The sequence below is a fragment of the Streptomyces roseoverticillatus genome (assembly GCF_000719265.1).
Classification (GTDB): Bacteria; Actinomycetota; Actinomycetes; order Streptomycetales; family Streptomycetaceae; genus Streptomyces; species Streptomyces roseoverticillatus.
The window spans coordinates 1-57,224 of sequence record NZ_JOFL01000038.1; the positions used below are offsets into that span (position 1 = coordinate 1).

48 protein-coding genes, 3 tRNA genes and 1 pseudogene (1 of these 52 running past the window's edge) are annotated in these 57,224 nt (G+C 73.1%); 22 read left to right on the forward strand and 30 right to left on the reverse strand.

Going from position 1 to position 57,224, the window contains the following annotated elements; all coding sequences use genetic code 11:
* Positions 1–498 (forward strand): class F sortase (locus tag IF61_RS0130175; RefSeq protein ID WP_052393271.1); only part of this gene is annotated, 498 nt, incomplete at its 5' end.
* 150 nt (positions 499–648) lie between these two features.
* Positions 649–1,698 carry a glycoside hydrolase family 6 protein gene (locus tag IF61_RS0130180; protein WP_030369732.1) on the forward strand — a complete coding sequence of 350 codons (1,050 nt, stop codon included), beginning with the start codon at positions 649–651 and terminating at the stop codon, positions 1,696–1,698.
* Between the two features lie 168 nt (positions 1,699–1,866).
* Here IF61_RS0130180 and glxA read toward each other — a convergent pair whose 3' ends face one another.
* From glxA to IF61_RS0130195, 3 genes are all read right to left on the reverse strand, one after another.
* A complete protein-coding gene (gene glxA / locus IF61_RS0130185) occupies positions 1,867–3,822 on the reverse strand; it encodes a radical copper oxidase GlxA (RefSeq protein WP_030369733.1) in 1,956 nt (651 codons plus the stop codon).
* Positions 3,819–5,663 carry a glycosyltransferase family 2 protein gene (locus tag IF61_RS0130190; protein ID WP_043191459.1) on the reverse strand — a complete coding sequence of 615 codons (1,845 nt, stop codon included), beginning with the start codon at positions 5,661–5,663 and terminating at the stop codon, positions 3,819–3,821. The genes glxA and IF61_RS0130190 overlap by 4 nt, the downstream gene beginning before the upstream one ends.
* 305 nt (positions 5,664–5,968) lie before the next feature.
* A tRNA-Lys gene (locus tag IF61_RS0130195) sits at positions 5,969–6,042 on the reverse strand.
* A 166-nt stretch (positions 6,043–6,208) separates the two neighbouring features.
* Here IF61_RS0130195 and IF61_RS0130200 point away from each other — a divergent pair.
* Both IF61_RS0130200 and IF61_RS0130205 read left to right on the forward strand, forming a co-directional pair.
* Positions 6,209–6,718, forward strand: a complete 510-nt coding sequence (locus IF61_RS0130200) for a C40 family peptidase (protein WP_043191462.1) — start codon at positions 6,209–6,211, stop codon at positions 6,716–6,718.
* Positions 6,719–7,014: 296 nt separating this feature from the next.
* Positions 7,015–7,605, forward strand: a complete 591-nt coding sequence (locus IF61_RS0130205; protein ID WP_030369736.1) for a lytic polysaccharide monooxygenase auxiliary activity family 9 protein — start codon at positions 7,015–7,017, stop codon at positions 7,603–7,605.
* Positions 7,606–7,931: 326 nt separating this feature from the next.
* Here the strand turns inward: IF61_RS0130205 and IF61_RS0130210 are convergent, their stop codons facing one another.
* The 6 genes from IF61_RS0130210 to IF61_RS33710 form a co-directional block, all read right to left on the reverse strand.
* On the reverse strand, positions 7,932–8,780 hold the full coding sequence (locus IF61_RS0130210) for a cytochrome c biogenesis CcdA family protein (protein WP_030369737.1): 849 nt from the start codon (positions 8,778–8,780) through the stop codon (positions 7,932–7,934).
* Between the two features lie 9 nt (positions 8,781–8,789).
* Positions 8,790–9,644, reverse strand: a complete 855-nt coding sequence (locus IF61_RS0130215; RefSeq protein WP_078660626.1) for a DsbA family protein — start codon at positions 9,642–9,644, stop codon at positions 8,790–8,792.
* A gap of 76 nt (positions 9,645–9,720) precedes the next feature.
* On the reverse strand, positions 9,721–10,113 hold the full coding sequence (locus IF61_RS36105; protein ID WP_030369739.1) for a hypothetical protein: 393 nt from the start codon (positions 10,111–10,113) through the stop codon (positions 9,721–9,723).
* Positions 10,114–10,177: 64 nt separating this feature from the next.
* A complete protein-coding gene (locus tag IF61_RS35615) occupies positions 10,178–10,636 on the reverse strand; it encodes a hypothetical protein (protein WP_245684677.1) in 459 nt (152 codons plus the stop codon).
* Positions 10,637–10,783: 147 nt separating this feature from the next.
* Positions 10,784–10,857: transfer RNA gene (locus IF61_RS0130230), tRNA-Lys, on the reverse strand.
* Positions 10,835–11,626, reverse strand: a complete 792-nt coding sequence (locus tag IF61_RS33710; protein ID WP_052393297.1) for an IclR family transcriptional regulator — start codon at positions 11,624–11,626, stop codon at positions 10,835–10,837. The genes IF61_RS0130230 and IF61_RS33710 overlap by 23 nt, the downstream gene beginning before the upstream one ends.
* A gap of 240 nt (positions 11,627–11,866) precedes the next feature.
* On the opposite strand from IF61_RS33710, the gene IF61_RS0130240 reads away from it, so the two are divergent.
* Positions 11,867–13,087: an LLM class flavin-dependent oxidoreductase gene (locus IF61_RS0130240; RefSeq protein ID WP_245684678.1), complete on the forward strand. Its 1,221-nt coding sequence runs from the start codon at positions 11,867–11,869 to the stop codon at positions 13,085–13,087.
* On the opposite strand, the gene IF61_RS0130245 is transcribed toward IF61_RS0130240, so the two are convergent.
* Positions 13,024–14,796: a putative bifunctional diguanylate cyclase/phosphodiesterase gene (locus IF61_RS0130245; RefSeq protein ID WP_043191467.1), complete on the reverse strand. Its 1,773-nt coding sequence runs from the start codon at positions 14,794–14,796 to the stop codon at positions 13,024–13,026. The two genes, IF61_RS0130240 and IF61_RS0130245, sit on opposite strands and share 64 nt — an antisense overlap.
* A gap of 392 nt (positions 14,797–15,188) precedes the next feature.
* Between IF61_RS0130245 and IF61_RS0130250 the strand changes: the two genes are divergently transcribed.
* Complete coding sequence (locus IF61_RS0130250) at positions 15,189–16,412, forward strand: M6 family metalloprotease domain-containing protein (RefSeq protein ID WP_052393273.1); 1,224 nt, start codon at positions 15,189–15,191, stop codon at positions 16,410–16,412.
* Between the two features lie 239 nt (positions 16,413–16,651).
* Here IF61_RS0130250 and IF61_RS0130255 read toward each other — a convergent pair whose 3' ends face one another.
* From IF61_RS0130255 to IF61_RS0130280, 6 genes are all read right to left on the reverse strand, one after another.
* Entirely contained in the window at positions 16,652–17,305 is a 654-nt protein-coding gene (locus IF61_RS0130255) for a bifunctional DNA primase/polymerase (protein ID WP_245684679.1), read from the reverse strand.
* Between the two features lie 187 nt (positions 17,306–17,492).
* Positions 17,493–17,861 (reverse strand): hypothetical protein, encoded by a 369-nt coding sequence (locus IF61_RS0130260; protein ID WP_030369746.1) that lies wholly within the window; start codon positions 17,859–17,861, stop codon positions 17,493–17,495.
* A gap of 401 nt (positions 17,862–18,262) precedes the next feature.
* A complete protein-coding gene (locus tag IF61_RS0130265; RefSeq protein WP_245684680.1) occupies positions 18,263–19,678 on the reverse strand; it encodes an AAA domain-containing protein in 1,416 nt (471 codons plus the stop codon).
* On the reverse strand, positions 19,675–21,216 hold the full coding sequence (locus IF61_RS0130270) for a hypothetical protein (protein WP_030369748.1): 1,542 nt from the start codon (positions 21,214–21,216) through the stop codon (positions 19,675–19,677). The genes IF61_RS0130265 and IF61_RS0130270 overlap by 4 nt, the downstream gene beginning before the upstream one ends.
* Positions 21,207–22,436 (reverse strand): hypothetical protein, encoded by a 1,230-nt coding sequence (locus IF61_RS0130275; RefSeq protein ID WP_052393274.1) that lies wholly within the window; start codon positions 22,434–22,436, stop codon positions 21,207–21,209. Before IF61_RS0130275 ends, IF61_RS0130270 begins: the two co-directional genes overlap by 10 nt.
* Positions 22,351–23,340: a phosphatase PAP2 family protein gene (locus IF61_RS0130280; RefSeq protein ID WP_030369750.1), complete on the reverse strand. Its 990-nt coding sequence runs from the start codon at positions 23,338–23,340 to the stop codon at positions 22,351–22,353. Before IF61_RS0130280 ends, IF61_RS0130275 begins: the two co-directional genes overlap by 86 nt.
* A 338-nt stretch (positions 23,341–23,678) precedes the next feature.
* On the opposite strand from IF61_RS0130280, the gene IF61_RS0130285 reads away from it, so the two are divergent.
* From IF61_RS0130285 to IF61_RS0130305, 5 genes are all read left to right on the forward strand, one after another.
* On the forward strand, positions 23,679–24,272 hold the full coding sequence (locus IF61_RS0130285; protein ID WP_030369751.1) for a histidine phosphatase family protein: 594 nt from the start codon (positions 23,679–23,681) through the stop codon (positions 24,270–24,272).
* A 300-nt stretch (positions 24,273–24,572) separates the two neighbouring features.
* Positions 24,573–25,889, forward strand: a complete 1,317-nt coding sequence (locus tag IF61_RS0130290; protein WP_052393276.1) for an ABC transporter substrate-binding protein — start codon at positions 24,573–24,575, stop codon at positions 25,887–25,889.
* Positions 25,886–26,878 carry a carbohydrate ABC transporter permease gene (locus tag IF61_RS0130295; protein WP_030369753.1) on the forward strand — a complete coding sequence of 331 codons (993 nt, stop codon included), beginning with the start codon at positions 25,886–25,888 and terminating at the stop codon, positions 26,876–26,878. The genes IF61_RS0130290 and IF61_RS0130295 overlap by 4 nt, the downstream gene beginning before the upstream one ends.
* A gap of 186 nt (positions 26,879–27,064) precedes the next feature.
* Positions 27,065–27,877, forward strand: coding sequence for a carbohydrate ABC transporter permease (locus IF61_RS0130300; RefSeq protein WP_030369754.1), 813 nt, complete (start codon positions 27,065–27,067; stop codon positions 27,875–27,877).
* 56 nt (positions 27,878–27,933) lie between these two features.
* The gene (locus IF61_RS0130305) at positions 27,934–29,322 is read left to right on the forward strand and encodes a GH1 family beta-glucosidase (protein ID WP_030369755.1); all 1,389 of its coding nucleotides are present in this window, start codon (positions 27,934–27,936) and stop codon (positions 29,320–29,322) included.
* Between the two features lie 10 nt (positions 29,323–29,332).
* Here IF61_RS0130305 and IF61_RS0130310 read toward each other — a convergent pair whose 3' ends face one another.
* Together IF61_RS0130310 and IF61_RS0130315 are read right to left on the reverse strand one after the other, a co-directional pair.
* A complete protein-coding gene (locus IF61_RS0130310; protein WP_030369756.1) occupies positions 29,333–30,202 on the reverse strand; it encodes a spermidine synthase in 870 nt (289 codons plus the stop codon).
* Between the two features lie 30 nt (positions 30,203–30,232).
* Entirely contained in the window at positions 30,233–30,679 is a 447-nt protein-coding gene (locus tag IF61_RS0130315; RefSeq protein ID WP_245684681.1) for a hypothetical protein, read from the reverse strand.
* Positions 30,680–30,900: 221 nt separating this feature from the next.
* Between IF61_RS0130315 and IF61_RS0130320 the strand changes: the two genes are divergently transcribed.
* On the forward strand, positions 30,901–32,220 hold the full coding sequence (locus tag IF61_RS0130320) for an NsdA family TPR-like regulatory protein (protein ID WP_030369758.1): 1,320 nt from the start codon (positions 30,901–30,903) through the stop codon (positions 32,218–32,220).
* Between the two features lie 113 nt (positions 32,221–32,333).
* On the opposite strand, the gene IF61_RS0130330 is transcribed toward IF61_RS0130320, so the two are convergent.
* The 4 genes from IF61_RS0130330 to IF61_RS0130345 form a co-directional block, all read right to left on the reverse strand.
* Positions 32,334–32,406: transfer RNA gene (locus IF61_RS0130330), tRNA-His, on the reverse strand.
* 98 nt (positions 32,407–32,504) lie between these two features.
* Entirely contained in the window at positions 32,505–33,113 is a 609-nt protein-coding gene (gene orn, locus IF61_RS0130335; RefSeq protein ID WP_030369759.1) for an oligoribonuclease, read from the reverse strand.
* Between the two features lie 5 nt (positions 33,114–33,118).
* Positions 33,119–34,498, reverse strand: coding sequence for a helix-turn-helix domain-containing protein (locus tag IF61_RS0130340; RefSeq protein WP_030369760.1), 1,380 nt, complete (start codon positions 34,496–34,498; stop codon positions 33,119–33,121).
* Positions 34,499–34,922: 424 nt separating this feature from the next.
* Positions 34,923–35,255, reverse strand: a complete 333-nt coding sequence (locus IF61_RS0130345; protein ID WP_030369761.1) for a hypothetical protein — start codon at positions 35,253–35,255, stop codon at positions 34,923–34,925.
* A 379-nt stretch (positions 35,256–35,634) separates the two neighbouring features.
* Between IF61_RS0130345 and IF61_RS0130350 the strand changes: the two genes are divergently transcribed.
* Positions 35,635–36,156 (forward strand): universal stress protein, encoded by a 522-nt coding sequence (locus IF61_RS0130350; protein WP_030369762.1) that lies wholly within the window; start codon positions 35,635–35,637, stop codon positions 36,154–36,156.
* A gap of 318 nt (positions 36,157–36,474) precedes the next feature.
* Here the strand turns inward: IF61_RS0130350 and glmS are convergent, their stop codons facing one another.
* From glmS to IF61_RS0130365, 3 genes are all read right to left on the reverse strand, one after another.
* Entirely contained in the window at positions 36,475–38,295 is a 1,821-nt protein-coding gene (gene glmS / locus IF61_RS0130355; protein WP_030369763.1) for a glutamine--fructose-6-phosphate transaminase (isomerizing), read from the reverse strand.
* 77 nt (positions 38,296–38,372) lie between these two features.
* On the reverse strand, positions 38,373–38,648 hold the full coding sequence (locus tag IF61_RS0130360; protein ID WP_030369764.1) for a hypothetical protein: 276 nt from the start codon (positions 38,646–38,648) through the stop codon (positions 38,373–38,375).
* Positions 38,649–38,734: 86 nt separating this feature from the next.
* The gene (locus IF61_RS0130365; RefSeq protein ID WP_030369765.1) at positions 38,735–39,631 is read right to left on the reverse strand and encodes a DUF4429 domain-containing protein; all 897 of its coding nucleotides are present in this window, start codon (positions 39,629–39,631) and stop codon (positions 38,735–38,737) included.
* 164 nt (positions 39,632–39,795) lie between these two features.
* On the opposite strand from IF61_RS0130365, the gene IF61_RS0130370 reads away from it, so the two are divergent.
* Positions 39,796–41,454 (forward strand): beta-N-acetylhexosaminidase, encoded by a 1,659-nt coding sequence (locus tag IF61_RS0130370; RefSeq protein ID WP_052393278.1) that lies wholly within the window; start codon positions 39,796–39,798, stop codon positions 41,452–41,454.
* 97 nt (positions 41,455–41,551) lie between these two features.
* Here IF61_RS0130370 and IF61_RS0130375 read toward each other — a convergent pair whose 3' ends face one another.
* From IF61_RS0130375 to IF61_RS0130390, 4 genes are read right to left on the reverse strand one after another with little or no spacing between them, the layout of a single operon-like run.
* Positions 41,552–42,712 carry an acyl-CoA dehydrogenase family protein gene (locus tag IF61_RS0130375; protein ID WP_030369767.1) on the reverse strand — a complete coding sequence of 387 codons (1,161 nt, stop codon included), beginning with the start codon at positions 42,710–42,712 and terminating at the stop codon, positions 41,552–41,554.
* Positions 42,713–42,721: 9 nt separating this feature from the next.
* On the reverse strand, positions 42,722–43,642 hold the full coding sequence (locus IF61_RS0130380; protein WP_030369768.1) for a hydroxymethylglutaryl-CoA lyase: 921 nt from the start codon (positions 43,640–43,642) through the stop codon (positions 42,722–42,724).
* 14 nt (positions 43,643–43,656) lie between these two features.
* Positions 43,657–45,813: an acetyl/propionyl/methylcrotonyl-CoA carboxylase subunit alpha gene (locus IF61_RS0130385; protein WP_030369769.1), complete on the reverse strand. Its 2,157-nt coding sequence runs from the start codon at positions 45,811–45,813 to the stop codon at positions 43,657–43,659.
* A gap of 8 nt (positions 45,814–45,821) precedes the next feature.
* Complete coding sequence (locus IF61_RS0130390) at positions 45,822–47,453, reverse strand: carboxyl transferase domain-containing protein (RefSeq protein ID WP_030369770.1); 1,632 nt, start codon at positions 47,451–47,453, stop codon at positions 45,822–45,824.
* A 119-nt stretch (positions 47,454–47,572) separates the two neighbouring features.
* Between IF61_RS0130390 and IF61_RS0130395 the strand changes: the two genes are divergently transcribed.
* The 4 genes from IF61_RS0130395 (at position 47,573) to IF61_RS0130410 (ending at position 50,776) form a co-directional block, all read left to right on the forward strand.
* Positions 47,573–48,211, forward strand: coding sequence for an SACE_7040 family transcriptional regulator (locus IF61_RS0130395; protein WP_030369771.1), 639 nt, complete (start codon positions 47,573–47,575; stop codon positions 48,209–48,211).
* Positions 48,212–48,369: 158 nt separating this feature from the next.
* Positions 48,370–49,527: an acyl-CoA dehydrogenase family protein gene (locus IF61_RS0130400; RefSeq protein ID WP_030369772.1), complete on the forward strand. Its 1,158-nt coding sequence runs from the start codon at positions 48,370–48,372 to the stop codon at positions 49,525–49,527.
* Between the two features lie 23 nt (positions 49,528–49,550).
* On the forward strand, positions 49,551–50,489 hold the full coding sequence (gene tesB, locus IF61_RS0130405) for an acyl-CoA thioesterase II (protein ID WP_052393279.1): 939 nt from the start codon (positions 49,551–49,553) through the stop codon (positions 50,487–50,489).
* 89 nt (positions 50,490–50,578) lie between these two features.
* Positions 50,579–50,776, forward strand: a complete 198-nt coding sequence (locus tag IF61_RS0130410) for a hypothetical protein (protein WP_030369774.1) — start codon at positions 50,579–50,581, stop codon at positions 50,774–50,776.
* A 37-nt stretch (positions 50,777–50,813) separates the two neighbouring features.
* Here IF61_RS0130410 and IF61_RS0130415 read toward each other — a convergent pair whose 3' ends face one another.
* Entirely contained in the window at positions 50,814–51,602 is a 789-nt protein-coding gene (locus IF61_RS0130415) for a phosphatase (protein ID WP_397945207.1), read from the reverse strand.
* A gap of 181 nt (positions 51,603–51,783) precedes the next feature.
* Here IF61_RS0130415 and speB point away from each other — a divergent pair, with 181 nt between their 5' ends.
* The 4 genes and pseudogenes from speB to IF61_RS0130435 all read left to right on the forward strand — a co-directional run.
* Positions 51,784–52,755: an agmatinase gene (speB, locus tag IF61_RS0130420; protein ID WP_030369776.1), complete on the forward strand. Its 972-nt coding sequence runs from the start codon at positions 51,784–51,786 to the stop codon at positions 52,753–52,755.
* 372 nt (positions 52,756–53,127) lie between these two features.
* Positions 53,128–54,931 (forward strand): annotated as a pseudogene (gene kdpB, locus IF61_RS32930) (potassium-transporting ATPase subunit KdpB).
* Positions 54,932–55,119: 188 nt separating this feature from the next.
* Positions 55,120–56,199: an esterase-like activity of phytase family protein gene (locus IF61_RS0130430; RefSeq protein WP_030369777.1), complete on the forward strand. Its 1,080-nt coding sequence runs from the start codon at positions 55,120–55,122 to the stop codon at positions 56,197–56,199.
* Between the two features lie 115 nt (positions 56,200–56,314).
* Positions 56,315–57,224 carry the beginning of an ABC transporter ATP-binding protein gene (locus IF61_RS0130435; protein ID WP_030369778.1) on the forward strand. Its footprint extends 2,828 nt past the window's final position, so the window shows 910 of its 3,738 coding nt (coding positions 1–910); the start codon lies at positions 56,315–56,317; the stop codon falls past the right edge of the window.

Consider the following 57,224-nt stretch of genomic DNA (forward strand, 5'->3'; position numbering starts at 1 on the left):
GTCAAGGCCCTGGGCGTGGACGCCCCCGTCGAGGCCAGGGGGCTGGACCCGGCGGGCGCCGTCGACCCGCCCCCGTACGACCGGGCCGGCACCGTCGGCTGGTACCGCCGCGGGCCGCGGCCCGGCGAACCCGGCGCCGCCGTCCTCGTCGGCCACGTCGACACCGACAACGCGCCCGCCGTCTTCTACGACCTCGGCAGCCTCAAGCCCGGCGACACCGTCGCCGTCGGCCGCGCGGACGGCACCACCGCCGAGTTCACCGTCGAGGACGTCTCCGTCTTCACGAAGGAACGCTTCGACGCCGCCAAGGCCTACGGGCCGCGCGACGGAAAGCGCGCCGAGCTGCGCCTGATCACCTGCGGCGGCGACTTCGACCGCGCCAGGCGCTCGTACAGCGCGAACGTCGTCGTCTCCGCCTACCTGACCGGAGCGACCGGAGCGACCGGGCCCGACAGGCTGAACAGGCCGGGCGGAATGGCCGGATCCGCGCGGAGATGAGCGTATGGGTGCTCCAACCGGGCGAATTGACTGCCCGTCATCCACAATCACACATGGTCCCGCTCTCAGGTGTGCCAGCATTGCAGGGACCGGTCATGTCCCGTGGGGGCGTGGGGACACCCCTGCAGGAATGCACCCGAGGGGGAATGGATGTACGGCAGTCACACCGGCCGTGCCCGCAGGGCGCGCGCGGCTCTGAGCACCGCCGGGGCCGCCGCCGGAGCGCTGATGCTGCTCACCGGCTGTTCCTCCTCCTCGTCCTCCGCGACATCCCCCAAGGAAGCCCCGCCGCCGCAGGCCCCCGCCCAGCAGCCCAAGGCCCGGGTGCCGTTCTGGGTCAACCCCGAGTCCACCGCGGCCAAGCGCGCCTCCGAGCTCCGCAAGGGCGGCCGGAGCGGCCAGGCCCAGCTCCTCAGCAAGATCGCGGCACAGCCCGTCGCCGAGTGGATCGGCCCCGACGACCCCGAGGGGCAGACCCGGGGCTTCACCGAGGCCGCCGCCAAGGCCGACCGCATCGCCGTCCTCGTGCTCTACAACATCCCCCACCGCGACTGCGGCCAGTACTCGCAGGGCGGCGCCTCCGACGGCAACGCCTACCGCGGCTGGCTGGACGGCGCCGTCCGGGGCATCGGCAACCGCGGCGCGACGGTGATCCTGGAGCCCGACGCCGTGCCCCACGTCTCGGACGGCTGCACCCCCCACCAGTACCACGAGGAGCGGTTCGCGCTCCTCAAGGAGGCCATGGGCCGCCTCAAGGCCCTCCCGCACACCAAGGTCTACCTCGACGCGGGCAACCCCAGCTGGGTCAATCCGCCCGACCGGATGGCGGATCCGCTGCGCCGGGCCGGCATCGACCAGGCCGACGGCTTCGCGCTGAACGTCTCCAACTTCCAGACCACCAAGGCCAACAAGGACTACGGGCACCGGCTGTCCGGCCTGCTGGGCGGCAAGCACTTCGTCATCGACACCAGCCGCAACGGCAACGGCCCGCTGAACGCCCCCGATCACGAGAAGGCCTGGTGCAATCCCCAGGGCCGCGCGCTCGGCGCCCCTCCCACCACCCGCACCGGCGACTCCAAGGTCGACGCGTACCTGTGGGTCAAGCGCCCGGGCGAGTCCGACGGCACGTGCAAGGGCGGCCCGGGCGCCGGCAAGTGGTGGGAGACCTACGCGCTGGACCTGGCGCGGAACGCACACTGATCACGGCGCCGGCGCGATGGTCCGTGCTCCGCCGGACCTCCGGCGCGAGAGCCCCTCGCCATTGCGGCGGCAATCTTCTTCCGCAGCAACGGCGAGGGACCACCATGGTGCAGACCGGCGGTGCCGGCCTGTGCCGCAGGCGCCGGACCTGTGCCCCGCCGGCAGGCGCTACGGCTTCGCCACGGGCACCTTCACCCACACCGCCGGTGAGGGCACGCCCCGGCCGTCGATGACGTTGAGCATGTACCACCCGGGGGGCACCAGCGACGGGTCCTTCGGCAGCGTGACTGTGAGCCCCTCCGCCGACCGGCTGAACTCCAGGGCGATCGACCGCTGTTCCACGTTGGTGACGTGCGTGAACGCCCCCGGCCTGATGAGGCGCGCCTTGGTGATGTCCTGCGGGCGGTCCGTGCGGTACGTGGCCGTGCCACCCAGCTCCACCGTCCGCGGACCGGTGTCCTTCAGCTCGGGCCGCCCCTTCTGGTAGAGGTACGGCGGCGTGTAGAGGTCGATCTGCTGCTGGAAGACGCCCGGCTTGGTGTTGGCCCTGTCGCCGAAGAGCGAGTCGGAGCCGAAGGTCATCACCCGGCCGTCGGGCAGCAGCAGCGCCCCCGAGTGGTAGTTGCGGCCCACCAGCGGATCGGCCACCGCGTGCCGGCTGTTGTCCGCCGGGTCGTAGATCTCGGCCTTGAGGACGTTGGAGTCGCTGCGGCCGCGGTAGTCGCCCGAGCCGTTGGTGGTCAGCACCGTGTCGTCAGGGAGGATGACGCTGCTGGGATAGCGGGCCTTGGCGTAGAGGTCGGGCCCGTCGCGGAAGCGCGGCCGGTCGGCGTGCAGGTCGACGATGCGGGTCTTGGCCGTCGCCTTCCCGTCCTCGCCGACCCCGCCGCCGCCGAGGACCATGTACCGCTGGTCCTGGGCGGGGGGCAGCAGGACGGACATCGAGGTCTCCAGGACGTCCGGGTCGCTCATGCCGGGCACTTCGGTGAACTCGTTGCTCGACAGGTCCCACAGGCCGGGCACGCGGCCCTTGTCCGCCGGGCCGTAGCCCGCGTTGGAGCCGGTGTAGAAGATCCGGCCCTTGTCGGTGAGGAAAAGGGCGGGATACGTCGGGAAGAAGCGCTCCTTGGACAGGTAGGTCCACTTCTTGGTCTTCGGGTCGTAGACCTCGTTCTTCCCCGGGACGACCTGGCCGATCTCGTCGAGGCCGGAGACCGAGAGGACCCTGCCGTCCTGCAGGGTGGTCAGGGTCGGATACCAGCGGGCCTCGTTCATCGGGTCGACCGTGACGTAGCGCTCGGCGACCGGGTCGAACTCGAAGGAGTCCTTGATGCCCTGGAAGTCCTTCTTGTCGAAGGAGAGTTTGTTGGCGATGCCGTAGACGTTCTGGGCGTCCTTGCCGGAGAGGCCGTCGACCCGGTAGTTGTCGGTGAGGCCGGTCTCGAACTCGTGCCCCTTCTGCAGCGCCTCCACATAGACGCGGGCGGTGGAGACCGTGACGGTGACCTTGCGGGTGTCCTTGTTCTGCTCCTTCTTGGCGCGGGGGACGAGCACCGCGTCCTTCGCCTCGAAGGTCTTGCCGTTCTTGCGGCCGGTGAAGCGGGTGCCCGCGGGCAGCGTCATCGGCTTGTCAGGGTCCTCGTTGTGCACCACCATCAGGCCGCCGGCCTTGGTGACGTCGCCGTCCAGCTTCTCGTACCGCTGGGTGCCGCCGGCCACCAGGAGGCGGCCGTCGGGTAGTTGGGTGTGGCCCGCGCAGAAGAGGTCCTTCGGGGTGGGGATGTCCTTGTACGTGTTCTCCACCGGGTCCCACAGGACCGTGCGGAAGGTCTTCGCGCGGAAATTGGCGGCGTTGTTGCCGGAGCCGGCGACGAGGAGCACCTTCCCGGTGTGCAGCAGGGCCGCGTGGATCGTGTTGATCCGGTACTGCTCGGGGACGTCGACCACCGTCCAGTGGCCGTTGCGCTCCTTGTACTCCGGCTGATTGATCTTGTAGTCGTGGTACTGGAGGGAGGCGTAGCCCCAGATGGCCGGCCCGTTCATGCCCGCCAGGGCGAGCACCACCGCCGACCCCACCGCGAAGCGGCGGGTGCGGCGGCTGACACGGTAGCGCCGGAAGTTCATCGGGTGGCCTCCACGGCTCTCTTGGCGCGATGCGCGGTCCACCACCACGCGACGATCGGCGCGACGGTGATCGCGAGGGCCAGCGACGCCCATGTGCGCATCGCGACGTGCGTGTGGCCGAGCCAGAAGGAGGCCACCAGCGAGCCGCCGAAGACCGCCAGGAAGAACAGGTGGATGCGGAAGGTCCCGAAGAGGGTGTCGGGGCTGGCGGAATCGCCCTTGGGAGTGACCACGAAGCGGCTCTTGCGGCGCAGCACGGCGTCCATCAGCGAGCGGGCGTAGACCGGGGCGGAGAGCGCGGACATCACCATGCCGGCCAGCCCGCCCGAGCCCTCGGGCTCGTGCGGCGAGACATTGTGCCGGCGGTTCCAGATGTAGAGCCCGATCTGCAGGGCGGCCGCATCGCTGTAGAGCATCATCCAGACCTCGGAATTGATCTGGATTCCGGAGGCGCCGAGACCGAGGAAGAGGGCGCAGCTGAGCGCGCCGAGCATCCAGTTGAGTGCGGTCATCGGATAATAGATGACCAGCAGGCTGTAATTGAGGAATTTCCCCGGGGAGAGCGACCAGGGGCCTTTCCAGAACTGCTTGAGAATGGTCTCGTAGGTGCCGCGGGACCAGCGCAGCTGCTGGGTGAAGAAGTCCGTCCAGGCATTGGGGCCCTCGCCGACCGCGAGGACGTCCGGGGTGTAGACCGAGCGCCACTTCCGGCCGGTCGCGGGGTTGCGGTGGCGGTGCAGTTCGAAGCCGGTGGCCATGTCCTCCGTGATCGAGTCGTAGAGGCCGCCGATTCCCTTCAGAGCGCTGATGCGGACGGCATTGTTGGTGCCGACGAACATGGGTGCGCCGTAGCGGTTTCCGGCGCGTTGGATCAGGGCGTGGAAAAGGAACTGCTGGCTTTCTGCGGCCTTGGTCACGGCCGCATCGTAGTTCCCGTAGACCTGAGGACCAACGACAAACGCGATATCGGGGTCGCGGAAGTACCCGAGCATGCGTTCCAGGAAGTTGGGCAGTGGGACGTGGTCGGTGTCGACCGAGGCGAAGAAGTCGTACGCGTCGCCGTGGGCGTCCAGCCAGGAGTTGTAGTTCCCGTGCTTCGTCTTCGCGCGGAACGCGCCCTTCGGCCGATTCCACTTCTCGACGCCCTTGCGGGAGAAGTGGCGTACGCCGAGCCGCCGGCAGACGGCCTTGACGGCGGGGTCGTCGCCCTCGTCGAGCAGCCAGACGTCGAGCGGGCCGCGGTGGCGCAGCCGGACCGCCGCCTCCAGCGTCCGCGTGACCATGTCGAGCGGCTCCTTGCCGGGCACGAACGAGGTCAGGAAGGCGACCTTGGTGCCGGTCTCGGGCACGACCGGGACGGGGTCGCGCGCGACGAGGGTGGCGTGGGCGTTCGAGGCGACGTTCATCGTGCGGAAGAGCTCGATGAGGCCGATCGACACCAGCATCACCGCATCCAGCACCCGCATCAGCGGGGTGGCGTGGTCGCGCTGCGTCCAGTGCGCGGGCTGCATCAGCCAGATCAGCAGGCCGAGCGAGACGACGGGGGCGGCGCCGAGGAGGGCCGCGCCGAGGACGCGGTGCGTCTCCTCGGCGAGCAGGCTGCGGTAGCGCACCCGGTACGGGCGGTCCGGGTCGGGCTGGGTGAGCGGGCCGGCCAGCCGGCTGTAGTGCTCGTAGTCGAACCGGGGCCGGGCTCTCGGCGGGCGCGAGGGCGGGACCCCGACGGGCCCGTCATGGCCCGGTTGCTGCGGGATTGTTCCCTGGTGGACGGATGTGCGTGGTCTGGCCGCCGCCCTCGGGTCGTGAAGCTGCCGCCGGGCGTCGGCAGGAGTGGACGTCATGTGTCATTTCCCCCCGCACGCATGCTGACTGCGTGTGTCAGATCGCGGGTCTCGTCCGGCCCCCCACGGCCGCACGGACCCCAAGAGCACCGGCCCCCCCGGCGCCACCCAACTCAACTCAATGGTCACTCAGTGATGTTGGGTCATCGCTGTCCGTTCAGGATCTCGGACGCCGGACCATGATCGCAAGGGTGAAACAAGGTGTTTACCGGGCAAAGTGGTGCGACCTGCCGTGATGAGGCATGTCATTGACCGGAAAATGACTCAAGGCTCCTCACCGATGGTGAGGAGCCTTGAGATTCGCGTGCGCCGCCAGGGACTCGAACCCCGGACCCGCTGATTAAGAGTCAGCTGCTCTAACCAACTGAGCTAGCGGCGCCTGCTGACAGGGAAAACTCTACCCGATCCCCGGGGGTGCTTCCGACCACCTTGCCCGTCACCTGCCCGGACGCCCCGGCGTGCGGGCCTTCCGGACCGCTGAGAGGCTGTGCCCGGGTACTGGCAGGACCGCCGGGGCCGGGGGCCCGGGGAAAGGTGCAGCGGGCGTGGTGCGTATACGCGGCGCGGTCGTGGCGGCCGTGTGGGCGGTCGTGCTGGCCGGGCCCGGCGCGAGCCCGGCGACGGCCGCACCCGCCCCCGCGCCCGGCCGCGGCGGCCTGCGAGCGGCCCTCCCGGCGGCCCGGCCCCTCGGTGACCGTCTGGAACCGGCCATCCTCTACGCCATGGCCCATCTGGGCGACCCCTTCGCCATCGGCGGCGACGGCCCCCGCAGCTGGGACTGCTCCGGGCTCGTCCAGCAGGCCTACCGTCGCGCGGGCGTACGGCTTCCGCGCATCGCCGCCGACCAGTACCGCGCGACGAAGCACATCGCGCGGCGCTCGCTGCACCGCGGCGACCTCGTCTTCTGGTCCCGCAACGGGCGGGCGTCCGGCGTCCACCACGTGGCGGTCTACCTGGGCGGCGAACGCTACGTCGAGGCGCCGCGCCCCGGCTTCAAGGTCCGCGTCTCGACCTTCTCCCGCTACCGGCCGAACCTCTACGGGCGCGTGCGCTGAGCCTGCCGGCGGCCGCGGGTCGCTGGGCTCCTAGGGACACCTGACGAACTGCGTCAAGAGCGCCTCCTTGAACGGCGAATGACCGGAGGCCGGGACGCGGCCTCCGCGCGGGCATGGGCGCAGGCCGGCGGCGGTCCCGGTGGGCAGGAGATGAAGGCGCCCCGTACGGGACGCGGCCGGATCGTTGCATCCGTTGGCCTAGACATGTCAAACGGCTGGTACTAGCCTCCGCCTTGGTCTAGACCGCATTTCACTCGGCTCACAGAACCCCCCACGTTCTCCGAGGAGTAAAAGGCATGCGCAGAAAGATCAGTGCGGCGATCATCGGCCTCGGCATCGCCGGCACGTCCCTGTTCGCCACCGGCGGCGCGAGCGGCCACGGCTACACCGACACCCCCACCAGCCGCCAGGTGTACTGCGCCGACGGCACCGTCGAGGACTGCGGCGAGATCCAGTGGGAGCCGCAGAGCGTCGAGGGCTCCAAGGGCTTCCCGGCCCGCGGGCCCGCCGACGGCACGATCTGTGCCGGCGGCAACAGCCGCTTCGCGGAGCTCGACGATCCGCGGGGCGGGCAGTGGCCCGCCACGAAGGTCAGCCCGGGCCAGAGCTACACGTTCCGGTGGCGGCTCACCGCGCGCCACGCCACGACGGACTTCCGCTACTACCTCACCAAGCCCACCTACGATCCGGGCCGGCCGCTCACCCGGGCCGACCTCGACCTCCAGCCGTTCCTGACCGTGCCCTACGGCGGCCGGGTGCCCGACGCCACCGTCTCCCACCAGGGCACGCTTCCCTCCGGCCGGACCGGCAAGCAGCTCGTCCTCGCGGTGTGGACCATCGCGGACACGGGCAACGCGTTCTACGCCTGCTCCGACGTCCAGTTCTGACGGCTTCGTCCGAAGGCCGCGCAGTTCTGGCCTTGCCCGAGGGCCGCGCCGGACGCCGGAGCCTCCCGGCGCCTCCCCGGCCCCACCCCGGGGAGGCGCCGCCCTTCCGGCCTACGGCCGCATTTCCGGCCGCGACGGCTCGGGCCGGTTCGGCGCCGCCGGTCACCTCCGGTGGGGGCGGATCGCCGTTGCGGCGGAGGAAGGGCCCAGGTCCCGCCCTTTCACCGCTTCTTCCTGCGGAAGGCGGCGCCGCGCGCTACTCCCGCCGCCGCGGCGCCCAGCCCCCGCCGGGGGTGACCGGCGGTGCCGAGCGCACCCCAGCTCCGCTACTCGCTGTCGGTGTCCGCCGACTCGTCCCGGTTCTCCGCCCGAAGGGCGAACCGCGCCAAGGCCCCCGCGACCACCAGCGCCACCCCCGCCAGCAGGGCGTAGTCCGGGACGGCGTTGCCCACCCGGGAGGCCAGTTCCTCCAGGCGGAACTCCTGGTCGGCGTCCAGGAGCCCGGGCAGCCCCGTGGTCCCGTCGTAGGCGAGGAAGAGCACCCCGATGCCGATGAAGAACAGCCCCGAGACCAGCGACGTCGTGTGCAGCCGCAGCCGGCCGAGCCGCAGCTCCCGCCCGCGCAGCCACCGCCGGCCGCCGAGCTTGAAGCGGTCCCAGAAGACCGCGAGGACGAACAGCGGCAGCGCCATGCCGAGGGCGTAGACGGCGAGCATGGAGCCGCCGTAGACGGGGTTGCCGTTGACGGCCGTCACGGTGAGGACCGCGCCGAGGATCGGCCCGGCGCAGAACCCGGCCAGCCCGTACACGCAGCCCAGCAGGAACGTCGACGCGGCCGAGCGCGGCGTGATCCGCCCGGCCGCCGCCTGGGCCTTCTTCGAGGCGAAGCCGAGGCCCAGGATCTGGGCGGCGCCCATGGCGATCACGATCCAGCCGCCGGTGGTCACCAGCAGCTCGCGGTGGCCGTTGAAGAGCCGGCTGGCCGCGGTGGAGGCCACGCCGAGCGGGACGAGCGTGGTCGCGAGGCCCACGTAGAAGACGCCGGTGCGGGCGAGCAGTCGGCCGGGGCTCGCGAGGGAGTACGCGAAGAAGGCCGGCAGCAGCAGCGCGCTGCACGGGCTGACCAGGGCGAGGGCGCCGCCGAGGAACGCGGCGAGGTAGCCGATGTCGGTCATGCCGGCCCCTTACTTCTCGCTCTTCTTCGCGGCGGCGGCCCGGGCTTGCGCGATGGCCTCGTCGAAGGCGGCCATCGGCTGGGCGCCGGCGATGGGGCGGCCGCCGACGAGGAAGGACGGGGTGGAGGTCACACCGAGGCCGTACCCCTCCTCCTGGTCCTTCTTGACGGCTTCCTCGGCAGCCGACCCGTTCAGGTCCGAGCGGAAGCGGTCGATGTCGGTCACGCCGGCCTTGCCTGCCAGGTCGACGAGCTTGTCCTCGGCGAGCGCGTCACCCTTGCGCAGCTTGGCGTAGACCTCGTCGTGGAACTGCCAGAACTTCCCCTGCTGCCCGGCCGCCCAGGAGGCGCGGGCGGCGCGCTCGGAGTCCTTGCCGAAGATCGGGAAGTTGCGGAACTCGATCCGGAGCACGCCCTGGTCCACGTACTTCTTGACCAGCTCGGGCTGGCTGTCGCGGGTGAACTTGCCGCAGTACGAGCACTGGTAGTCGGCGTACTCCACGAGCACGACCGGCGCGTCCTTCCGGCCGAGCGCGAGCGGGTCGCCGTCCTTGCGGCGGCTGGTGGCCTGCTCGGCGCGCGCGTACGCGCCCTGCATCGGGTCGGCGGAGGGGTCGCCGGAGGCGGAGGGCCCGCGCTTGCCGGAGTCGCTGCCGCTCTTGCCGATGGCCATGCCGACGGCGACGACGGCGGCGACGAGCGCGAGGATCGCACCGAGGGCGGCGATGCGGCGGGGGAGGGAGACGGAGGCCTTGGACTTGCCCTTGGGCTGGGTCCTGGCCTTGGTCTTGGCCTTGGCCTGGGGGTCGGTCTTCTTGGCCTTCGGGCCGGCCTTCGGGTTGGCCTTCGAGGAACTGGCAGACATAAAGGAGAAAGCTCCCTGGAACGTACGGAATCCGGATATGCCGAAGCACGGCCCGGCGGGGCCGTGAGGACCGGATCTAGATCCGTAGGACGGGGAGCAGCTCGGCGCAGCCCGCGACGGGGGCGGGCGGCGCGCGCGGCGCGGTCACCCGGGGCGCGGCGGCCTGGGGGAGCGGGGCGCGGGCGGTGCCCGGCGCGGTGACGGGGTCGGCGTGCCCGGAGGCGACGGCGGTCTCGGCGTCCTTCAGTGGCACGTCCTGCTGCCGGCAGCTGGGTCCGGGGTCCGGGGACCCGGCCCGTACGGGCTCCGCGGCGGGCGCGGATGCCGGTGCCGCGTGATGTGCGGACGGGGCGGCCGTGACCGCGGAGTACGGCTGCGCGCCGCCCGGGACCGGTCCGAAGAGGACCGCGAGGAGGAGCAGGAGCGCGGCCGCGGCCGCCGTTCGGTGACCCTTGATCGTGCTGGTCACGGTGCTCCTCTCCTGTCCTGGTACGTGCGCGGTGGACGGACGGCCTCCATGCTACGGGCCCTGCTCAGACGCCTTCCGCCGCGAGCGCGCGCAGCGACACCCGCTGGGCGTACCAGAGCAGGGTGACGGTGGTGGCGGACATCACGAGGGCGAAGGCGAAGTGGCCCGCGGCCGAGACCACGGTGCAGCCGGCGAGGGTGAGGGCCAGGTGGGAGCCGAGCCGCAGGGCGAGCAGGCCGATGGCCACCTTGCGGGTGCTCTTGCCGCGCCACATGCGCTTGGCCAGGCGCAGCCGCGAGCGCAGGACGGTCAGGGACACGATGAGGTTGGCCACGCCCAGGGCTCCCAGCGCCCACAGGAACCGGTGGTCGGCCTGGAAGAGGTCGTAGGCGGCGGACATCAGGCCCTCGAAGGCGAAGAACCAGGTCGGCAGCGGCTTGATCTCCTCGGTGGAGGCGGTCGCGGTGGTCTCGGCGGTCTCGGCGGAGGCGGGAGCGGCGGGGGCGAGCGTCATCGTGTCCATGCCCATAACTCTGTCGTTCCGGCGTTCCGGCGGGCAGATCCACCGATCACGGGTCGCCGATGACATAAGTCATCGGTGGGGGCGGAGGGCGCTGGAAGGAAGCACGACGAAGGCCCCCACCTTGCGGTGAGGGCCTTCGTCTGTCTGTGCGCCGCCAGGGACTCGAACCCCGGACCCGCTGATTAAGAGTCAGCTGCTCTAACCAACTGAGCTAGCGGCGCCTGCTGACAGAGAGAGGGCCATCGACAGCATCAGCGGAGCGGCCCGCCGGTTCAGCGTCTCGGCGGCCTGCCGCAGCCGGTGGGCGTGGGCCAGGGGCAGGGAGAGGGCGACGCAGCCGACCGAGCTCCCCGCGGTGACCGGGACGGCGGCGCAGACCGTGCCGAGGGCGTACTCCTGGAGATCGAGCACGGGGACGGTCGCGGGCTGCCGGTCGAGCGCGCTGAGCAGCACCTTCTCGCTGGTGATCGTCCGCGATGTGAGCCGGGCCGTCCGGTGGCGCGAGAGGTGGTCGCGGCGGTCGTCGTGGTCGAGCTGGGTGAGCAGGCACTTCCCGATCGCGCTGGCGTGGGCGGCGGAGCGGAAGTCGATCCACTCGTTGACCCGGGGCATGTGCGGTGCGTCCGCGCACTGGGTGATGCGGACCTCGCCGTCGACGTAGCGGCTCAGGTAGACGGCCGCGCCCAGCGAGTCGCGCAGCTCGTACAGCGACTGCTGGAGCTTGTGGTGCAGGGCGGCGCTGCGGTCGCCGCCGGAGCCGAGCAGGATGAGGGCGTCGCCCGTCACGTAGCCGCCGTCGCCGGTCCGCTGGACGTACTCCTCGTGGCGGAGCATCGGCAGGAGGCGCGCCAGATGGGCGGCCGGCAGGCCGGTCTCGCGGGCGATCTGGGCCTCGGTGACGCCGCCGGAGTACCGGGCGACGGTCTCCAGCACCCGCAGGGCGTACTGCACCGAGTGGAACGGCGCGGTCGGGTCGGGCTTGAGCGCCACGGTCTCCCCCTACGGGCTTCCGGCGAGTCTCCCGCCGACCACGATAACCGCGAAACGCATGGCAAGAAGAGGATGTTGGCAGTACGGCATATGCCGTTGCCATGCCGGCCGGGCCGCGGCCGCGGCCCGGGGCCGGGAATATCCGGAGAGGGTCTCCGGCTACAGCGGACCGGGAACCGATCAGGAACAGACGCACGAAACAGACGCACGAACAGATCAGGAAGAGGAAGGCGGACCACCGTGCCCGACGCGCAGGACGACTTCATCCGGGGGCAGGCCCTGGGCAGCGCCCCCGTACCCCTGTCCGTACTGGACCTGGCGACCGTCGGCGCGGGCCGGACCGCCGGCCAGGCCCTCGCCACCACCGTCGAGCTGGCCCGGCTGGCCGAGCGCCGCGGCTACCACCGCTTCTGGGTCGCCGAGCACCACTCGATGCCGGGGATCGCCAGCTCCTCCCCGGCCGTCGTGCTCGCCCACCTCGCCGCTCACACCGAGCGCATCCGCCTCGGCTCCGGCGGCGTGATGCTGCCCAACCACGCGCCGCTGGTGATAGCCGAGCAGTTCGGCACGCTGGAGGCGTTCGCGCCCGGGCGCGTGGACCTGGGCCTCGGGCGCGCCCCCGGGACGGACGGCGCGACGGCGGCCGCGCTGCGCCGCGCGGACCGGCTCAGCGAGGGTGCGGACGAGTTCCCGCAGCAGCTCGCGGAGCTGATCCGCTTCCTGGACGACGACTTCCCCGACGGGCACCGCTACGCCGGGATCCACGCCGTGCCCGGCCCGGTCCAGGGCCGGGTGCCCGGCGGCGTGCAGCGCGCGGACCGGCCCTCGGTGTGGCTGCTCGGCTCCTCCGGCTTCAGCGCGCGGCTCGCGGGGGCGCTGGGCCTGCCGTTCTCCTTCGCGCACCACTTCTCCTCCGGCAACACGGTCGCCGCGCTGGAGCTGTACCGGCAGTGCTTCCGGCCGTCCGAGGTCCTCGACCGCCCGTACGCCAAGATCGGCGTCCAGGCCTTCGCGGCGGAGGACCCGGCGGAGGCCCGGCGCCAGATGCTCACCGGGGCGCTGTCGATGCTGCGGCTGCGCACGGGACGGCCCGGGCTGGTGCCGACGCCGGAGGAGGCCGGGTCGTACGACTACAGCCCGGCGGAGCGGGAGTTCGTGGAGGACCGGCTGGCGAGCGCGGTGCACGGGACCCCCGAGGCGGTCAAGGAGGGGCTCGACCACCTCGTGAAGACGACCGGCGTCGACGAGCTGATGATCACGACGAGCGTGCACGGCGCGGACGCGCGGCTGCGGAGCTACGAGCTGATCGCGGACGCGTACGGGCTGAGCCGGCCGTCCGCCCGCGGAGGGGGCGGCCCCGGTTCCGGGCCCGCCACCCCGCCGCGACGGAGCCGGGCCTACGGCCTCACCCCCGTCGTCAGCAGCGACGAGATCGAGTCCGCCGGCACGGGCCGGGAGTAGAACCAGCCCTGCCCCGTGTCGCAGCCGATCCGCCCCAGCCGCTCCGCCTGCTCCGCACTCTCCACGCACTCGGCCGTCACCGTGATGCCCAGCCGGTGCGCGAGCTGGACGAGGGCCTCGACGATCGTCTCGTCCGCCGGGTTCGGCGGTTCCTCGGCGCGGAAGCCGCGGACGAAGGAGCCGTCGAGCTTGAGCGTGGAGACCGGCAGACGGCTGAGGTAGGCGAGGTTGGAGTAGCCCGTGCCGAAGTCGTCGATGGCGATGGCCACGCCCATGTCGCTGAGCTGGCGCAGCTGTTGGAGGGGCCGGCCGGCCGAGCCCATCACGGCCGACTCGGTGAGCTCCAGCTGCAGCAGCCGCGGCGGCAGGCCCGTCTCGGCGAGGATGGCCGCCACGTCGGAGACGAGGTCGGAGTCCCACACCTGCCGCACCGCGACGTTGACGCTGATGACGATCGGCTCAGCGGGGTGGTCGAGCTGCCAGCGCCTGGCCTGGCGGCAGGCCGTTCCGAGCACCCAGCGGCCGAGCGGGACGATGGCCCCGGTCTCCTCGGCGAGGCCGATGAACCGATTCGGCGGGAGCATGCCGAACTGCGGGTGCCGCCAGCGCACCAGCGCCTCCACGCCGCGGACGACCCCGTCGACGAGGCCCACCAGCGGCTGGTACTGGAGCACGAACTCGCCCCGCTCGACCGCCGGCCGCAGCGTGCTGGACAGGGCCTGACGGGTCATCCGGTGGGCGTTGCGCTCGGAGTCGAAGAGCGTCCAGCGGGCCTTGCCGTCGGCCTTCGCCCAGTACAGCGTGGTGTCGGCGGCCTGCATCAGCTCGGTGGCGTGGGTGCCGGCCGCGGGGCGTTCCACGACGCCGATGCTCGCCGAGACCGACAACTGCTGCCCGGCCACCTCGAACGGCCGCTGGAGCCGGTCCTGGACGCAGGCGGCGAGCTCCACGAGCTGCTCGGTGCCCGCCGACTCCTCGACCAGCAGGGCGAATTCGTCGCCGCCGAGGCGGGCGACGAGATGGCCGCCGGGCGCGGCGCACTCGCTCAGCCGGCGCGCCACCGCGCCCAGGAGTCTGTCGCCGGCCCGGTGGCCGAGGGTGTCGTTGATGGCCTTGAAGCCGTCGAGGTCCAGATAGCAGACCCCGATCCGGCCGGTGCCGCCCTCCGCCGCGCAGGCCGTGGCGAGCGCGGTGGTCAGCCGCTCGAAGAACAGGCTGCGGTTGGGCAGCCGGGTGACCGGGTCGTGCATCCGCAGGTGCCGCAGGCGGGCCCGCAGGTCGCGCCGGTCGCTGATGTCGGCGACGGACAGGAGGGTGTCGCAGCTGTCGGGCAGCGGCGTGACGATCACCTCGGCCCACACCCCCTGGCCGCCGGTGTGCTTCAGCCGCCGGGTGCAGTGCAGCCGCTCGCGGCGGCCGAGCAGCACCTCGCGGTACGCGCTCCAGGTGCGCGAGTCCTCGCGCAGGCCGGTGAACTCGGCGGCCGGGGCGTCGGCGAGCCGGGCCGGATCGGTGCCCAGCAGCGCCCCGAGGGCGTGGTTGGCGGTGCGCACCAGGCCGTCGCGGCCCACCACGGCCATGGCGAGCTGCGCGGCGTTGAACGCGGCACGAAAATCACTGGATTCATTACGTTGCGTGACGACTGTAGGCGTAGGGCCGGGCGCGCCGCCCTGCCCATCGAGGGTTCCGCTCACCGCTCGCTCCCGCATGGCATTCGTTCCGCACTGGCTTCGTATGGGTCTCATGGATCTCGTACGCGTGTCCGAACAGGCGGCGGGAGGCCGTCCGCCCGGGGTATCCGTGCTGGAAATGTGGCGATCATAGGGCTCGCGAGAGGACCGTTCCAGCGGCCCTCGTGAGGGAGGCCGGGCCGCCGACCCCGGGTTGTCCACTTTTGCACGACCGTGCGCGCTCGTGCCTGAGCCTGTAGTGCCACACCATCTCGATTGACCGTCAGTGACTGAGTGTGATGTACCCAGAAGTCGGCCTAGTCACTCGACCGGAGCAGCGGAATAGGGCATAACACCACAAATCCACCGAGGGTGGATGAGGTGTCCCGAATCCGTCCCGGGAGGTCGACGTGGTGCGTCCGCAGACACCCATGGGAGTGGACCGGCCGCGGCCGCTGCGCCGCGTCGGGGCCGTCCTCACCGTCCTGTGCGCGATCGCGGCGACCACGCTGGTCGCCGTCCCGGCGCAGGCAGTGGGGCCCGGCGGGCCCTGCGCGCTCCCGCGCAGCCAGGCCCACCACTCCGAAGGGCTCGACAGCTGGAACCCCGCCTACCCACGGCCCGTGGGCCGGCTCGACGCCGTCATGATCTTCCTGTCCTTCCCGGACTCCAAGCCGCAGGTGGATCCGGGGAAGCTCGCGGCCGACCACTTCCCCGCCACCTCCCGCTTCTTCGAACGGGCGTCCTACGGGCGGTTCTCGCTGCGCGCCCACCCCGTGAAGCGGTGGTTCAGGATGCCGCGGTCCGCCACCTCGTACCGGATACAGCGCGACTGGGACGGCGACCGGCGCTCCGACTACCTGCGCGACGCCGTCGCCGCGGCCGACCCCGGCGTGGACTTCAGCCGCTACGACCTCGTCTACCTCGTCGCCGACCCCGACGCCCCCGGCGTCGACTCCGACGCGACCAAGGTCGTCAACCTCGACCGGCCGCTGCAGGCCGACGGCACCCCGCTGCGCCGGATCGTCACCGTCTTCGAGCACCACCCGCCCGACCGCAACGTCCTCGCCCACGAGACCGGGCACGTCCTGGACCTGCCCGACCTCTACCACCGGCCCACCGACGGCAAGGGCGACTGGGACACCCACGTCGGCGACTGGGACCTCATGGGCAGCCAGTTCGGGCTCGCCTCCGACCCCTTCGCCTGGCACAAGTGGAAACTCGGCTGGCTCACCCCGGCGCAGGTCGCCTGCGCCCGCGGCCCCAGCCGCGCCCTCTACACCCTCCAGCCGCTGGAGACGCCGATGCAGCCGGGCGGCGACAACCGCACCCGCCTCGTCGTCATCCGCACGGGAGCCACCACCGCCCTCGCCCTGGAGGCGCGCTCCGCCTACGGCAACGACAGCGGCGCCTGCACCGAAGGCGTCCTCATCTACCGCGTGCACAGCGACACGGCTTCGGGCGGCGGGCCGGTGCAGGTCCTCGACGGGCATCCGGGGCGCCAGGCCTGCTGGGGCGAGTCCGTCTACCCGCCGCTGGCCGACGCGCCGCTGGGGGTGGGGGAGTCGCTCAGCTCGGAGGCGGACGGGGTCCGGGTGACCGTACGGGGGCGGACGGCCGGCGGGTCCTGGACGGTGGGGGTGAGCCGGGCGTAGTCACTGCCCGGGTGATTTCCGGGCGTACGTTCCGGGCGTACGTTCCGGGCGTACGTTCCGGGCGTACGTTCCGGGCGTACGTTCCGGGCGTACGTTCCGGGCGTACGTCGGGTGGAACGAAAATCCGGATGTTTCAGCGGGCCACGGGCGGGATGGTGCAGGTCAGCGGGGCGGGCGGGATCACGCGAGGGGGTGCGCGGGGGATTGCGCGGGGCCGGAACGGCCGGGTGCCGGGCAGCTCACAGCGCGGGCTCGGGCGCACGGCCCGCCGCCCGGCGGGGAAGCTCCGCCAGCGGCGAACCGGCCTCCGCGCGCGCCACCCGCACGCACGCCCACAGCAGCGCCTCCGCATCCGGCAGCCACGGGTGCCGCACCTCCGGGGCGACCACCCAGCGGGAGGCTGGCGGCACGGGCTCGTCCCGGCCCGGCGGGTAGAGCGGGGGGACGGTCACGGTGTCCCCCGTGCCGTGGCACAGCAGCGGGGGCATCGCGCGCGACCACTCCTCCCAGCCGAGCAGCGCGGGCAGGCGCTGGGCCGTGCCGGGAGCCGCGAACAGCTGCAGCCGGCCGCGCTGGGCGGCGACCGGGCCCGAGCCCGGCCCCTTCTCCCATAACCGGTCCAGCACCCGGCGGCCGAACAGGTCCGGCGCGCTGACCACGTCGAACGCGACGCCGCACGGCAGCACCACCGGGTTGGCCGGGCAGTCGATCCACAGCGCGTGCACGCTCCGGGGGAAGGGGCTGGCCGAGGCGAGCCAGTCGGCCCCGGCGAGAGTGACGTAGGCGGCGGCGAGGGGGAGCCGGGAGGGGACGCCGGGGACGCCCGGGGCGTCGGTGCGCCGGGTGAACGGCTGGATCAGCGGATCGCGCGGGTCGTGCTGCCGAGAGGTCATGGCGCCCATCCCAGCGGTGCGGGCGCCGCGGATCCGGGTAGTTGCGGAAGTCGGGACAGCGCGGGGTGCGGTGCGCTATTTTTCGCGCCGCATATGCCAACGGCCCATGGTCGTCGTGGCGACCACGGGCCGTCCGAGGTGCGAGGGGCCCCCGGACCGGGGGGCGGCGCGCCTCACGGGGCGCCGGTCACTCGCCGGTCCCACCGCCGCGCAGCAGGTCACGGCCGAACTCGACCATCTTCTTCGCGTAGTCCTCGCTCCACTCGGCGCGCTCGGCGATCACGGCCGTGGACAGCCGGTCGAAGCGCCGGGGGTCGGCGAGCTGGGCCGCCGCCACGGCCTGGAACTCGGTCGCCCGGTCGGCCGCGGCACGGAAGGCCAGCGCGAGCTCCGTGGAACGGGCCAGCAGCTCACGGGGGTCCTCGATCGACTCCAGATCGAAGAAGTGCTCCGGGTCGGCGACCGCCTCCGGGGGCTCGAAGAGCAGCTGCGCGGGCTTCAGACGACGCGGCCGGTCGCTCGGGCCCGCGTCGGGAGCCGACTGCGGCTCGGACATGTACATACCTCCAGGATCGTCTGCACCGCCATCCATTGTCCTGCGCACCGCAAGGGTGCCCTCCGGCGCCCGGAACTCCGGCCGGATCTCTTCCGCCGCGACGGCGATCAGCCTCCGCCGGGGTGTCCGGCGGTGCCGTACGGCCTCGGACCGGTCCGGCACCGCCGGCCAGGCGCGTTCCGGCTGGGCGCCGCGGCGGCGGAACAAAGCGTGCGGGGCGCCCCGCCCTCACGGGCGCCACGGCACCCGGTGTTCGTTCAGGCACGCCAGCACCGCATGATTCGCCTCCCAGCCGTCCGGGGCTGCATCCATCGGCCGCCTCCGGCGACGTGCCGGGCTCCGCCCGGCGGAATTGGGCGGCGTCGCGCTGATCGCCCCTCGGACAGATGCCGCAGTGGCGGTCAGGGACGCCAGATCACCCGGTGCTCGGACCAGTGGTCCCATGTGGACATCATCGCCTCCCAGCCGTCCGGGAACTTCACCGTCACCCCCAGCTGCACCGGTTCCGTCGACGGGTGGTCGTCCAGGAGGCGGTCCACGCCCGCACGGCACACGACGATGCACGCGTGCCGGTGCCGGGAGGCGAGCACGCACAGGCGGCCCGTCTCCAGGTGGAAGGCCGTCGCGTCCGGGCGGCCCGACAGCGGGTGGAGGACGACCGTCACGTCGAACTCCCGGCCCTGCAGCCGGTTCGCCGTGTCGACCGTGACGCCCTGCACGCCCAGGCCGGCCAGCGCCGCGCGGACCGCCGCGGCCTGGTCGCGGTGGGCCGTGCCGACCGCGATCCGGGCGGCCGTGAGCGGCACCGGGTCCGGCGCCGCCTCGCTGACGGTCACCCCGCCCCGGTCCAGCAGCCGCCGCACGACGCGCGCGACCGCGCCGACCGCCTCCGGATCCGTGCGCGGCGTGTGCCGGGCGGGGAGCTCCAGCAGGCCCCAGCCCGCGACGGCCGCTTCGTCCAGCACCCGGTCCGGCCCCGAGCCGTCCGACGCGACGCCGAAGGACAGCCGCCGGTCGCCATGGTCCGTGCCGCTGCGGAAGGGCGTGTACGGATAGAAGGCGGCCGACACCAGCGGCGCGGCGGACGCGGGCAGCCGCCAGGACACCGGCAGCCGGTGCTGCGGCAGCCGCGGGTTGTGGGCGAGCAGCGTGCTGACGGCGCTCGCCGACGGGTCGTACGACAGCCCGGCCCACTGCGCGACGCCGTCCGCGCCCACCACGCTGAAGGGGTCCAGCTGCCCGGGGTCGCCCACGAACAGCGCCCGCTCGAAGAGCCCGGCCACGGCGAGCAGGGCGTCCGACCGCATCTGGTAGGCCTCGTCGACGATCGCGTGGCCCCACGGCTCGGCGACCTTCGTGTGCGCCCACTTCGCGGCCGTGGACACCACGACCGGAAGGCCCGCCAGCTCCGCCGCCTTCGCGGAGGTGACCACGGAGGGCAGGGCGTCGAGCGCCCGGTCGTACGGGTGCGTGTCGCTGCTGTGCAGCCGCCCGACCGGCAGCTCGGGGTCCTTCGCGGCCAGCCGCAGCACCAGGTCGTCCACCTGGGCGTTGGTCTGCGCGACGACCATCAGCGGGCGGCCCGCCGCGGCCAGCTCCCGCGCGGCCCGGACGACGAGCGTCGACTTGCCCGCGCCCGGCGGCGAGTCGACGACGACGCCGCGCTCCGGGCTGTGCAGCGTGTCGTGCAGGATCCTGCGCGTGACGTCCTCGGCGGCCGCGCCCGGGTCCCAGGCGCGCCCGCGCTGCGGGGGCACGGCCTCCGCGGCGTTCTCCGTGTTCTCTGCGTGCTCCGCAAACACCGTGGGCGTCCTCACAGCAGATCCTCCGCGGTCACCGGGTCGGGCAGCTCCGCCGCCGGCTCGCCGGGCGGCCCGCCGTGCGTCCATGGTGTCCGCTCGGGGTCGGGCAGCTCCGGGCCGCCGCGCGGGGCGTGCTCGAAGAGCGTCCAGCACACGCGGTCCCCCTTCTCCGGCACCGAACCGGGCTCGGGCACCTTGCCCCGCCCCATGCCGCCCGTCAGACGCACCGTCAGGGCTCCCGGATCGCCGGGCACGGGGCCCACGAACTCGGCGGGCTGCGCCTTGCCGTCCGGCAGGACGCGGTGGACCTTCGCGCCCTCGGCCAGATACGGGCCGTCGTCCGTGCGCACGGTGACCAGCGGCCTGGGCCGCGGCACCTTCGCCTCCGTGTACTCCATCACCACTTCGGTGACCTCCCCCGCGAACGCCTCGCCCGCCAGCCGCCGCCCGGCCATCACCAGCGGATCGTCCAGCGCCTCCTGGGCCTCCAGCTGTGCCTGGGCCGTCTCCCGCGCCGCGAGCTTGCGGGCGGCCGTCACCGCGTCGTCCCGCCGGGGCTGCGGCGGCTCGCCGGCCCGGACGCGGTCGCGGTGCGCGGTGTACGACCAGCGGTCCCGCTTCCAGCGCTCGCCGGCCCGCTCCCCCTCGGGCAGCGCCCGCAGCAGGTCGACGCCGCGCCAGACCGCCTCCCACGTGGGGCGCAGCTGCGTCTCCAGGAGCGCGCGGAGCTCCTCCGCGGCTCCCGGCAGCCCGGCGTCGTGGCGCGTGACGGCCGGGGCCAGGAGCTTGTTGTCGAAGGCGGGGTCGGTGGCCGGGCCCGCGGGCGGGTGGAGCAGCTGCCCGGCCGCATCGCGCGCGAGCTCCGCGCGCAGCGCCGCCTCCGCGCCCGTCAGCCCCTCCGGCGGGTCGATCCAGGCGAGCAGCGCCCCCAGGTGCTGGTCCTCCAGATTGCTCTGGCCGGTGGCCCAGTGGCGGCCGAGGAGCTCCGTCATCGGCAGCAGCAGCGACGAGCCGGGCACCCGGGCGCGCTCGCCGAAGTGCGTCAGCCAGCGGCCGAGGAGCGGCACGCGCGGGGGAGCGGGGTGGGGCGTGTCGGGGTCCTGTTCCGCGGTGCGGCGGAACCGCATGGAGCGCCCGAGCAGCCGGACGTACGAGACGCCCGCCGCGCTCGGCACCAGCAGCTGCGGCGCCCCGGCGCAGAGCTCGACCTGGACGGTGACCTTCTTGCCGGTCTCCGGGTCGGTCTCCTTGCGCTCCTCCAGGGTGACGTCCCCGGCGAACCCCTCGACGTAGGGCAGCATCTCCTCGGCCAGCTCGGCGAGGAACGCGGAGCGCAGGTCCCGGTCGCGCGGCTGCGGCACGACCAGCAGCCGGGGCCGCTCGCGGTCGGTGCCGACGAGCGCGCCGAGCGGGGCACCGGCTTCGCCCGCCGTGGTCAGCGGGACGAACACCAGCGGCCGCTCGGCCAGATGCCGGTGGCGCACGGTCGTCAGAGGTTGCGCGCGCCCGTCCCGTACGGCTTCCATCCGGGCGAGCGTCGTGATCAGCGACATGCGGCCTCGATTCCCGTGAGGGGCGGGTCCAAAGCCTCCGCGCGGAGGGCGGCGGCGCGGCGCAGCGCGACGACGGTGGGGTCGGGCACGCCGGCCTCCTCCCCGGCGGGCGCCCGGTCGAGCGCGGCGGCCAGGACGGACTCGACGGTCGTCAGCCCGCCCAGCTCCCCGCGCAGCCCCCGGCCGAGGGCGGCCACCGCCCCCTCGGCGCGGGCCCGGGCGCGGCAGTGGAAGGCCAGCTCGCAGGCGGCCAGGCACTCCGGTGCGTAGGCGGCGCCGACGGCTTCGACGGCGGCGGCGAGCTCTTCGGCGGGGCGGCCCGCCGTTCTGCCGTCGTCGGCGAGGCACAGGTCGAAGGTGGTGCCGGCGGGCAGCTCCGCGGCGATGTCCTCGACGCGGGCGAGCCGGGCGAGCTGGCGGCGGGTGGTGGCGCGCGGCTTGCGGACGTCGACGAGCCCGGCGGCCGGGACGTTGGCGAAGTCCTTCGGGCAGACGAGCAGGATCTCGTGGCGCACGCGCGCGGGGTCGCCGTCGCCGGTCCGGGCCGCGAGCTCCTCCAGCGCCAGGACGTAGACGGCGGCCTGCCGGGCGGCGGCGCCGACCTTGCCGGGGTCGGCCGCGCCGTCGATCACGGGGAAGGACTTGATCTCCACGACCGTCCACGTCCCGTCGGGGTGGACGACCACGGCGTCGGGTTCGAGGAAGGCGGGCGCGCCCGCCACGGGGAGGGCGAGCAGCGGGTGGTCGAGGAGCGCCCAGCGGCCGGCGGCCGATGCCTCGCGCAGGGCGAGCGCCGTCCGGGCGGTGCGGCCCTCGGGGCCGCCGGCGGTCAGGTCGGGTACGTCGACGGAGCCGGGCGCGGGGGCCGGGGCGCCGTCGCGCAGCTGCTCGTGGAGCAGCCGGACGAGCTCCGTGCCGCCGTCGGCCTTGGCGCGGGCCTCGAAGGAGTGGCCGCGCGTGATCGCGAACTGCGACTGCCCGAAGGCGGCCGGCGCGCCGAGGGCCCGGGCCAGGGCGGACTTGTCGACTCCGGCGCCGTCCAGCAGGACCCGGCGGCGGCAGCCGGGGTTGGCGGCGAGGGCCGCGAGGGCGCGGGCGTCGAGCGGGCGCTGTGCGCTGCCCGGCCCGCGCAGCTCAGCGAGCCGCTGCCGCAGTGTCGCCGGCGCGGGCGTCGCCGGCCGTGCCGTGGGCCGGCTGTCGGGGGATCTGGTCACGGGCATCCGCCTCGAAGGGTCGCTGCGGCGCTCCCGGACGGCCGTCTCCGGCGGCGGGGCCAAAGGCCGCAGCCCGGGAAAGCGCTGTACCCGCCGAAGTCTCGCACCCGCCACTGACATTCGCGGGCGCCCCGGCCGTTTCCCCGCGTCCCGCGCCGGTCACACGGCTCTTGACCAGGTCGACGAGGCGCAGCGCGGGCTTGGCCAGCAGCAGGCCCGCGACCATGACGGCGGCGCCCGCGAGGGCGTCGAGGAAGTAGTGGTTGGCGGTGCCCATCACGACGAGGGTGATGGCGAGCGGGTAGACGACGCCGGCGGCCTTGGCCCAGGCGGTGCGCCCCTGGCGCCAGAGGACGACGCCGCACCACAGGGCCCAGCCGACGTGGAGGCTCGGCATAGCGGCGTACTGGTTGGTCATCCCGCCGAGGCCGCGGGGGGCGCTCGCGTCGCCGCCCCACCAGCCGTAGGAGCCGTACTGGGCCATCGTGTCGACGAATCCCTGGCCGGCGTCGAGGAGCCGGGGCGGGCACGTGGGCAGCAGGGTGAATCCGATGAGGCCGATGAGGGTGGAGAGCATCAGCCAGCTGCGCTGGAGGCGGTATTCGGCCGGGCGGCGCCGGAAGAGCCAGACGAGGATCGCGGGCGTGAGCAGATAGTGCAGCGACGCGTAGGCGAAGTCGGCGGGTATGCCGATGGCCGGGTGGTCGGTGAACAGCCGGTTGAGCGGGTGCTCGAAATTTATCCGGAACGTTTTCTCAAGATCGAGAATCGCCAGGCCGTGGTCGACGGCGGGCTGCACGTCGCCCCGGACCAGCAGCCGGCCGGCGGAGTACAGCCCGTACACCACGGCGATCAGCGGCAGCTCGGTCCACCAGCGTGGCCGCTTCCCAGGCGGTGCGGTGCGGTACATCCGTACGCTCTCCATTTGATCCGACGGCCAACAAGCGCGCATGCAACCGTACGGTGTACGTCGCATCGATCGCACACCGCCCCGCGACTTCCCGGAAACGCCGAGTTCGCCCGCTGTTCCGCGGTGCGGACGGCTGCGGGGAGGGAGACGCCTCGATTCGGGCGGAGGTTGCCTGGGACGGGTGTGAGGAACTGCAAACAAGGCTGCTCGGCGGGTGAGCGATGATGGAGGACGAGCAGATCGTTTCTGTCGCCGTCCTTTTGAAATCTTTAGTGCGGTGCGGCGCTCTGTGTTGAGTTCTGTTGGAAACATCACCGAAGACTGTGAAGGGGCGCGTCATGGCACCGCGGATCCTGCTGGCCCGGCACGGACAGACCGAGTGGTCGCTGTCCGGCAAGCACACCGGCCGCACGGACATCCCGCTCCTCGACGAGGGCCGGCGCGGCGCCAAGCTCCTGGGCGAGCGGCTGCACCGCGCCCCCTGGGACGGCCTCCCCGGCGTCGAGGTCCGCACCAGCCCCCTGCTGCGTGCCCACGAAACCTGCGACCTGGCCGGCTTCGGCGACCGGGCCACCACCTGGGACGCCCTCATGGAGTGGGACTACGGCGCCTACGAGGGCATGACCCCCGCCGAGATCAAGGCGCAGCGCCCCGGCTGGCTGATCTGGCGCGACGGCGTCCCCGAGGGCGAGACCACCGCCGAGGTCAGCGCCCGCGCCGACGAGGTCGTCGAGTGGGCCCGCTCCGCCGACCGCGACGTGCTGGTCTTCGCCCACGGCCACATCCTGCGCACCATCGCGGCCCGCTGGCTGGGCGAGGACATCTTCTTCGGCTCCCGCATCCGCCTCGACCCCACCTCGCTGTCCATCCTCGGCTGGGCCTACGGCGCCCCGGCGCTCGAACGCTGGAACGACACCGGCCACCTCGCCTGACGCCCCCGCCCCGCCCGGGCGCCCCCGCGCGAGCTCCCTCCTACGGGTGAGGAGGGAGCGGCCGGGGCGATGATCGCCTCGTCCGAGGGAATGATCGGATGCCGGAAAGGGTGTGTGACACGGCTCTGCCGCGCGAGCCGTGTCCCGGAGAAGGGCGTGAGCGATGGCACCTGACAGCGCGACCGGATCGCCCCGCGAGCGTGCCGTGAGGCAATCGCCCCTCGCGCACCCCGCGCAAGGGGCGGCCCCCGGGCCGGGCGGGCCCGGCCGGCACCCTTCTCAGGCGCTCGCCCCGCAGCCGTGAGCCGTGCCTCGCGGCGCCGCGAGGCGGCCTTCGGGATCGCCGCCACGCTCGCCGCGGTCCTCTTCGCCGCCTGCGCCGAGGACTCCCGCACGGGCGCGGACGGCGGCAGCGGCGCCGGCCGCAGCACCACGGTCACCGTCGGCACCTTCGGCGTCTTCGGCTACAAACAGGCCGGTCTCTACGCCGAGTACGAACGGCTGCACCCCGACGTCACGATCAAAGAGAGCGTGATCGAGCGGAACGACGCCTACTACCCGCAGCTCCTCACCCATCTCGCCGCCGGCGGCGGCCTCGCCGACATCCAGGCCGTCGAGACGGGCAACATCAACGAGATCGTCACCACCCAGGCCGACCGCTTCGTCGACCTCTCCCGCGCCGAGGGCGTCCGCCGGGGCGACTGGCTGCCCTGGAAGTGGGCCCAGGCCACCACGCGGGACGGCCGCACGATCGGCCTCGGCACGGACATCGGCCCCATCGCCGTCTGCTACCGCAAGGACCTCTTCGCCAAGGCCGGGCTGCCCACCGACCGCGAGAGCGTGGGCCGCCTCTGGGCCGGCGACTGGCAGAAGTACATCGACACCGGCAAGCGGTACATGGCCGGGGCCCCCGCCGGCACCGTCTTCACCGACTCGGCCGCCGGCATCTACAACGCCTCCGTCCACGCCCACGCCGAGCGCTACTACGACCACCGCGGCCGGCCCGTCTACCGCACCAGCCGCGCCGTCAAGGAGTCCTGGGACCTGGCCATGCAGGCCGCCACGGGCGGCCTGACCGCCCGCCTCAAGCAGTTCGAGAAGCCCTGGGACCAGGCCTACGCCAACGGCCGCTTCGCCTCCGTCGCCTGCCCGCCCTGGATGCTCGGCTACATCAAGGAGAAGGCCGGCGCCGAGGGCAGGGACAAGTGGGACGTGGCCGCCGCCCCCCGCCCCGCCAACTGGGGCGGCTCCTTCATCACCGTCCCCAAGGCCGCCCGGCACCGCGCCGCGGCCACCGCCCTCGCCGCCTGGCTCACCGCCCCCGAACAGCAGGCCAAGCTCTTCGGCCGGCAGGCCAGCATCCCCTCCACCCCCGCCTCCTACGCCATGCCCCTCGTCCGGAACGCCCGCAACCCCTACTTCTGCGGCGCCCCCACCGGCCGGATCTTCTCCGCCGCCGCCCGCGCGATCCCCACCCTCGTCATCGGCCCGAAGGAGCAGCAGATCGGCACCGCCTTCACCGACGTCGGCATCCCCCAGGTCGAGCAGCAGGGCAAGTCCCCCCAGGCCGGCTGGAAGGCGGCACAGCGGGAGATCGACAGCGTGGTGGACGCATGACGACCACGGCCCGCACACCGGCCGCGGCCGGAACGCCCGTGCCCCGCCCGCCCCGCACGCAGGGCAGGGCCGCCCCGGGCCCGTGGCGCCGCCGCCTCTACCGCTGGGACGTGCGCTACAGCCCCTACGCCTTCATCGCCCCCTTCTTCCTCTTCTTCGGCGCCTTCGGCCTCTTCCCCCTCATCTACACCGGCTGGGCCTCGCTGCACCGGGTGGAGCTGGCCTCACCGGACCACATGGAGTGGGTGGGCCTGCACAACTACGTCCGGCTGCTGGACGACGCCTTCTTCTGGAACGCCCTGTACAACACCCTCACCATCGGCGTCCTCTCCACCGTCCCCCAGCTGCTGATGGCGCTCTGGCTCGCCCACCTCCTGCACTACCGGCTGCGCGCCGCCACCTTCTGGCGCGTCGCCCTCCTCACCCCGTACGCCACCTCCGTCGCCGCCGCCACCCTCGTTTTCGTCCTCCTCTACGGCCGCGACTACGGCATGGTCAACTGGGCCCTTGGCGCCCTCGGCACCGGCCCCGTCGACTGGCAGAACGGCACCTGGTCCTCCCGGATCGCGGTCTCCTCGATCGTCATCTGGCGGTGGACGGGCTACAACGCCCTGATCTACCTGGCCGCCATGCAGGCCGTGCCCGACGAGCTGTACGAGTCCGCCGCCCTGGACGGCGCCTCCCGCCGGCAGCAGTTCCGCTACGTGACGGTGCCCGCCCTGCGCCCCACGATCCTCTTCACCATCGTCGTCTCCACCATCGGCGCCACCCAGCTCTTCGGCGAGCCCCTGCTCTTCGGCGGGGCGGGCGGCCAGAAGGGCGGCGCCTCGCACCAGTTCCAGACCCTCGGCCTCTACCTCTACGAACAGGGCTGGTTCAACTTCCACCTCGGGCGCGCCTCCGCCGTCGCCTGGACGATGTTCCTGATCCTGTTGCTGATCGCCGCGGCCAACATGCTGATCGCGCGGCGGCTGAGGAAGAGCCACTGAGGGGCTGCTGCCGTGACGCTGACGACGACCGGACGACCGAGGCGCGAAGGCCCCGGCCCCCAGCGGCGGCCCCGGGCCCGCACGGCCGCCCTCCGCAGGCTCCGCCGCCTCGGCCGCCTCCGCCCCCGCCGGCGGAGCAGGCCCGCACCCACCCCCGCCACCGCCCGCACCCGCGCCGGCCGCCAGTTGCACGGCGGCCCCCTCACCTACGCCGTGCTCGCCCTCTTCACCGCCGGCTCGCTCTTCCCCCTCGTCTGGACGGCCGTCACCGCCTCGCGCGACAACATGCGCCTCGCGAGGACCCCGCCGCCCTTCTGGTTCGGCACCCGGCTCGCCGAGAACGCCGGCACCGCCTGGACCGAGGCCAACATGGGCCTCGCCCTCCTCAACACCCTGCTCGTCGCCGGCACCGTCGCCCTCGGCACCGTGCTCTTCTGCACCGTCGCCGGATTCGCCTTCGCCAAGCTGAAGTTCCGCTTCAGCGGCGCGCTGCTGCTCCTGACGATCGGCACCATGATGGTCCCGCCGCAGCTCAGCGTCGTCCCCCTGTTCATGGTCATCGCCGAGCTCAAGTGGACCAACCAGCTCCAGTCGGTCGTCCTGCCCACCCTCGTCAGCGCCTTCGGCGTCTTCTTCATGCGCCAGTACCTGCTGGAGGCGCTCCCGGGCGAGCTCGTCGAGGCCGCCCGCGTCGACGGCGCCAGCAGCCTGCGCATCATCTGGCACGTCGTCTTCCCCGTCGCCCGGCCCGCGATGGCCGTGCTCGCGATGCTCTCCTTCGTCCAGGCCTGGAACGACTTCTTCTGGCCGATCATCGCGCTCACCCAGGAGAACCCGACCGTGCAGGTGGCCCTCACGGGCCTCGGCCGCGGCTACGTCCCCGACCAGGCCGTGATCATGGCCGGGGCGCTGCTGGGCACCCTGCCGCTGCTGCTCGCCTTCACCCTCTTCGGCAAACAGATCGTCGGCGGCATCATGCGGGGCGCCGTCAAGGGCTGACCCCCGCGCCGCTCCCTCCCCTCCGCCCACCCCGCCCCCTCCTCCCGGGAGACCCGATGACCGTGAACTTCCCGCCCGGCTTCCTCTGGGGCACCGCCACCGCCGCCTACCAGGTCGAGGGCGCACCCCACGCGGACGGCCGCACCCCCTCCATCTGGGACACCTTCTCCCACACCCCCGGCAGGACCCTCGGCGGCGACACCGGCGACACGGCCACCGACCACTACAACCGCCGCCGGGACGACGTCCGCCTGATGGCGGACCTCGGCATCGGCGCCTACCGCTTCTCCGTCTCCTGGCCGCGCGTCCAGCCCTCCGGCCGCGGCCACCCCAACCAGCCGGGCCTGGACTTCTACCGCGCCCTCGTCGACGACCTCCTCGAACACGGCATCCGCCCCGTCCTGACCCTCTACCACTGGGACCTGCCGCAGGAGCTGGAGACGGCGGGCGGCTGGCCCGAGCGCGGCACCGCCCACCGCTTCGCCGACTACGCCCACCTCGTCGCCGAGGCCCTCGGCGACCGCGTCGATATGTGGACCACCCTCAACGAGCCCTGGTGCAGCGCCTTCCTCGGCTACGGCTCCGGCGTGCACGCCCCCGGCCGCGCCGACGACCTGGCCGCCCTGCGCGCCGCCCACCACCTCAACCTCGCCCACGGCCTGGGCGCCCAGGCCCTGCGCGCGGCCCTGCCCTCCCACGGGCAGGTGTCGGTCACCCTCAACCCCGGCGTCGTCCGGGCCTTCACCGACGCCCCCCAGGACCTCGACGCCCAGCGGCGCATCGACGCCCTGGCCACCCGTATCTTCACGGGGCCCATGCTGCACGGCTCGTACCCGGACGATCTGCTCGCCGACACGGCGGGCATCACGGACTGGGCGTTCGTGCACGACGGCGACCCGGGCGTCATCAAGCACCCCCTCGACTCGCTGGGCATCAACTACTACACACCCACAGTGGTAGCAGCCGCCACTGACAACGGCCTTCCCGGAGAGGCCCCGGAGCCCTCGCCCTGGCCGGGCGCCGCCGGCGTCGCCTTCCACCGCCCGCCCGGCAAGCGGACCGCCATGGACTGGTCCGTCGACCCCACCGGCCTGTACGACCTGCTGGTCCGCTTCGCCGAGGAGGTCCCCGGCCTGCCCCTGGTGATCACCGAGAACGGCGCCGCGTACGACGACAAGCCCGACGGCGACGGCACGGTGCACGACCCCGAGCGCATCGCCTACCTGCACGCCCACCTGGACGCCGTCCGGCGGGCCATCGCCGACGGCGCCGACGTCCGCGGCTACTTCCTCTGGTCGCTGCTCGACAACTTCGAATGGGCCTACGGCTACAGCAAGCGCTTCGGCGCGGTCCACGTCGACTACGCCACCCAGACCCGCACCCTCAAGTCCAGCGCCCGCTGGTACTCCCAGGTCGCCCGGACGGGCCAGCTGCCGCTCTACTAGCGGCCCGGGGTCACTCGAAGACCGACGGCGGCGGCTCCGGCGACGGCCGGGCGCTCGCGTCCGTGACCGGCGCCGCGCCGCCCGTGAAGTCCGCCAGCGCCCGGCCGTGTTCGACCCGCCCCTGGTGCGGGTCGGACGCGGCCCTGCGGGTCAGCTCGGCGACGGGCAGGGCGTGGTCGGAGGCGAGCAGCACGGCGTTGCCGAAGCGGCGCCCGCGCAGCACCGCCGGGTCGGCGGTCAGGCAGAGCTCGGGGAAGACGGCGCCCACCGTCGCGATCTGGGACTTCACGTAGGCCAGCGGCGGGCCGTCCGCGAGGTTCGCGGCGTAGAAGCCGCCCGGCCGCAGCGCCCGCCGCACCTCGGCGGCGAACTCGGTGCTGGTCAGGTGCGCCGGCGTGCGGGCGCCGCTGAAGACGTCGGCGATGATCAGGTCGGCCCAGCCGTCCGGCACCTTGGCCAGCCCCTCGCGGGCGTCGCAGCCCCGCACCCGGATCCGCCAGCCGCTGTCCAGCGGCAGCTCCCGCCGTACGAACTGCACGAGCGGCGCGTCGATCTCCACGATCTGCTGGGTCGAGCGGGGCCGCGTCGCGGCGACGTACCGGGCGAGGGTGAAGGCGCCGCCGCCGAGGTGGAGCGCCTGGACCGGCTTGCCGGGCGGCGCCGCGAGGTCGGCGATGTGGCCGAGCCGGCGCTGGTAGGCGAAGTCCAGGTAGGAGGGGTCGTCGAGATCCACGTGGGACTGGGGCGCCCCGTCGATCAGGAGGGTGAAGCCCCGGGGGCGGTCACGGTCGGGCACGAGCTCGGCGAGCCCGCCGGCGACCTGCTCCGCGACCGGTTCGGCGGCGCGGCCGCGCCCTTGTTTCTTCTTGACCTTGCCCACCCGGCAAGTATCGCCCAGGGGCCGGGCCGGCTAGCGGCAGCGGTCGACCGCCGCGATCGTCCGGGCGGCCTCGCCGAGGGCGTCGCGCAGCACCGCCGGGTCCGTGGCGGAGGAGAAGGCGGCCTCCGGGGCGACGAGCCAGCCGGCGCCGGTGAGGAGCGGCCCCTCCGGGACCGCGCGGAGCCCCCGGCCGTGCGTCTGGGTGCAGGCGCTGCCCGGCACGTCCCAGGCGTCGGCGGTGCCGGGGGGCACCAGGAAGCCGAGGGTGTCGCACTCGTCGTCGTGCAGGACGGGGCCGACGCCGTCGCGCAGCCGGAGGATGTCGACCGCCTCCAGGCCCTGCCGGGCGGGGACGGTGACCAGGTCGCACGGCCCGGCGTCGGGGGCGAGGCCCGCCGCCCGGGGCGCGCAGGGAGAAGGGCTGCGGTCCTGACGCGGCTGGTGCAGGGCCGTCGTCCGCGAGCTGCTGCTGTCCACTCCGGCCTCCACCAAGGGAAACCCCTCCTCCGACGTGCCACTACGCTCCGCGTCGAGCGTGCTCAAGGGGTTCAACGCGCGAAGGGCGTCAACGGCAACGGGCGCATGCCGTCACAAAGGATGGCACTTCATGGCGGATCACGGGTGGGATATCCGGTTTGTAGCGAAACGAGGGGCCAAACGGGGGGAATGGGCCACCGATTGCCGGTACGGTCGCGCCCATGGTGTCGCCCCACGCGCCGAACACGGCGTTCCGGCAGCTGCGGGGCGCCCGTTCGGCGGCCGAGTTCGCGGCGGCCGTGCGGCGGGCGGCCCGCGAGATCGGCGAGCAGGTCTCGTGCGACGCGCGCTACATCGGCCGCGTCGAGTCCGGGGAGATCCGCTGCCCCAACTACGCCTACGAGCGGGTGTTCCGGCACATGTTCCCCGGCTGCGAACCGGAGGACATGGGCTTCGCCCCGCGCGCGGTGGTCCGCGGGCGCGGAGCGCGCAGCCAGGGGAGTGCTCCCTCCGATCGCACCGACCAGCCCAAGGAGAGCGACGTGTTGCGGCGCGCGTTCATGACCGGCAGTACGGCCGCCGCGGTGGCCGCGGCCTCCCTGGGGGCCGCCGCCCCGGCCGCCTCCTCGGTGCGCGTCCCGCGCCGCGCCGGCGAGGCCGAGGCGTCCGCCGTCGAGCAGGCCGTCCGCCGCATCCGGCTGCTGGACGACCGGCACGGCGCCGACGGGCTCTACCGCCGCGCCACGCGGCCGCTGCAGCTCGCCTACGAGCTCCTCGACGCCGGCGCCCGCCGCCAGTCCGTCGCCGACCGGCTGCAGTCGGGCGCGGGCGAACTCGCGCTCTCCGTGGGCTGGCTGGCCCACGACTCGGGCCGCTTCGCCGCCGCCCGCTCGCACTACGCCGAGGCGCTCGCCACGGCCCGGGTCGCCGGGGACGCGGCCCTGGAGGCCCACGCCTTCTGCAACACCGCCTTCCTCGCGCGCGATGCGGACCGCCCGCGGGAGGCCGTGCGCGCGGCGCAGGCCGCCCAGGGCGCGGCCCGGGCGCTGTCCTCGGCGCGGCTGATGTCGCTGCTGGCCCTGCGGGAGGCGGGCGGCTGGGCCGGGCTCGGCGACCGGACCGCCTGCGAGGCCGCCCTGCTGCGGGCGCGGACCCTCTTCGACCGCGGACCGGGCGACGCGGACCCCGAGTGGATGAGCTTCTTCGGCGAGGCCGAGCTGGAGGGGCTGGAGGCGCAGTGCCGGTCGGCGCTCCGCGACTGGCGGCGGGCGGCCGTCCACGCGCAGCGCGCCGTCGACCTCCAGGACGCCCACTTCGCCCGCAACATCGCCCTCTTCACCGCGCAGCTCGCGGGCGACCTGGCCCGGGCCGGTGCGCCGGACGCGGCGGCGTCCGCCGGGGAGCGCGCGCTGGACCTGCTGGCGGGGGTCCGCTCGGCGCGGATCCGGTCGATGCTCGACGCCACGGCCCGGCTGCTCGGCGGCCGGTACGGCGGCGAGCCGTCGGTGGCGGCCTTCCTGGAGCGACACGCCGCGGACTGACACCGGACGGCGTACGCCCGGCCCGCGCCCGTCCTGCGACCGGGGGAAGGGGGAGCCTTCGCGAAAACGACGAGGGCCCCGGTCCGCTTCCGCGGACCGGGGCCCTCTGTCAGGGTGAGTAACGGGACTTGAACCCGCGACATCCTGGACCACAACCAGGTGCTCTGCCAGCTGAGCTATACCCACCATGTCGTCCGGTGTGTTTCCCACCGGCCGAGAAGAAGTCTACAGGGTCTTCGGGGGTGCTCGCTCCCGGCTTTCGGCCGAGCCGGGAGCGAGCTGTGTCACACCGCCTTGGCGGGAAGGACGTGCTTGGCCGCGATGGCCTTCGCCGTGTCCGAGTCCGGGCCGGGCTGCGGCACGAAGATCGCCTCGCGGTAGTAGCGGAGCTCGGCGATCGATTCCCGGATGTCGGCGAGCGCGCGGTGGTTGCCGCTCTTCTTGGGGCTGGAGAAGTAGGCCCGCGGATACCAGCGGCGGGACAGCTCCTTCACCGACGACACGTCGACGATCCGGTAGTGCAGGTGGGACTCCAGGGCGGGCATGTCCCGCGCGAGGAAACCGCGGTCGGTGCCGACCGAGTTCCCGCACAGCGGGGCCTTGCCCGGCTCCGGGACGTGCTCGCGGACGTAGGCGAGGACCTGCTGCTCGGCGTCCTCCAGGGTGGTGCCCGCCTCCAGCTCCGCGAGCAGCCCGGAAGCCGTGTGCATCTGGCGCACCACCTCGGGCATGGTGACGAGGGCCTCGGTGGGCGGGCGGACGACGATGTCCACGCCGTCGCCGAGGATGTTCAGCTCCGAGTCGGTCACCAGGGCGGCCACCTCGATGAGCGCGTCGTCCGACAGCGAGAGCCCGGTCATCTCGCAGTCGATCCACACCATGCGATCGTTCATGCTCCTCACCCTACGGGGCGTTCCCGCTGGCCGGGCAGGCGTGGGGTGTAGAGGTCAGACTCCGGCTTGCCCGGCTCCGTGGCATTCATCCCATATCCACCGCTATGTCCGCCGGGTACGCCCGGAACGCCCGGATGGGCGCCGTGCGGACCGTGGCCCGGGTGCCCGCCGTGCGCCGGCGGCCCGCCGAGCACGCCGCCCGCGCCGGAGGCGGCGTGGGCCGGAGCCATGGCAGCCCGCCGGAGCGCCATCACCGACGGCTCCCCGGTCCGCTGCTCGCCGAGCTCCGGCCGGTCGAACCGGTCCGTACGCTCCCGCTCCGTACGCCCCTCGCGCTCGGCCCGCTCGGGGCGGTCGGCCGAGCCGCTCTGGGGCCTGCGTGCGCGGTACGCGGCCCGGTAGGCGGCGGGGGAGGACCCCAGCTGCCGGCGGAAGTGCCCGCGCAGCGCCACCGGGGAGCGGAACCCGCAGCGGCCGGCGACCTCGTCCACCGAATAGTCGGAGGTCTCCAGCAGCCGCTGTGCCTGGAGCACCCGCTGGGTGATCAGCCACTGCAGGGGCGCGCTCCCGGTGAGCGAGCGGAACCGCCGGTCGAAGGTCCGGCGGGACATGTACGCACGGGCGGCGAGCGTCTCCACGTCGAACTGCTCGTGGAGGTGCTCCAGCGCCCAGGCGACGACCTCGGCGAGCGGGTCGGCGCCGATCTCTTCGGGTAAAGACCTGTCGAGGTAGCGCTCCTGCCCGCCGCTGCGGCGCGGCGGGACGACGAGCCGGCGGGCCAGCGCCCCGGCCGCGTCGGCTCCGTGGTCGGTGCGGACGATGTGCAGGCACAGGTCGATGCCTGCCGCGGTGCCCGCGGAGGTCAGTACGTCGCCGTCGTCGACGAAGAGCTCCCGCGGGTCCACGTGGACCGACGGATAGCGCTTGGCGAGCGTGGGCGCGTACATCCAGTGGGTGGTGGCGGGCCTGCCGTCGAGCAGTCCCGCCGCGGCCAGTACGAAGGCCCCGGTGCACAGCCCGACGATGCGGGCGCCCTCCTCGTGGGCGCGGCGCAGCGCGTCGAGTGCGGCGGCGGGCGGCGGCTGGGTGATCGACCGCCAGGCCGGTACGACGACGGTGCCGGCCCGGGAGAGCGCCTCCAGGCCGTACGGTGCGGTCAATTCCAGGCCGCCGGTTGTTCGCAATGGCACATCCTCGCCCGCGCACACCAGCAAGCGGTAGCGGGGGACTCCGGCGTCCTGTCGGTCGATGCCGAACACGGAGAGCGGAATGGAGCTTTCGAAGATGGGGCCGCCGCTGAATAGCAGCACTGCGACGATCTCCCGGCGGCGGCGTCCGGAGAGCTTGCGCGTGGTCTCCGGTACGGTCGTGGAGTCCTGGCTCATGGCGCTAAGCCCCCCTCGGCGGTCGAGTCCTCTCGGTCCTGCACGTTTCCCCTCGGTCCTGAACGGTTCCCCCGCCGGTCATGGCCAAGATCGAATCTACTGCGTCGAATGCAGACGCAGTGACCAGTTCACCACTCGGCTCTAAGTCGACATGGCAACTTGGCGCGAAGCGTTCGATCACGAAGCGTTGCACTTGCAGGCCTCGGTGAAAAGTACGCCTCTCGCCCATGCCCAATCCCCGTAGGGTGCAACCGCCCTCCGCGGTCCTTTCCTTGCTGGTCGACCGGCTGTTAGGGGCGTCTCAAGCCAAGGTATGGGCTTCGGACTGAACTTGGCTGAAAAGTGGTGGGTCCAGGTGTGCGAAAGTGTCAAACAGCCCTCGGGCGCCCCTCACTGAGCCACCGTCCCACGGCCTCCGCGGCGGTCAGTCGACCGGCGCCGCGCCGCCGGGGTGACGCCCTCCGCGGTGCGCCCCCGCGCCCGTCCGCCCGTGCCGCCCGCGGTGCGGGACCGTCTGTTCCGCGAGCGTCCTGGCCGCACTGCGCTCCGCCTGCCGCAGCAGGGCGCGGCAGGCACAGGTGACGGCGACGAGCCCGGCCGCCGTGCCCGCGGCGCCGCCGAAGGACTGGCCGCAGATCAGCAGGGTCACGGGGACGAGCACGCAGCTGAAGGCGGCCCAGCGGACTACGTCGCTCACCGGATCGGGGGAGTCCTGCGGCGGGGCGTCGGCGCGGGCGTGGTCACGGGTTCCGGGCACGGAGCGCTCCCTGGGGGCGGCGGGCTGGCGGTGGTACAACGCCCGGCCGGGGCCCTCGGTCACTGCGCCGAGCGCATCGGGAGTACGCCCGGAGCACGGCCGGGGCATTGCGCTACGCGCCGCCCTCGTGCATGCTCCGGGGAACGCCCGCCCGCCTTACGGCCCACCGGCGGTCCGGGCGGGCACCGCGTGCCACGCCCGTGCGACCCCTGGCTCCGAGCCGCCGGTCGGCCCCTGGGCAGGCGGCGAGTGTCGCCGTACCCTGGTGGGTAAGTGATTGAAAAGATGAATCCCGGACGGATTTTGCCTCCAAGATCCGACCCCGGGGGAGCAACCGCCGATCTCCCTCCGCCCGAGGACACCCTTCGCCGAGATACCGATGGCCGGTCACGAATTCTCCGAACCTGCGGACCGCAAGCGGGTCGCCGATCACGCGGCGCACCCCGAAGCGGCGGAAGAAACACGCCATTCCTGCGATCCGGCGTTCCAGCACGGCGTCGTGGTGGGCTTCGACGGCTCCACGTCCAGCGAGCGAGCGCTTGCGTATGCAATCGGGATGGCCCGGCGCTCCGGCTCCGGGCTGATCATCGTGCACGTGGCCAACCGGCTGCCGACCACCGTCTGGGCGGGCTGTGAGCCGCCCGTCTTCGTGGACGTCCCCGACCACCGCACCGAGGTCCTGGGCCTGGAACTGGCCTGTGCGGACTATCTGTCGGAGGTCCCGTGGATCCTCGTCGAGCGCGGCGGCGACATCTGCCACGAACTGGAGGAGGTCGGCCGGGAGTACGCGGCCGACGCGATCGTCGTCGGTTCGACGCACGGCCTGGTCGGCCGGATCTTCGGCTCGGTGGCGGGCCGGCTGGCCCGGCGGGCCCAGCGTCCCGTCGTCGTTATTCCGTAGCCGCTTTCCTCACCCTGCAGGGGTGATGACTCCTGCCCCGGACTTGACGGCCCGTGAATCTACCCGCGCGTAGGGGGTGGATCGCGCCGTGCGGGCGGGTAGGAACCGCCCGATGGCGTGCCGCCGTACGGGAGGTGACGGTTCCCGGAAGCGGCGGCATCCCCGCCGGCGCGAGGGCGAACGCCGGTGCATGGGAAAGCGGCCTTCCCGCGCGCGTGGTGGCACGTGCGGGAAGGCCGTTCCTCTCGGACCTGTCGCGGACAGGTGCGGACAGGTACGAGAGCGCGGGGCCCGGGCCGCGGCCCGGGCGCGGGGCGGCTACTCGACGGTGACGGACTTCGCCAGGTTGCGCGGCTTGTCGATGTCACGGCCCATGGCCTTGGCCGTGTAGTACGCGAAGAGCTGCAGCGGGATGCCCATGAGGATGGCGTCCAGCTCGTCCTCGTTCTTCGGCACGACGATCGTGTGGTCGGCCTTCTCCTGCTCCTGGTGCGCGACCGCGAGGATGCGGCCGCTGCGGGCCTTGATCTCCTCCAGGGCGGCGCGGTTCTTCTCCAGCAGCTCGTCGTCCGGGACGATCGCGACGGTCGGCATCGCGGGCTCGATCAGCGCCAGCGGACCGTGCTTCAGCTCGGAGGCCGGGTAGGCCTCGGCGTGGATGTACGAGACCTCCTTGAGCTTCAGCGAGGCCTCGCGGGCCACCGGGTAGCCCCGGACGCGGCCGATGAACATCATCGACTTGGCCTCGGCGTACTCCTTGGCCAGCTCCTCGATCTGCGCCTCGTTCGCCAGGATCTCCTCGATCTGGCCGGGCAGCTTGCGCAGGCCCTCGATGATCCGCTTGCCGTCGGCGACGGACAGGTCGCGGGTGCGGCCGAGGTGCAGGGCGAGCAGGCCGAAGGAGACCACCATGTTGGTGAAGCACTTGGTGGAGACGACGCAGACCTCGGGGCCGGCGTGCACGTAGATGCCGCCGTCGGTCTCGCGGGCGATCGCGGAGCCGACCACGTTGACCAGGCCCAGGACGCGGGCGCCCTTGCGCTTGAGCTCCTGGACGGCGGCGAGCACGTCGTAGGTCTCACCGGACTGGGAGACCGCGATGTAGAGGGTGTCGGGGTCCACGACCGGGTTGCGGTAGCGGAACTCGGAGGCCGGCTCGGCGTCCGCGGGGATGCGGGCGAGCTCCTCGATCATCTGCGCGCCGATCTGGCCGGCGTGGTACGAGGTGCCGCAGCCGAGGATCTTGACGCGGCGCACGGCGCGGGCGTCGCGGGCGTCCAGGTTCAGGCCGCCCAGGTGCACGGTGGAGAAGCGGTCGTCGATGCGGCCGCGCAGGGCGCGGTCCACGGCGTCGGCCTGCTCGTGGATCTCCTTGTGCATGTACGTGTCGTGGCCGCCCATGTCGTACGACTCGGCCTCCCACTCGACGGTGGTCGGCTGGGCCGAGGTGGAGGAGCCCTCGGTGGTGTACGTGCGGTAGTCGTCGGCGCGCAGGGTGGCCATCTCGCCGTCGTCGAGGGTGACGACCTGGCGGGTGTGGGAGACCAGGGCGGCGACGTCGGAGGAGACGAACATCTCCTTCTCGCCTATGCCCAGCACCACGGGGGAGCCGTTGCGGGCGACGACGATGCGGTCCGGGAAGTCGGCGTGCAGGACGGCGATGCCGTACGTGCCCTCGATGTGCTTGACCGCCTCGCGGACCTTCTCCTCCAGCGTGCCGGCCTCGGAGCGGGCGATCAGGTGCGCCAGGACCTCGGTGTCGGTGTCGGAGACGAAGGTGAAGCCCTCGGCCGTCAGCCTGGTGCGCAGGTCGGAGGCGTTGTCGATGATGCCGTTGTGGACGACGGCGACCTTCTCTTCGGCGTCCAGGTGCGGGTGGGCGTTGACGTCGTTCGGCGCGCCATGGGTGGCCCAGCGGGTGTGGGCGATGCCGGTGGTGCCGTTGAAGCGCTTGGGGAGGCGGGACTCCAGCTCGCGCACGCGGCCCTTGGCCTTGGCGGACTTCAGGCCACCGGTCTTGCCGCCGGCGTGCAGCGCGATGCCCGCGGAGTCGTAGCCGCGGTACTCCAGACGCTGCAGCCCCTCCAGGAGCAGCGGCGCGACGTCGCGCTTACCGATGTATCCGACGATTCCGCACATAAGTGGTGACCCTCCCAGAGAAACGATCAGTGGTGCCCGGCAGCGGGGCGGCGGTAGCGGCGCCGGCCCTTGCCGCCTCAGCCGTAGACGATGCGGCGCAGCTGCCGCAGCGAGAGCTCCGGCGGGGCCACCGCACGGTGCGGCAGCTCCGCCGAGATCCGCTCGAAGATCTCCGCGTTGCGCAGTCCGCCGGACTGCAGCTCGCGGTGGCGACGGCGGACGAAGCTCTCGGTCGTCTCGTCGAAGTACGCCAGGACGTCCAGGACCACCCGGGCGGCCTCGCCGCGCTGAAGCGGCGTGCTGCGCACCAGGTGGTCCACCAGGTCGTCATGATTCATACGGCGTTCGAGCACCCGTCGATACTGAGGGGTATCGGAGACATTCGCAAGAATCCTGCCCGAAATCGGGCAGGGGCGGGTGGATCGGGGGCGCGAATCGCCTAGAAACGCTTCAATACGGCCTGTTTCGCCGCGGTGAACTCGTCCTCGGTCAGGATTCCGGCGCGGTGCAGCTCACCGAGCTCCCGCAGCCGGCGCAGCAGGGCGTCGTGATCGGGAGCCTCCTCCGGGGCGGGGGCGGCGTCGATGGCGGCCGGGCCCTTGGACAGCGAGGGAGCGGAGGCCGGCGCCCCGGCGGCGGACGGGTGCGGCATCCGGGCCACGACGGCGGCGGCCACCATCGCCATCAGCGGGTCCTTCTTGAAGCCGAAGAGCTCGATCGCATGGGGATCGTGCTTGGGCGGGGCCTTGGTCGGCTCCCGGAGGACGGTGAAACGGAGGTAGCCGTTCTCCAGGCCCGCGGCGGGCAGCCACTCCACCGAGCGGATGTCCTCCAGAGGGAGGGACTGGGTGCCGGCGGACTTCTTGCCCTCCTCGGTCTTCCAGTTCCACTCCAGGCGGATCCGCTCGCCGTCGAAGGTGACCGTGCCGTCACCCGCGCCGACCGACAGCGGCAGCGTCGGGCCGGGCAGGAGATAGCGGTCCGAGGGGCCGTCCGGCACCTGGTCCAGGAGGAGGGCGTTGCGCACCTCGTCCACGACGTACTCGGCGACGCCCGCGCGGTCGGGATCCACCGTCAGCTGATACGGATCAGCGGCGTCCGGCAGCCTGCCGCGCGCCACCTGCAGCAGGGGGTCGGCCCCGTCGCGCAGCCGCAGCCGCAGGCGCCCGCTCTTGCGGCCCGGCTCGTAGGCGATCCCCGCCACGGCGGACAGCGGAACGGCCAGTTCACCGAGGGTCTGGCGCAGCAGGTGCACGCCGCGCTCGCGGCCCGGGACGATCCGTATCGTTTCGCCGTCGAAGGTCCATGTGCCGTCCTTCTGGAGGATTTCAGCCATGGGGGGATTCTCTCAGGCACGTACGCTCGGGAGGGCGCGGACCAGGAGGTGCGCGGACCTCGTGACGCGGGCCGCGGGCCTTGACGCGGGCCGGGGCCGGCGATACTCAAGTGGTCGTTCGTACGCGTGAATTCCCGTGAGCGGTACGCCGAAGGGACTTCCTGTTGAGACGCACGAGCTTCGGACCGAGATGCCTGGCGCTCACCGGCGCCGCCCTGCTGCTCGCCGCCGGCGGGACGGCCGCCCCGGCGGCGTCCGCAGCCGCGGAGCCCGGACCCGCCCCGCTCGGACACGTCGTGCCCGCCCCCGCGTCCGTGCGGCCCGGCGGGGACCCGTACGAGATCACGGCCCGCACCGTCGTACGGGTGCCGCCCGGCAACCGCGAGGCCGCGCGGGCCGGCGGCTACCTGGCCGGGCTGCTGCGCCCCTCGACGGGCTACCGGCTGCCCGTCGTGGACTCGGGGGCGGCCGGGCCGGGCATCCGGCTGGTGCTGGACGACGAGGGCGCGGGCGCTGCCCTCGGAGCCGAGGGCTACCGGCTGTCCGTCACCGCCCGCTCCGTGACCATCTCCGCGCGGGAGGGCGCCGGGCTCTTCCACGGCGTCCAGACCCTCCGGCAGCTGCTGCCCGCCCGCGCGGAGAGCACCGTCCGGCAGCCCGGGCCCTGGACCGTGGCGGGCGGCGTTGTCACCGACGCGCCGCGCTACGGCTACCGCGGCGCGATGCTCGACGTCGCCCGGCACTTCTTCACCGTCGACCAGGTGAAGCGGTACGTCGACCAGCTCGCCCTCTACAAGTACAACGCCCTCCACCTGCACCTCTCCGACGATCAGGGGTGGCGCATCGCCGTCGGCTCATGGCCCCGGCTGGCCGCGTACGGCGGCAGCACGCAGGTGGGCGGCGGCCCGGGCGGCTTCTACAGCAAGGACGACTACCGCGAGATCGTCCGCCACGCCGCGAGCCGCTACCTCACCGTGGTGCCCGAGATCGACATGCCCGGGCACACCAACGCGGCCCTCGCCTCGTACGCCCGGCTGAACTGCGACGGCGTCGCGCGTCCCCTCTACACGGGCACGGAGGTCGGCTTCAGCTCGCTGTGCGTGGCGAAGCAGGACACCTACGAGTTCGCGGAAGACGTCATCGGGGAGCTGGCGGTGCTCACACCCGGCCCTTACCTGCACATCGGTGGCGACGAAGCCCACTCGACCAGCCCGGCCGACTACGCGGCCTTCATGGACCGGGTGCAACCCGTCGTCGCCCGGCACGGCAAGACCGTCATCGGCTGGCACCAGCTGGCCGGGGCGCGTCCGGCGCCCGGCGCGCTCCTGCAGTACTGGGGTTACGGCCGGACCGGCGCCGCGGAACGGGCCCGGGTGGCCGCCGCGGCGCGGGCGGGCGCGGGGCTGATCCTCTCGCCCGCGGACCGGGCGTACCTGGACATGAAGTACACCAAGGACACGCCGCTGGGCCTGCAGTGGGCGGGGCTCGTCGAGGTGCGGCAGTCCTACGACTGGGACCCCGGCGGCTATCTGACGGACGCGCCCGCCTCGGCCGTGGCGGGCGTCGAGGCGCCGCTGTGGACGGAGACGATCAGCACGAGCGCGCAGCTGGAGTACATGGCGTTCCCACGGCTGGCGGGCATCGCCGAACTCGGCTGGTCCCCGCCGGCCACGCACGACTGGGCGTCCTACCGGGGGCGCCTGGCGGCGCAGGGGCCGCGGTGGGACGCCCTCGGCATCGCGTACTACCGCTCGCCGCAGGTGCCGTGGCCGCACCCTTCACCGGGCCTGCGCCTGGGAGGCAAGGGGCGCTCGCGCCCCTGAATCCGCCGCAGCGGTCTCAGCCACTACGGCGGATTCCGGGTGCGGCCCTGCACCCTTCACCAGGCCTGCGGCCGGCAGGCGAGGCCGCCGGGGCCCGCTAGCCCGCGAACCCCAGTTCGCGGGCGATCAGCATCCGCTGCACCTCGCTCGTGCCCTCGCCGATCTCCAGGATCTTGGAGTCGCGCCACATCCGCGCCACCGGGTACTCGTTCATGAAGCCGTAGCCGCCGTGGATCTGCGTGGCCTCGCGGGCGTTGGTCACCGCGATCTCCGACGAGTACAGCTTGGCCAGGGCGGCCTCCTTCTTGAACGGCTCGCCGTGCACCAGCCGGGACGCGGCGTCGCGCCAGGCGAGCCGCGCGGTGTGCGCCCGCATCTCCATGTCGGCCAGCTTGAACTGGATGGCCTGGTTCGCGCCGATCGGCCGGCCGAACGCCTGCCGCTCCTTGGCGTACTTCACCGACTCGTCGACGCAGCCCTGCGCCAGCCCCGTGGCCAGCGCCGAGATCGCGATCCGGCCTTCGTCCAGTATCCGCAGGAACTGGGCGTAGCCGCGCCCCTCCTCGCCCACCAGGTTGGCCTTCGGGACGCGGACGTCGGAGAAGGACAGCTCGCGGGTGTCGGAGGCGTTCCAGCCGACCTTGGAGTAGGGGGCGGCGACGGTGAAACCGGGCGTGCCGGAGGGGACGATGACCGAGGAGATCAGCGGCTTGCCCTCGGGCGTGCGGCCGGTGACCGCGGTGACCGTGACCAGGCCGGTGATGTCCGTGCCGGAGTTGGTGATGAAGCACTTCGTGCCGTTGATCACCCACTCGCCGGTGGCCTCGTCCAGCCGGGCCGTCGTGCGCGTGCCGCCCGCGTCCGAGCCGCACTCGGGCTCGGTCAGGCCGAAGGCGCCCAGGACCTCGCCGGAGCACATCTTCGGCAGCCAGGTGCGCTTCTGCTCCTCGGTGCCGAAGCGGTAGATGGGCATGGCGCCCAGCGAGACGCCGGCCTCCAGGGTGATGGCGACCGACGAGTCGACCCGGGCCAGCTCCTCCAGGGCCAGGCCGAGGGCCAGGTAGTCGCCGCCCATGCCGCCGTACTCCTCGGGGAACGGCAGCCCGAACAGCCCCATGCGGCCCATCTCCCGCACGATCTCGTACGGGAACTCGTGACGCTCGTAGAAGTCGCCGATCTTGGGGGCGACCACGTCGTGTGCGAACTCCTCCACCGTGCGGCGGAGTTCCTCGTGCTCGGGGGTGAGGCGGTGGTCCAGCGGCATGGCTCAGGGCTCCTGATGGGAGAGGGCGCGGACGGTACGGGAGGGGCTGGGCCGCCCCAGCTGCTCGGCCATCCACACGCTCGTGGCGGTGAGCCGGCCGAGGTCGACCCCGGTGTCGATACCGAGGCCGTCGAGCATCCAGACAAGGTCTTCGGTGGCGAGATTGCCCGTGGCGCTCTTCGCGTACGGGCAGCCGCCGAGGCCGCCGGCGGAGGCGTCCACGGTGGTGACGCCGTGCCGCAGGGCGGCCAGGGTGTTGGCCAGGGCCTGGCCGTAGGTGTCGTGGAAGTGGACGGCGAGGCGGCCGGTCTCCACGCCCGCCTCGTTCAGGGCGGTCAGCAGGGCGGTGACGTGGCCGGGCGTGGCCACGCCGATCGTGTCGCCGAGGCTCAGCTCGTCGCAGCCGAGGTCCAGCAGGCGGCGGGCGACCCGGACGACCTGCTCCAGCGGGACGGCGCCCTCCCAGGGGTCGCCGAAGCACATGGACAGATAGCCGCGGACCGCCAGGCCCGCCTCGCGCGCCTCGGCCACGACCGGCGCGAACATCTCCAGCGACTCGTCCACCGTCCGGTTGAGGTTCGCCTTGGCGAAGGACGCCGTGGCGCTGCCGAAGACGGCGACCTCGCGGGCGCCGAGGGCGCGGGCGCGCTCCAGGCCGCGGGCGTTGGGCACGAGGACGGGCAGCCGGGCGGGCACGCCGTCCAGCAGGGGCAGCAACTGCTCGGCGTCCGCGAGCTGCGGCACCCACTTGGGGTGCACGAAGCTCGTGGCCTCGACCGTGCCGAGGCCGGCCGCGGCGAGGCGGCGGATGAACTCCGCCTTCACCTCGACCGGGACGATCACCTTCTCGTTCTGCAGGCCGTCGCGCGGGCCCACCTCGTGGATCCGGACGCGGGGCGGGAGGCCGGGCTCGGGCACGGCCATGGGCAGTCCGCTGATCACGATTCCTCCGCGGGGCCGGTGGCGGCGGGGGTGACGACGGCCAGGACCTGGTCCATCGCGACGGTGGCGCCGGGCGTCACGTCCAGCTCGGCGACGGTGCCGTCGTGCGGGGCGGAGATGACGTGCTCCATCTTCATGGCCTCCACCACGAGGAGGCTCTGCCCGGCGCTGACGAAGTCGCCCACGCTCGCCTTGACGACGGTGACGGTGCCGGGCATGGGGGCGGTGAGGGTGTCCGCCCCGGCGGCCCCGGCCCCGCCGGCCGCGCCCTCGACGGGGTCGTGGTCGCGCAGGTGCCAGGCGTCGCCGTCCCGCCCGAGCCAGGTGCCCTCCGGGCCGGGGACACGGGTGAAGCGGTGGGTGCGGCCGTCCAGTTCGAGGACGACCTCTTCCCCCGCACCACCCCGCCCCTGAGCCGGGGGCAGGCCCCCGGGCCCCCAGCCCGGCAGCAGCTTCGCGCTGCGGGAAGCGCCGGCCGTGCCGTCGGCTGTGTGCCGACGCTCCCCGGCAGCAGCGGTGGGCACGGCAACCGCACGGAGTGCCGCCGCCTCCGCATCGCCCACTACGAGCTCCGCGGCGGATGCCGCCCCCCGTACGCGGACCGTCACCGGATCCTCGCCCGGCACCCGGAAGTGGTGGGGCGTCCAGGCCCGCTCGCCGCCGAGGCGCCAGCCGTCCGGGACCGAGAACGGGTCGACCCAGCCGTCGCGCGGCGGTTCCAGGGCCGCCTGGCTCAGCAGCGCCCCCGCCGCGTACACCTCGTCCGGGACGGAGGGCCGTACGAGCGAGGCCGCATCCCGGTCGACCAGGCCCGTGTCCAGCGCGCCCGCCACCACGTCCGGATGCGCCAGGAGGCGACGCAGGAAGCCCGCGTTGGTGTCGACGCCCAGGACGACCGTGTCCGCGAGGGCGGCGCGCAGGCGGCGCAGGGCCGTCGCCCGGTCCGGGCCGTGGGCGATGACCTTGGCGAGCATGGGGTCGTAGGACGTGCCGACGTCCGTGCCCTCCGACAGGCCCGAGTCGACGCGGACGCCTTCGCCCGCCGGCTCGCGCAGCAGCCGCACGGTGCCTGCGGACGGCAGGAAGTCGACGCGGGCGCCGTCACCGCTCACGCGCGCGGTCTCGGCGCAGATGCGGGCCTCGACGGCGTGCCCGGTGAGGGTCACGTCCTCCTGGCGCAGGGTCAGCTCCTCGCCGGCGGCGACGCGGAGCTGCCACTCGACGAGGTCCAGGCCGGTGATGAGCTCGGTGACGGGGTGCTCGACCTGGAGACGGGTGTTCATCTCCATGAAGTAGTACGAGGAGGGGTCGTCGCCCGGCACGATGAACTCGACCGTGCCCGCGCCCGCGTAGCCGCAGGAGCGGGCCGCCTGGACGGCCGCCTCGCCCATGGCGGCGCGCGTGGCCTCGTCGAGGAACGGCGACGGCGCCTCCTCGATGATCTTCTGGTGGCGGCGCTGCAGGGAGCACTCGCGCTCGCCCAGGTGGATCACGTGCCCGTGGCCGTCGGCCAGGACCTGGATCTCGATGTGGCGGGGCCGGTCGACCCAGCGCTCGACGAGCAGGGTGTCGTCGCCGAAGGAGCCGCGGGCCTCGCGCCGGGCGGCGGCGATCTCCTCGCCGAGCAGGGAGGCGTCGCGGACGAGGCGCATGCCCTTGCCGCCGCCGCCCGCGGAGGGCTTGAGGAGGACGGGCATGCCGATGCCGAGGGCGGCGGCCGCGAGCTCCGCGTCGGTCAGGCCGCTGCCGGAGGAGCCGGGCACCACGGGCACGCCCGCGGCCTGCACCGTCTCCTTGGCGCGGATCTTGTCGCCCATCAGCTCGATCGCGCCGGCGGGCGGGCCGATGAAGGCGAGGCCGGCGTCGGTGCAGGCGCGGGCGAAGGCGGCGTTCTCGGCGAGGAAGCCGTAGCCGGGGTGGACGGCCCGGGCGCCCGTGCGGGCGGCGGCCTCCAGCAGGCGCGGTATCGACAGATAGCTCTCCGCGGCGGCGGCCGGGCCGATCCGCACGGCGGTGTCGGCCTCGCGGACGTGCCGGGCCTCCGCATCGGCGTCGCTGAACACGGCGACCGAGCGGATGCCGAGCGCGCGCAGCGTACGGATGACCCGTACGGCGATCTCGCCGCGGTTGGCGACAAGGACAGTCTCGAACATGCTCCGCCTCACATCCGGAAGACGCCGTAGCCGGGCGCGGTGGGGTCCTTCTCGGGCAGGGGGGCGTTGGCGCAGGCCGTCAGCGCCAGGCCCAGCACCTGCCGGGTCTCCAGGGGGTCGATGACGCCGTCGTCCCACAGCCGCGCGGTGGCGTAGTAGGCGCTGCCCTGGGTCTCGTACTGCTCGCGGACGGGAGCGCGGAACGCGTCCTCCTCCTCGGCGCTCCAGCTCTCGCCGCGGGCTTCGAGCTGGTCGCGCTTGACGGTGGCGAGGACGGAGGCCGCCTGCTCGCCGCCCATGACGGAGATCTTGGCGTTGGGCCACATCCACAGGAAGCGCGGCGAATAGGCCCGGCCGCACATCGAGTAGTTGCCCGCGCCGTAGGAGCCGCCGATGACGACGGTGAGCTTGGGGACGCGGGCGCAGGCCACGGCCGTGACCATCTTCGCGCCGTGCTTGGCGATGCCGCCCGCCTCGTACTGCCGGCCGACCATGAAGCCGGAGATGTTCTGCAGGAAGACCAGGGGGATGCCGCGCTGGTCGCACAGCTCGATGAAGTGCGCGCCCTTCTGGGCGGATTCGGAGAACAGGATGCCGTTGTTGGCGACGATGCCGACGGGGTGGCCGTGGATCCGGGCGAAGCCGGTCACCAGCGTCTGCCCGAACTCCGCCTTGAACTCGGCGAACCGCGAGCCGTCGACGACGCGGGCGATGACCTCGCGCACGTCGTAAGGGGTGCGGGAGTCCACCGGCACGGCGCCGTAGAGCCCCGCGGGGTCGACGGCGGGCTCCTCGGCAGGCTCGGCCTTCCAGGGGAGCGCGCCCCGTCCGGGCAGGGTGGACACGATCGTGCGGACGATGCGCAGGGCGTGGGCGTCGTCCTCGGCGAGGTGGTCGGTGACGCCCGACACCTTCGAGTGGACCTCGCCGCCGCCGAGCTCCTCGGCGGTGACGACCTCGCCCGTCGCGGCCTTCACCAGCGGCGGGCCGCCCAGGAAGATCGTGCCCTGGCCGCGGACGATCACGGCCTCGTCGCTCATGGCCGGGACGTAGGCGCCGCCGGCGGTGCAGGAGCCGAGGACCGCGGCGATCTGCGGGATGCCCGCGCCGGACATCCGGGCCTGGTTGTAGAAGATCCGGCCGAAGTGGTCGCGGTCGGGGAAGACCTCGTCCTGCATGGGCAGGAAGGCGCCGCCCGAGTCCACGAGATACAGGCAGGGCAGCCTGTTCTCCAGGGCGATCTCCTGGGCGCGCAGGTGCTTCTTGACCGTCATCGGGTAATACGTGCCGCCTTTGACTGTGGCGTCGTTGGCGACGATCACCGTCTCGCGGCCGGAGACCCGGCCGATGCCCGCGATCACGCCCGCCGCCGGGGCGGCCCCGCCGTACATCCCCTCGGCGGCCAGCGGAGCGAGCTCCAGGAACGGCGAGCCGGGGTCCAGCAGGGCATCCACCCGGTCGCGCGGCAGGAGCTTGCCGCGGGACGTGTGCCGCTCCCTGGCCCTCGCGCCGCCGCCCAGCCGCGCCGCGGCCAGCCGCTCCCGCAGCTCCGCGGACAGCTCGCGGTGCGCCGCCTCGTTCACCCGCCAGGCGTCGGACGCCGGATCGGCGGCGCTCCCCAGCGCCGGTGCCTGCTGCATGTACTCGAGCTCCCTTGCTCGGCCCATCGTGCTCGGCCCGTGATCCCGCTCGGTTAATGAGCGTTAACACGTTTCCTTCAGGTTAACGACCACTAACGCCGCTGTCTAGAATCACTTTCGTGAACGACGCACCAACCCGCACCCCGGCCCAGGCCGCCCCCACCCGCCGCGAGCAGATCCTCAGCGAGGCGGCCCGGCTCTTCGCCGAGCGCGGCTTCCACGGCGTGGGGGTCGACGAGATAGGGGCCGCCGTCGGGATCAGCGGCCCCGGCCTCTACCGGCACTTCGCCGGCAAGGACGCGATGCTCGCCGAGCTCCTCGTCGGCATCAGCGAGCGGCTCTTCGCGGGCGGGCGCCGCCGCGTCATCGACGCCACCTCGGCGGGCGAGGGCCCGGCCGCCGTTCTCGGCTCCCTCATCGACGGCCACATCGACTTCGCCCTGGACGACCGGGCGCTGATCACCCTCCACGACCGCGAGCTGGGCCAGCTGCGCGACAGCGACCGCAAGCAGGTGCGCTCGCTCCAGCGGCAGTACGTGGAGCTGTGGGTCGACGTCGTCCGCCGGCTCCACCCGGACCCGTACGAGGCGGAGGTCCGCGCCGCCGTCCACGCCGTCTTCGGCCTGCTCAACTCCACCCCGCACCTCGGCCGGCCCGGCGCCCTCCCCGGCCGCGAGGCCACCGCCGCCCTGCTGCGCAGGCTGGCCCACGGGGCGTTCGCGGCGCTGTCGGACGGCGAGCCGCGACCGGAGGAGTAGCCGGGAGCGCGGCCGCGGACGCGGCCGGGGCGCAGTCACCCGTACGGCTCAGCCGACTCTGGACAGCCCTGGTGACTCCCCGGTAGCTTCGCCTGAGCAAGCGCTTGGCCAGGCATGAGCCCGGGGTCCCCGGGCCCGCACGAGGGGAATGGCAGCCAATGCGTCGCACGGTGTACAACGAGGACCACGAAGCCTTCCGCACAACGATCCGCGACTTCATCGCGACCGAGGTCGTGCCCGTCTACGACGAGTGGCGGGACGCCGGCGCCGTCCCGCGCGAGTTCTACAAGAAGCTCGGCGACCTCGGCGTCTTCGGCATCGAGGTGCCCGAGGAGTACGGCGGCGCGGGCGAGCGCGGCTTCAAGTTCCACGCCGTCATCACCGAGGAGTGCGCCCGCGCGGGCGTCAGCTTCGGCGGCAGCAGCGTGCACACCGCGCTGTGCCTGCCCTACCTCCTCAAGTACGCCACCGAGGAGCAGAAGCGGCGCTGGCTGCCGCCCTTCGTCTCCGGCGGCATGATGACCGCCATCGCCATGACCGAGCCCGGCACCGGCTCCGACCTCGCCGGCATGAAGACCACGGCGAAGCTGTCCGAGGACGGCACGCACTACGTCCTCAACGGCGCCAAGACCTTCATCACCGGCGGCGTCCAGGCCGACCGGGTCCTCGTGTGCGCCCGCACGGCCCCGCCCGCCCCCGAGGACCGGCGCGCCGGCATCTCCATCCTCGCCGTCGACACCACCTCCGAGGGGTACGCGGTCGGCCGCAAGCTGGAGAAGCTCGGCCTGAAGACCTCCGACACGGCCGAACTGTCCTTCACCGACGTCAAGGTGCCCGTCGGGGACCTCCTCGGAGAGGAGGGCAAGGCCTTCGGCTACCTGGGACAGAACCTGCCGCAGGAGCGGCTCGGCATCGCCGTCGCCGCTTACGCCCAGGCCGCCGCGGCCATCGGGTTCGCCAAGGAGTACGTGCAGGACCGGACGGTCTTCGGCGCGTCCGTCGCGTCCTTCCAGAACACCAAGTTCGTGCTCGCCGACTGCAAGGCCGACGTCGACGCCATGGAAGCGGTCGTGGACCGCGCCCTGGACGCCCACGAGACGGGCGAGCTGTCCGCCGCCGACGCCGCCTCCGCCAAGCTCTTCACCACCGAGCGGGCCGCCGTCGTCATCGACAAGTGCCTCCAGCTCCACGGCGGTTACGGGTACATGATGGAGTACCCCATCGCCCGCCTCTACGCGGACACCCGCGTCAGCCGCATCTACGGCGGCACCAGCGAGGTCATGCGCACCATCATCGCCAAGTCCATGGGCCTGTAAGGCCGGTAAGACCCGGAACTCCAATGAACGAGCCCCTTACTTCCGCTCCGCCCGTACCGGCGGCCGACCCGCACACGCCGCTGGACGAGCTCCTCGCCCTCCTCGACCTCGAACCCATCGAGGAGGACATCTTCCGGGGCCGCACCAGTCGCGCCGTCCTCGTGCCGCGCGTCTTCGGCGGCCAGGTCGCCGCGCAGGCCCTCGTTGCCGCGGGCCGCACCGTCCCCGCCGACCGCCCGCCGCACTCCCTGCACTCCTACTTCCTGCGGCCCGGCGACCCCGCCGTGCCCATCGTCTACACCGTCGACCGCATCCGCGACGGCGGCTCCTTCACCACGCGCCGCGTGGTGGCCGTCCAGCACGGACAGCCGATCTTCCACCTCTCCGCGTCCTTCCAGCGGCACGAGGAGGGACTGGAGCACCAGGAGGGCATGCCGGCCGCACCCGCCCCGGAGACCCTCCCCACGGCCGCGGAGACGCTGCGCCGCTACGCCCCGCTCCTCGGTGGCCCGGATGTCGTGGACCGCATCCTGGACGCCCGCTCAGCGGTCGACCTGCGGTACGCGGACGAGCCGCCGTTCGGCAGCGTGGGGGAGCCGCGCGAGCCGAAGTCGCAGGTTTGGTTCCGTACCAACGGCAAACTGGCGGACGATCCCCTGCTCCACATCTGCCTGGCCACCTACGTCTCCGACATGACGCTCCTCGACTCCGTCCTCCTGGCCCACGGCCGCGGCGGCTGGGCCGTCGGCGACGTCGTCGGCGCGAGCCTGGACCACGCGATGTGGTTCCACCGCCCGTTCCGCGCGGACGAATGGCTGCTGTACGACCAGGAGAGCCCGACGTCCCAGGGCGGCCGCGGCCTGGCCCGGGGCCGCATCTTCACCGAGAGCGGCCAGTTGGCGGTGTCGGTGATCCAGGAGGGTGTGGTGAGGGTCCCCCACGCGCGCATGACCCGCCGGTAACATCGATGAGTTGACGCAACCGGTGTGAGGGAGGGGCCCGCATGGCACGCGCGGCTGTACGGATGGGAACGGCGCCGAGGATATTGCTGATGGCCGGAGGCGCCGTGAGCGTCGTCCTCGGCGTCCTTGCGGCCTTCCTCTGGCACAGCCCGCTCATCGAGGCGACGGGAGTGTCCAAGTTGGTGGGCTTCGCCGTCTTCCGGGGCACCGAAGCCGCCCTGCTCTGGGGCGGCGCATGGCTCTGCGTGCGGGGCTGGAACGGCGGCCCCGGCCCCGCGGAGGGCTAGCCCCGGGGCCCCGCCGTAACAGGGCCACAGAGCCCGCTCAGGCCTCCGTGAGGAGCCCCGCCACGGCCAGCAGGTACGCCGTCATCGGCTCGTAGAAGCGCGGGTCCCTCACGTGGTCGTCCATCGGGACCGCCACCTGCAGCGTGCCCTCCGCCTCCGCGAGGAAGAGCGCCGGGTCGTTGGAGTCCGCGTAGCCCACCGCGTCGATGCCGCGCTGCGCCGCGCAGCCCGCCCAGCCGTGGTCGGCGACGACCAGGTCCGGCAGCGGGCTGCCCTCCCGCAGCAGGCCGTCGAGGATCGCGGCCATCGGGTTGGGGGAGTGCGTGTGCCAGAGCGTCGCCCCGCCCTCGTACACCGCCACGTCCGCGAACTGCACGACGCAGCCCTCGTCCGCGGTCAGCCCGCCCGGGATCCGGACGATCTCGCAGCCCGCCGCGCGCATGGCCGCGGCCGTGGTGCGGTGCGTCTCCAGCAGGGCACCCGGGTGGCCGGTCGCGAAGAGCACGCGCTGCCGGCTCTCCGCCGCCTTGCCCAGCACGTTCGCCATGCGGTCCAGGCCGTCGGCGGTCAGCTCGGGGTCGATGTGGTCCTGGCCGGCCCGGTGGTTCAGGTCGTCGCTGACGCCGCAGCGCTCCGCCATGACGGCGAGCACGTCCTGCTCGTCCGTCCAGCGGTCGCCGAGCTCCAGCCCGAGCCAGTAGCGGCGGTCGCCGTTCGCCAGCTTGCGGTAGTGGTCGAGGTTGTTCTCGCGTGGGGTCGCCACGGCGCCGGCGATGCGCGTACGGACGAGGTGGTCGATCAGTTCGCTGCGGGTCGGTGTCGGCATGCCGATCATTGTCTCCCCCGATCACTGCGGTGCTGGACGCGGTGTCCATATGGAGGGCCCGGATCCACTGATACGTACATGTGCGGATCCCGCCGCCCTGCCTACCCTCGGGTACGTCCACCGCAGCCGCCCCGACGTTGGTTCGACCGTAACGCGTCCGTGATTCGAGAGGCTCCCCAGCATGAGCACCCCCGCCCCCCGTGAACCGCGCGGCCCCGTCGACTCCTCCCGCATCCCGCGCTACGCAGGCCCCGCGACCTTCGCCCGCCTGCCCCGCCTGGACGAGGTCGGCACGGCGGACGTGGCCGTCGTCGGCGTGCCCTTCGACACCGGCGTCTCCTACCGGCCCGGCGCCCGCTTCGGCGGCAACGCCATCCGCGAGGCCTCCCGCCTGCTGCGCCCGTACAACCCGGCCCAGGACGCCTCGCCCTTCGCCCTCGCGCAGGTCGCCGACGCCGGCGACATCGCCGCGAACCCGTTCAACATCGACGAGGCCGTCGAGACCATCGAGGCCGCCGCGGACGACATCCTCGGCACCGGCGCCCGCATGATGACCCTGGGCGGCGACCACACCATCGCCCTGCCCCTGCTGCGCTCGGTCGCCAAGAAGCACGGCCCCGTCGCCCTGCTGCACTTCGACGCGCACCTCGACACCTGGGACACCTACTTCGGCGCCGAGTACACCCACGGCACGCCGTTCCGCCGGGCCGTCGAGGAGGGCATCCTCGACACCGAGGCGCTGTCCCACGTCGGCACGCGCGGCCCGCTGTACGGCAAGAAGGACCTGACGGACGACGAGAAGATGGGCTTCGGCATCGTCACCTCCGCCGACGTCATGCGCCGCGGCGTCGACGAGATCGCCGACCAGCTGCGCCAGCGCGTCGGCGACCGCCCGCTGTACATCTCCATCGACATCGACGTCCTGGACCCGGCCCACGCCCCCGGCACCGGCACCCCGGAGGCCGGCGGCCTGACCTCCCGCGAGCTGCTGGAGATCCTGCGCGGCCTGTCCTCCTGCAACCTGGTCTCCGCCGACCTGGTCGAGGTCGCCCCGGCCTACGACCACGCCGAGATCACGTCGGTCGCCGCGTCCCACGCGGCGTACGAGCTGACGACGATCATGTCGCGGCAGATCGCCGCCTCGCGCGGCTGACGCGACCCCTTCCCGGAGCGCCGGGCAGGCCGGGAGACCGGCCCGCCCGGCGCTTTCCGCTTCGGGGGCCCGTACGGCCGCGTCAAAGGTGCGTCAGCCCGGACCCGCCGCCCGACAAGGCCGCGTAAGGATCCGGTGACGGGCCGTGCCCGGACGGTTGGCTGGGGTGATCACCGCCCTGATCGCCCACCTCCGTCGAAGGCCACCCCGTTGTCGCTGCACCTGCTCCCCGAACAGGACGTCGCCGCCCCCGTCCCCGCCCCGCCCGCGCCCGTGCGGAAACGGCACCGGCGGGTGTCCGGCGGCGCCGTCGACCTCCGCCTGCTGGCGGCCTCCCTCCCGGACGCCTTCCGCAAGCTGCACCCCCGGGTCATGGTCAGGCACCCGGTGCTGTTCGTGGTCGAGGCGGGCTCCGTCCTCACCACCCTCTCCGCGCTCCTCGACCCGTCCGCCTTCGCCTGGCTCATCAGCGTCTGGCTGTGGCTGACCGTGCTCTTCGCCAACCTGGCCGAGGCGGTCGCCGAGGGCCGCGGCAAGGCCCAGGCCGAGACGCTGCGCCGCACCCGCGACACCACCGTCGCCCGCCGGCTGCGCGCGTGGCGGGTCGGCATGGACCGGCGCGACTGGTACGAGGAGCGCGTGGTCGCCGCGGACCTGCGCCCGCAGGACTTCGTCGTCGTCGAGGCGGGCGGGACCGTCCCCGGCGACGGCGAAGTCGTCGAGGGCGTCGCGGCGGTGGACGAGTCGGCCATCACGGGCGAGTCCGCGCCGGTCATCCGCGAGTCCGGCGGCGACCGCTCGGGTGTCACCGGCGGGACGAAGGTGCTCTCCGACCGGATCGTCGTCCGCGTCACCTCGCGCCCCGGCCACACCTTCCTCGACCGCATGATCGCCCTGGTCGAGGGCACCAGCCGGCAGAAGACGCCCAACGAGCTGGCCCTGAACATCCTGCTCGCCTCCCTGACCGTGATCTTCATCCTGGCGGTGGTGTCGCTGCAGCCCATGGCGGGCTGGGCCGGCGCCCCGCAGAGCATCACGGTCCTCGTCGCACTTCTCGTCACTCTCATCCCCACAACCATCGGCGCCCTGCTGTCGGCGATCGGCATCGCCGGCATGGACCGCCTCGTCCAGCGCAACGTCCTCGCCCTGTCCGGGCGTGCCGTGGAGGCCGCCGGGGACGTCAACACGCTCCTCCTGGACAAGACCGGGACCATCACCCTGGGCAACCGCCACGCGGCCTCCTTCGTGCCCGTCAAGGGCGTCCCGCACGAGCTGCTGGCCGACGCCGCCCAGCTCGCCTCCCTGGCCGACGAGACGCCCGAGGGCCGCTCCATCGTCGCCCTCGCGCAGCAGTACGGGATCCGGCACGGCGACGGCGAACTCGCACACGGCCGCTTCGTGCCGTTCTCCGCGCAGACGCGGATGAGCGGGGCGGACTTCGCCTACGACGGGGAGTTCTGCCGCATCCGCAAGGGCGCCGGCAGCGCGGTCGCGCAGTGGGTGACCCGGCGCGGCGGCGAGGTCCCCGCCGAGGCATCCTGGATCGCGGACTCCATCGCGGCCGGCGGCGGCACCCCGCTGCTCGTCGCCCTGGAGGACGCCGACGGCTGCCGGGTCCTCGGCGCCGTCCACCTCAAGGACGTCGTCAAGCCCGGCATCGCCGAGCGCTTCGCCGAACTGCGCGCCATGGGCATCAGGACCGTCATGGTCACCGGCGACAACCCGCTCACCGCCAAGGCCATCGCCGCCGAGGCGGGCGTGGACGACTACATCGCCGAGGCCACCCCCGAGCACAAGCTCGCCCGCATCCGCGAGGAGCAGGCCGGCGGCAAGCTCGTGGCGATGACGGGCGACGGCACGAACGACGCTCCCGCGCTGGCCCAGGCGGACGTGGGCGTGGCCATGAACACCGGCGGCCGGCTACGAGGGCCTGGAGAAGCTCAACGTCATGAGCCTGCACAGCCCGACCTCGGCCATCGCCTCCGCGATCATCTTCAACGCCCTGGTCATCGTCGCCCTGATCCCCCTCGCCCTGCGCGGCGTCCGCTACGCCCCCTCCAGCGCGCACGCCCTGCTGCGCCGCAACCTCGGCCTGTACGGGATGGGCGGGCTGATCGCGCCCTTCGCCGGCATCAAACTCATCGACCTGCTGCTGCAGTTCATGCCGGGCCTGTGACGGGCGGGGCGGCGGCCGAGCCATGAGACGCACCCACCACCGGTTGGGGGCCGGGGGGCATTCCCCGGGCGATGGAGCCCGTACGTTCACGCGTTTTTCCCGTACGTTCACGCGAATCAACTCCCGTGCCAGTCCCGGCGATCTACGGTGAGCGCAGTCACCCGCAGCCGCCTCAGGAGGCCCGTCCCGTGCGTACCCGATCCGCGCTCGCCGCCGCCGCTGCCGCGCTGGCCGCGGCCACGTGCCTGACCCCGACGACCGCCGCCGCGGCGCCCCGGCAGCCGCACGCGCCCGCGCACGCGTGCTCGCCCTCCGTGCGGATCGACGCCTTCTCCGACGCCCTGGACAAGAAGACGTTCCAGGGAGCGTTCGTCGGCAACCTCTCGGCCCTCGCGACCGACAAGGACGGCACCGTCGCCGCGCTCTCCGACCGCTCCCAGCTGTTCTCCCTCGACGTACGGCAGAAGGGCCGCGGAACGCCGTCCGCGACGCCCGTACGAGTCGTGAACCTCGCCGACGAGAAGGGCGGCCCGCTCGACTCCGAGGGCCTGGTCGTCGACCGCGACGGCACCCGGCTGGTCAACTCCGAGACCGAGCCCTCCGTGCGCCGCTACGCCGAGGACGGCAAGCTGCTGGGCCGCCTCCCGGTGCCCGCCGCGCTCCAGGTCGCGCCGGCAGGCCGCGCCGTGTCCAACCAGACCTTCGAAGGGCTGACCCTGCAGCCCGGCGGGCGCACGCTGATCGCCTCCATGGAGCAGTCCCTGGCCGGTGACGGGCCGGACACCGCCGGCAGGCCGCTCGTACGCCTGCAGAGCTGGCAGCGGCACGGCCGGCAGGAGTTCGCCCTCGGCCCGCAGTACGCCTACCCCGTCGACAAGGGCCTCGGCGTCGCCGAGATCACCGCGGCGGGCGACGGCCGCCTCCTCGTCCTGGAGCGCGGCTTCACGGCCGGCGCCGGCAACACCGTACGGCTCTACCTCGCCGACCCGCGCCGCGCGAGCGACGTCACCGCCGTCACGAACCTGCCGGGCGGCGCCGGTATCCGGCCCGTGGGCAAGGAGCTCCTCGCCGACCTCGGCGCGTGCCCGTCCCTGGGCGCGACCGCGCGGCAGCCCCAGCGGAACCCCCTCCTCGACAACATCGAGGGCCTCGTCGTCGCGAAGCGGAGCGGAGGGTTCCTCCGTCTGCTGCTGGTGAGCGACGACAACCAGAACGCTGCGCAGATCACCCGCCTCTACGCGCTCACGGTGCGCCTGCCGCGTCCGTAGGGCGTGCGCACACCTCGGCCTCCTGCCCGTCCCTTGTTGCGGCGGGATGAAATCCGCAGTCCAGGGCGTTGGGCCCTCCGTCAGCAGGACGAGAGCGGCAGCGCAGGAGGCTCGGGTGGCAGCGGCGAAGGACACAACAGGCCAAGGGTGGGCCAGGCGGCTCGCCGGCTACTGCTGGCGCTACCGCACCGCGGTGCTCCTCGCCCTCGGCTCCTCGCTCGCCGGCATGGCCGTCATGGCGCTCGTGCCCCTCATACCCAAGCTGATCATCGACGACGTGATCGGCTCCCACCAGCGCCCCCTGGCCCCCTGGGCCGCGCTCCTCATAGCCGCCGCCGTAGTCGTCTACGGCCTGACGTACGTCCGCCGCTACTACGGCGGCCGGCTCGCCCTCGACGTCCAGCACGACCTGCGGACCGAGATGCACGCCGCGATCACCCGGCTCGACGGGCGCCGCCAGGACGAGCTGTCCACCGGACAGGTCGTCGGCCGCGCCACCAGCGACCTCCAGCTGATCCAGAGCCTGCTCTTCATGCTGCCGATGATGATCGGCAACCTCATGCTCTTCGCCATCTCGCTCGTCGTGATGGTGACCCTCTCCCCGCTCCTGACCGTCGTCGCCCTGGCCGTCGCCCCCGCGCTGTGGATCCTCGCCAAGCACAGCCGCACCCGGCTCTTCCCCGCCACCTGGTACGCCCAGGGACAGGCCGCGGCCGTCGCCGGCGTCGTGGACGGCGCCGTCGGCGGCGTGCGCGTCGTCAAGGGCTTCGGCCAGGAGGAGCAGGAGACCGCCAAGCTCCGCGAGGTGGGCCGCAGGCTCTTCGCCGGCCGCCTGCGCACCGTGCGCCTCAACTCCCGCTACACCCCGGCCCTCCAGGCCGTCCCCGCCCTCGGCCAGGTCGCCATGCTCGCCCTCGGCGGCTGGATGGCCACCCGCGGCCAGATCACCCTCGGTACGTTCGTCGCCTTCTCGACCTACCTCGCGCAGCTCGTCGGCCCCGTGCGGATGCTCACCATGGTCCTCA

Excerpts from the sequence above, each read along its gene's own strand:
- IF61_RS0130415 (WP_397945207.1), bottom strand. The coding sequence starts at position 51,602 with ATGCCGACACCGACCCGCAGCGAACTGATCGACCACCTCGTCCGTACG.
- IF61_RS0130180 (WP_030369732.1), top strand. The coding sequence starts at position 649 with ATGTACGGCAGTCACACCGGCCGTGCCCGCAGGGCGCGCGCGGCTCTG.
- IF61_RS0130190 (WP_043191459.1), bottom strand. The coding sequence starts at position 5,663 with ATGACGTCCACTCCTGCCGACGCCCGGCGGCAGCTTCACGACCCGAGG.
- IF61_RS0130350 (WP_030369762.1), top strand. The coding sequence starts at position 35,635 with ATGGCCGGTCACGAATTCTCCGAACCTGCGGACCGCAAGCGGGTCGCC.
- IF61_RS0130255 (WP_245684679.1), bottom strand. The coding sequence starts at position 17,305 with ATGACCTCTCGGCAGCACGACCCGCGCGATCCGCTGATCCAGCCGTTC.
- IF61_RS0130280 (WP_030369750.1), bottom strand. The coding sequence starts at position 23,340 with ATGTACCGCACCGCACCGCCTGGGAAGCGGCCACGCTGGTGGACCGAG.
- IF61_RS0130400 (WP_030369772.1), top strand. The coding sequence starts at position 48,370 with ATGCGTCGCACGGTGTACAACGAGGACCACGAAGCCTTCCGCACAACG.
- IF61_RS0130320 (WP_030369758.1), top strand. The coding sequence starts at position 30,901 with ATGGTGTCGCCCCACGCGCCGAACACGGCGTTCCGGCAGCTGCGGGGC.
- IF61_RS0130380 (WP_030369768.1), bottom strand. The coding sequence starts at position 43,642 with ATGGCCGTGCCCGAGCCCGGCCTCCCGCCCCGCGTCCGGATCCACGAG.
- orn (WP_030369759.1), bottom strand. The coding sequence starts at position 33,113 with ATGAACGATCGCATGGTGTGGATCGACTGCGAGATGACCGGGCTCTCG.
- IF61_RS0130390 (WP_030369770.1), bottom strand. The coding sequence starts at position 47,453 with ATGCAGCAGGCACCGGCGCTGGGGAGCGCCGCCGATCCGGCGTCCGAC.
- IF61_RS0130340 (WP_030369760.1), bottom strand. The coding sequence starts at position 34,498 with ATGAGCCAGGACTCCACGACCGTACCGGAGACCACGCGCAAGCTCTCC.
- IF61_RS0130210 (WP_030369737.1), bottom strand. The coding sequence starts at position 8,780 with ATGACCGACATCGGCTACCTCGCCGCGTTCCTCGGCGGCGCCCTCGCC.
- IF61_RS0130385 (WP_030369769.1), bottom strand. The coding sequence starts at position 45,813 with ATGTTCGAGACTGTCCTTGTCGCCAACCGCGGCGAGATCGCCGTACGG.
- IF61_RS0130365 (WP_030369765.1), bottom strand. The coding sequence starts at position 39,631 with ATGGCTGAAATCCTCCAGAAGGACGGCACATGGACCTTCGACGGCGAA.
- IF61_RS0130270 (WP_030369748.1), bottom strand. The coding sequence starts at position 21,216 with ATGTCGCTGATCACGACGCTCGCCCGGATGGAAGCCGTACGGGACGGG.
- IF61_RS35615 (WP_245684677.1), bottom strand. The coding sequence starts at position 10,636 with ATGGACACGATGACGCTCGCCCCCGCCGCTCCCGCCTCCGCCGAGACC.
- IF61_RS0130275 (WP_052393274.1), bottom strand. The coding sequence starts at position 22,436 with ATGCCCGTGACCAGATCCCCCGACAGCCGGCCCACGGCACGGCCGGCG.
- glxA (WP_030369733.1), bottom strand. The coding sequence starts at position 3,822 with ATGAACTTCCGGCGCTACCGTGTCAGCCGCCGCACCCGCCGCTTCGCG.
- tesB (WP_052393279.1), top strand. The coding sequence starts at position 49,551 with ATGAACGAGCCCCTTACTTCCGCTCCGCCCGTACCGGCGGCCGACCCG.
- speB (WP_030369776.1), top strand. The coding sequence starts at position 51,784 with ATGAGCACCCCCGCCCCCCGTGAACCGCGCGGCCCCGTCGACTCCTCC.
- IF61_RS0130295 (WP_030369753.1), top strand. The coding sequence starts at position 25,886 with ATGACGACCACGGCCCGCACACCGGCCGCGGCCGGAACGCCCGTGCCC.
- IF61_RS0130260 (WP_030369746.1), bottom strand. The coding sequence starts at position 17,861 with ATGTCCGAGCCGCAGTCGGCTCCCGACGCGGGCCCGAGCGACCGGCCG.
- IF61_RS0130285 (WP_030369751.1), top strand. The coding sequence starts at position 23,679 with ATGGCACCGCGGATCCTGCTGGCCCGGCACGGACAGACCGAGTGGTCG.
- IF61_RS0130250 (WP_052393273.1), top strand. The coding sequence starts at position 15,189 with ATGGGAGTGGACCGGCCGCGGCCGCTGCGCCGCGTCGGGGCCGTCCTC.
- glmS (WP_030369763.1), bottom strand. The coding sequence starts at position 38,295 with ATGTGCGGAATCGTCGGATACATCGGTAAGCGCGACGTCGCGCCGCTG.
- IF61_RS0130410 (WP_030369774.1), top strand. The coding sequence starts at position 50,579 with ATGGCCGGAGGCGCCGTGAGCGTCGTCCTCGGCGTCCTTGCGGCCTTC.
- IF61_RS0130305 (WP_030369755.1), top strand. The coding sequence starts at position 27,934 with ATGACCGTGAACTTCCCGCCCGGCTTCCTCTGGGGCACCGCCACCGCC.
- IF61_RS0130245 (WP_043191467.1), bottom strand. The coding sequence starts at position 14,796 with ATGCGGGAGCGAGCGGTGAGCGGAACCCTCGATGGGCAGGGCGGCGCG.
- IF61_RS0130215 (WP_078660626.1), bottom strand. The coding sequence starts at position 9,644 with ATGTCTGCCAGTTCCTCGAAGGCCAACCCGAAGGCCGGCCCGAAGGCC.
- IF61_RS0130205 (WP_030369736.1), top strand. The coding sequence starts at position 7,015 with ATGCGCAGAAAGATCAGTGCGGCGATCATCGGCCTCGGCATCGCCGGC.